Genomic DNA, 56009 nt, shown 5'->3' with positions numbered 1-56009 from the left:
TGATCCAGGGCCTTGGCTTTGCCATCGATAATGGCGAAGCACGCGGCTATCCGTTCAGCTTCTGCGCGCCGGTTGGTTGCGTCGCCCGCATGGGCTTTACCGAGGCCGAACTGGGCGCGTTGAAGCGCGGCGGCACCGGCACCGTTTCGGTCAGCCCCTTCGGCAGCGATGCGGCCGAGCCGGTGAAACTGCGGCTGTCGCTGTCGGGCTTCACCAAAGCATTCGATGAACTGAAAGCCTATGCGGAAGCCCCTGCACCCGAAGCACCGGAAGCCGCTGCTCCGGCAGAAGATGCAGGCGAAACCGCCGAGGAACCGGCGGCAAACTAAGTCGCCCGATCTTTATCGCCACAATCTGAACCGCGCCTTTCGGGGCGCGGTTTTTCTTTCTGTGGTTCCGTGACCGATCAGAAGATTAGGATGTCATCCGCAATCGATTCGGCGGTCAGCCCATTGCCAACGACGGTGATCTTGTCGCCGTTTCCGAAATCGATGATCACGCCATTCGCCGCCTCGCGAATGAAATTGTCGTAGAACCGGGCGACATTGTTGCCGATCAGGGCATCATCGATCACCAGCCGGTCGAAGCCCGATTGATAATCGACGATCCGGTCGGCGCCATGCCCCCGGTGAAAGACAAAGCTGTCGGCCCCGGTCCCGCCGCGCAGCACATCCGCGCCGGACCCGCCGATCAAGGTGTCGTTGCCTGCTGCGCCGACAAGCGTGTCATTGCCGGCACCGCCGACCAGCCAGTCATTCCCGGCACCGCCGTTCAGACTGTCCGCATCAAACTCACCCAGCAACGTATCATTGCCCGCGCCGCCGTTCAGGACATCCCGGCCCACACCGCCATGCATCAGGTCGTTGCCGTCGCCGCCCTCCAGACGGTCATTCCCGGCCTGACCATAAAGAAAGTCATCGCCACCAGCGCCGCGCAGCACGTCATTCCCGGTGCCGCCAAACAGCCGGTCGCGACCGATGCCGCCATCCAGCGTGTCATGCCCGCCGCCCCCGGTCATCCAGTCATCACCGGCATAGCCGTAAGCCACGTCATTCGCGGCCCCCAAACGAAAATCATCCGCCCGGACCGTGCCCGTCACCGTCGCCCCGCCCGGCTTCGAGCGCACAACCAGGCCGTTGAAATCATCATCAAGCCAATCGGCGCGCGGATCATTCTCGATCCGCGGAATCGGTTCGCGAATCGTCGAAAAGCGGCCATTGTCGATCTGCGGATTGCCGGTGGTCGCGCCGAAATTCTGCGTCACCATGACGACGGTATGGCCGTCGAAATTCCCCAGTTCCAGCCCGATGCCGATATGTTCCAGCTTCGGATCGACAATATTCTTATAGTGGTCGGGGCTGTTTAGCAGATTGCGATGAATCGTGCGGATCTCATCGCGCAGATCCGCTTCGCCGCTCACCCCGAGATAGGCGATATTCTCACGGGTGCTCCAGCTTTGACCGACCATCGGGTAACCGGCATCCTCGATCCGCTCGGACGCCCTGCTGCCGCCCCTTCCGGTATGGGAGAACACATCCGCCGCCAGCATCCAACTGGTATGCGCGTCCGCCGAATCATTCAGCGATTTCGCGATCTGAAGCGGCTGAAGTCCAAGATCCTTGCGAGTCGTATTTACCAAACTGACAAAATAACGTTCGTAAGTTGTGGCAAAGCTCATCTGAATATCCAGTCATGGGAAGAACCTGCACAGAATATCCGAACAGCCCCCAGTTTGCATGGGGTATTTGCCCTGACGCGGCAGCGATCTGCTTTCAGTTTTACGGAAATCGCGCCGCCGGGGCTTAGACCCCGCGCAGCGCGATCACCGCGTTCAGCCCGCCAAAAGCAAATGCGTTGGAAAGAACCGCGTCCACTTTGGCCTCGCGCGCCTCATTTGGCACCACGTCCAGCGCACATTCAGGGTCCTGTTCCTGATAGCCGATGGTGGGCGCAATAATGCCCTCGCGCAGCGCCATGATGCAGGCCAGCAATTCGACCGCACCAGTGCCGCCAATCAGATGGCCGTGCATCGATTTGGTCGATGAGATCATCAGCCGGTCGGCGTGATGGCCGAAAGCATGGGCGACGGCGGCGCATTCGGTCTTGTCATTCGCCGCAGTGCCGGTGCCGTGGGCGTTGATATAACCGATCTGATCCGGGTTCAGCCCGGCATCGCGCATCGCCCCGGTGATTGCGCGCTCGGCCCCTTGGGCAGAGGGCATTACAATGTCCTGCGCGTCCGAGGACATGGCGAACCCCACCACCTCGGCCAGAATATCGGCACCACGGGCGCGGGCATGGTCGTAATCCTCGAAAACGAAAACCCCGGCACCCTCGCCCTGCACCATGCCGTTGCGATTGGCGCTGAAGGGGCGGCAGGCATCCTTCGACATGACCCGCAGACCCTCCCACGCCTTGACGCCGCCAAAGCACAACATCGCCTCGGACCCGCCGGTCAGCATGACCTGCGCCGCGCCAGAGCGGACCATCTGAAAGGCAAGGCCCATCGCGTGATTAGAGCTGGCGCAGGCGGTGGCCACGGTGAAGGCCGGGCCGCGCAGACCGTATTCCATGCTGAGATGGCTGGCGGCGGCATTGTTCATCAGCTTCGGGACGACGAAGGGGTGAACGCGGTTCTTGCCCTCTTCATAGACGGCCCGGTAATTCTCGTCCCAGGTATTCAGCCCGCCCCCGGCGGTGCCCAGCACGACGCCCGCTGACAGACCAAGCGCACCCTCGAAATCCAGACCGGATTGCGCCACCGCCTGCTTGGCGGCCAGCAAGGTGAACTGGGTGAATTTATCGTAAAGCAGGATTTGCTGCCGGTTAAAGTAATCCTCGGCCCGCCAGTCATGAACCTGCGCGCCGATCTGGATCGACAACCGCTCGACATCGCGGAAATCAAGCTGGCTGATGCCGGAACGCCCCTCGCGAAACGCCTGAAGCGTGGTTTCGACATCATGGCCCAAGGCATTGATCGTGCCCGCCCCGGTGATCACGACACGGCGCAGACCGCTGCGTGCCTCACCCCCACTGGCCGCAGCGGTCTTGCGCGTCGCGGCCTTCTTTCTGGTCTTCTTGTCGGTCATGCGGCCTTCTGGGCGACAAGGCGTTCAACCGCCGCGATGATCGTGCCCATATTCGAGATGTCGAATTCGGATTTCGAGGGTTCGTTGGCGTTGAAGGGAATCGAGATGTCGAATTCCTCTTCCAGCGCGAAGATCGATTCCACCAGTCCCAGACTGTCGATGCCCAGTTCCTCGGGCGTCGATTCGTCGGTGACCTGGTCCGGTTCCAGCATCGCCTGTTCGGCGATGATTTCCTTGATGCGGTTCTTGATCGTGTCGGTCATGAAGCCTCCTGTTCAGCCCTTTTCCAACAGTCGTGTAACAGTTTCCTGAAGCTTTGCCAGTTGTTGTGCAAAACGTGGAAGCCTGCGCATGGCTTTCTGGATCTCCAACTGGGTCTCCATTTTGACCGCCGGATTGCCCAGCACGACCCGACCCGCAGGCACGCGGGTAAAGATCTTGCTGGCACCGCCGGCGATCACGTCATCGCCGACTTCGATATTGTCGCTGACCCCGACCTTCCCGGCCAGAACCACGCGGTTTCCGATCTTGGACGATCCCGCAATGCCCACCTGCGAGCAAAGCAGACAATCCTCGCCCACCACGACATTATGCGCCACCATGACAAGATTATCGACCTTTGTCCCCGATCCGATGCGGGTGGCGCGGATCGTGCCGCGGTCGATGGTGGCATTCGCGCCGATCTCGACATCGTCGCCGATCTCGACCCCGCCCAGCGAATGAATGCGGGTCCAGTGCTGTTCCTTGATCGCATCGCGCGCGCCAAGAGTGCGGCGAATCTCTTCGATCCCCGATTCCTCGGGCGTGACGAAGGAAAAGCCGTCGCCGCCGATCACTGCGCCGGATTGGACGATGATGCGAAGGCCGATGGTGACGCCATGCGCAATCCGCGCGCCGGGATGGATCAATGCGTCATCGCCGATGACGGTGCCGCGCCCGATCGAGACATGCGCACCGATACGCGCATTCCGCCCGATACGGACCTTGGCGCCGATCACCACGAACGGCCCGATCGCCGCAGCCTCGCCGATTTCGGCCGAGGGATCGATGACTGCGCTTGGATGAATGCCGGGCGCGATCTCGGGGCCGGGATCGAACGCCCGGGTCAGGCCCGCCATCAACAGGCGCGGACGCGGCGCAAAGATCGCGGCGCGCAGTCCGTAAGCCTGGGGCTCCATCCCGTCGGCCAGAATGGCGATGCTGCCGGGTTGCAGGCTTTCCGCATATTTCGGCGCCATTGCCAGCGCGATCACGCCCCCGTTCGGCCCGACCGGAGAGGTCGCCGCAGGTTCGGCCGCGCCGGTCACCTTCAGGTCAAGCTCTCCCCAGCCTCGCGCATCAAGCGCGCGGGCAAGATCGCCGACGGTCACTGAAACTTCTGCAGACATGAGCGCCCCCTTTCAGGAAGCGACTTAATGATTCAGCGCCGCCAAATCCAGCCCGGCATCCTGCATCGCCTGCCACAACACCGCGTCACGGCCATAGACATCCTCGAACATGCGGATCTGACCGCTCTCATCTGGGAAGGCGGTGAAATAGACCAGATGCACCGGCACGTTCGGCGTCAGCGCCAGCCATTGCTCGCGTCCGCTGTCCAAAGCGCGCTGGAACATGGCCTGCGGATTGTCGGTCTGCTGCGACAGAAGCTGATAGGCCAGATCGAACGGATCGCCGATACGGATACAGCCATTCGAATTGGCGCGGGCGCGGTTCTGGAACAGATGCTTCGTCGGTGTATCGTGCAGATAGATGTTCCACGGATTGGGGAAAATGAACTTCACCAGCCCAAGCGCATTGTCGTCGCTGGGCTGCTGACGCAACCGATACGGGAAATTCGAGGCATTGTAGCGCGAGAAATCGATCCGGCTGCGCGGGATGACATTCCCGGCGCCGTCAACGACCTCAAGATGCCCGACCGCGTTCCGGTTGGCCTGCAGCTTCGGCAGATAATCCCGCACGGTCATCGAGCGCGGGACATTCCAGCGCGGATTGACCACCACATATTCCATCTGGTCGGAAAATTCGGGCGTCTCGTAATCGGGTCCGGTCTTGCCGACGACGGTGCGGGTCTGGAACACCTCATGCCCGTTATCGATGATCCGGGCGGTATATTCCGGGATATTCACCCAGACATGGCGCGCAGTCAGGTCTTCGCTGGCCAGCCAGCGCATCCGCTCCAGCGACATCAGGATCGCTCGGTTGCGGCGGTCATCGGCGATATCACCGTTCAGATGACGGATCGTGTTCGGCCCCGCCACCCCGTCATTCGGCAAACCCACAGCCGCCTGATAATCCGCCACAGCACGCGACAGCGCCTCGTCATACAGTGCGGGATCGCCTGCGGGGGCGGTAAAGCCGATGCTTTCCAGACGCGCGCGCAGCGGCACGACACCCTCGCCACGGACACCGATGCGCCACACAGCTTCGGGCGCGCGGGGCAGATTGGCGGGCACGACCAGCCGGTCGCCGCCATTCAGCGCGCGCTGCAACGCCAGATAGGCCGGGTGGTGCGGCTGCAGATCGATCAGGAAACGCGCGGGATCGGGCGATGCGGCGAAATCCTGCATCAGCATGTCGAGACGCGGGCGCGTCACCTGTCGCTTGATCTCGTTGCTGACCGATGACGGGCGCAGCACGCCGCCGGTCATGTCATTCATGTAGCGCCACAGGATCAGCGCCTGCCGGATCTCGGCATCGGCATTCTGCGCCTTGGTCGCCAACTGATCCGGGGTATAGCGGGATGTCGGCAGACCATGCGAAGGCGCCGTCGATACGGCAGCCAGCACCGCTTCGCGATACCTGTCCCCGTCCTCGCCCGAGAACAGCGGGCTCAGCCCGTTGCCGCCATAGAATGATGCCAGATCCGCATTTCCCGCAGCCGCCTGGGCCAAGGCCATCTCTGACGCCGAAAACTCAAGACGTGGCGCGGATGCAACCGCTATTCCGGTCTGTTGCTGCGCGGTCGAAATCTCGGCGGCATAAAATGACGCCGCCAAGGCGACCATCGCAGCCAATCCCACCCTGCTCATGGACTGCCCTCATTGAAATCGCTTTCATTATGCCAGCAGCTTCGCCCTGCCGGAACTGCCCGTGATCATCGGCGGAAATTCGCCCGACAGCCTGTGACGCGAAGAACACAGCCCGCGCCCTTCATGCAACAACCAGAAGGTGATCGGCGGAAATTCGCGCATCTTCATGATATCCTTGGAACCCGGCCAAGATTTTCTTTCTGGCCGCACAGGATTTTGACATATTGTTAATCAGTCGGGAGTAACCCGGCAAAGCCGTGTTCGAAGAAAACGGCGCAAGAACGAAGCAGGACAGGCGATCTGACATGACAATTGACCTACTCTCCCGCAGGGGCGTTCTGGGAGCGTTTGCGGCGACAACGGTGGCAGCAGCCCCGGTGATGGCAAACGCATTCGGTTTTCTCCGTGGCGCGGGCGACATGCGGCGAATCCGCATGTATTCGGGCAGAACCGGGGAAAGCATCGACACAGTTTACTGGGTCGATGGCAAATACATCCGCGAAGCCCTGAATGAAATCAACGTCTTCATGCGCGACTGGCGCTCGGGCGAAGCGATCGGGATCGATCCTCGCGCGGTTGACGTTGCTGCAGCCTCGCACCGGCTGCTGCAGACCAACGAACCTTACATGATGCTGTCGGGCTATCGCTCGCCGCGGACCAACGCCATGCTGCGTCGCAGTTCCGGCGGAGTGGCGCGCAACTCGCTGCACATGGTCGGCAAGGCCGCCGATCTGCGGCTGCGCTCGCGTTCGGTGAACCAGATGTATAACGCCGCAGCCTCGTGCCGGGCTGGCGGAGTTGGAAAATATTCGCGCTCGGACTTCGTGCATATGGATTGCGGCCCGATCCGCACCTGGGGATCCTGAAGCTTCCCCATACGTCAGATTGCCTGTCGCGCTGCCCGCCTGTATGCGGGTGGCGTAATTGTTCATGTGATTCGATGCTCAGGCCAAAACAAGTTTCGCTCCATACGACCCCGGACAAGCTCCACGCAGTCACGCTGCCAGATGCCATTCTACGGCGGAACTGAGCAGTGGGCGTGGTAATGAGTGCTTCCAGTTCCCGCCGATTCCGAACCGCCAAGCGTATTCAGGCCAAAGCCGTCGAACTGGCGATCCGCGACGGCCTGACCAATACCACGACCGAGGCCATCGCCCGCGAATCCGGCATCAGCACCCGCACATTCTTCAATTACTATCCCTACAAGGAAGCGGCGATCATGGGTCCGCCGCCCGATTATCCTGCCGAAGCGGCAGAGCAATTCGTGGCCGCCAAGGGTCGGTTGATCGACGATCTGAACGTGTTCATCGCCGCCCATCTGCGCCGTTTTCTGGACGAGCGGCAGATGGTGAAGCACATTTTCGAACTGGCGCTGACCGATGCCAAGCTGATCGCCTTGCGCAACAGCGCCATTCTGGCTCGCCGCTCGCAGATGCATGAATTGCTGGCGCGGCGCATGCCTTCGGTCGATGAGGTGCAGATCGAGATTCTGTCCTCGGCGATCATCGCGGCGACGAACAAGGCGACGAAGGACTGGGCTAACGGTCAGATTGATGACTTCACCGCCGCCGCGCTGAAAAACATTCAGGCGATCCTGCCCTCTGCCGATCTTCTGAACAAGCAAAGCCGCTGATCAGACCGCCAGCATCCGCCGGTAAAGGTTATCCAGAAACGCCCCGGCCTCGGCAAACGGGTCATGCCCCGGTCCCAGAACCGCGCGGACCTGCACGTCGAAATCGGCATAATGCTGGGTCATTGCCCAGATCGAGAAGATCAGGTGATGCGGATCGACCGGCGCCAGACGCCCCTGATCCATCCAGCCGCGCAGCGTCGTCACCGCCTTGCCGACCAGATCGCGCAACTCCCCTGACAGGATAGATTCAAGCTGCGGCGCGCCTTCCAGAATTTCATGCGCGAAGAGCCTGCTTTCTCGCGGAAAATCCCGCGACATGATCAGCTTATCCCGCACATATTGAAGCACTTCCTCAAGCGGCTCACCGTTCGGATCAAGCTGCTGCAACGGCGTCAGCCATGTCTCCAGCAGGCGGGTCAGCAGCGTCTGATAGATTTCGTCCTTCGAGCGAAAGTAATACAGCACGTTCGGCTTTGACAGGCTGGCCGCTTCGGCGATCTGATCGATGGTCGCGCCACGAAAGCCGTTCGAGGAAAAGGCCGACAGCGCTGCTTCAAGAATCAGGTCGCGATTCTTTTGCTGGATCCGGGTTGGCTTGGGCTCTGGTTCCATATTCATCCTTGTCCCCCGCCCGTTCATGCGTCAGATCTTCGCAACTGGCCAGACGGTAAGCAGCCCATGCGCGACATACCGATGACAATGCTTGACTGCCAATTGCTCCGTGCTAGCCTGATCCTGACCGTTTGGTCAATAATCCACGAGGTTTAGCCCCATGCCACTCGACCGCAAAGCCGTTCCGAACGATCTTCGCGCCTTCTGGATGCCGTTCACGTCGAACCGTCAGTTCAAATCCGCGCCGCGGATGTTGGTTTCGGCAAAGGACATGCATTACACCACGGCGGATGGCCGACAGATCCTTGACGGCACTGCGGGCCTTTGGTGCTGCAATGCCGGTCATTGTCGCCCGAAGATCACCGAAGCGGTGCAGGCGCAGGTCGCGGAGCTTGATTACGCTCCGGCCTTCCAGATGGGTCATCCGCTGGCATTCGAGCTGGCGAACCGGATCGTGGACATCGCGCCGGACGGAATCGATCACGTCTTTTACTGCAACTCTGGCAGCGAAGCCGTTGATACGGCGCTGAAAATTGCGCTGGCCTATCACCGTGCGCGCGGCGATGCGGCTCGGACTCGGCTGATCGGGCGGGAACGCGGTTATCATGGCGTGGGCTTCGGCGGCATCTCGGTCGGTGGCATCGTGAACAACCGCCGGTTCTTCGGCAGCCTGCTGACCGGCGTGGACCACCTGCCCCATACCCACCTGCCCGAGAACGCCTTTACCAAGGGCCAGCCCGAAAACGGTGCCAATCTGGCGGATGAGCTGGAGCGGATCGTGGCCCTGCATGGCGCCGACACCATCGCCGCCGTCATCGTCGAGCCGATGGCCGGATCGACCGGGGTGCTGCTGCCGCCGAAAGGCTATCTGCAACGCCTGCGCGACATCACCAAAAAGCACGGCATCCTGCTGATCTTCGATGAGGTCATCACCGGCTTCGGCCGCCTTGGCAGCCCCTTCGCCGCCCAGCATTTCGGCGTCGTGCCGGACATGATCACCTGCGCCAAGGGCCTGACCAATGGCGTCATTCCGATGGGCGCGGTCCTGACCAGCGCCGCCATCCACGACGCCTTCATGCAAGGCCCGGAACATGTGATCGAGCTGTTCCACGGCTATACCTATTCCGGCAACCCGGTCGCCTGCGCTGCGGGGATCGCCACGCTTGAGACCTATCAGGACGAGGGACTGCTGACCCGCGCCGCCCAGTTGGAGAGTCACTGGCAAGAGGCGCTGCACAGCCTGAAGGGCCTGCCCAATGTCATCGACATCCGCAATATGGGCCTGATCGGCGCGGTCGAGTTACAAGGCATCGACGGAGAGCCGGGCAAGCGCGGCTTTGACGCCTTCGTGCGGGCCTATGAGGCCGGGATTCTGATCCGGGTGACCGGCGACATCATCGCCATGTCGCCGCCGCTGATCATCTCGGAAGCGCAGATCGACGAGTTGATCGGAAAACTGGCCGAGGTGCTTAAATCGACGGCATGACGTCCGGTCACGCCGCGCGACATACGGGCGGCGGCTTTCCTGACAGCATGAAAAGGGAAAGCTAAGCCCGCCGCCCATCCAGCCGACCCTGCGACAAGACGGGGCGGCAAGACAGGAAGGATCGAAGATGACCGATGCAAGCGGAACGGCTGCGGCTGCCAATATGAAGGTCGATGGCGACCGTCTGTGGGACAGCCTGATGCAGATGGCCAAGATCGGCCCCGGCATCGCAGGCGGCAATAACCGCCAGACCCTCACCGATGCCGATGCCGAAGGCCGGACGCTGTTTCGCCAGTGGTGCGAAGATGCGGGCATGGTCATGGGGCTGGACCGCATGGGCAATATGTTCATGCGCCATGAGGGTCAGGAGCCGGACCTCGATCCGGTCTATATCGGCAGTCATCTGGATACGCAGCCGACCGGCGGCAAATATGACGGTGTTCTGGGCGTTTTGGCCGGGCTGGAGGTGATCCGCTCGATCCGCGATCTGGGCATTCAAACCCGCCGCCCCATCGTCGTCACCAACTGGACCAACGAGGAAGGCGCGCGGTTTGCGCCTGCCATGCTTGCCTCAGGCGTGTTTGCCGGGGTGCTGACCGAGGATTATGCCAACGGCCGGGTCGATGCCGAGGGCAAGAGTTTTGGCGATGAACTGGACCGGATCGGCTGGCGCGGCGACGAAGTGCCGGGCGATCGCCGCATCCACGCGATGTTCGAATATCACATCGAACAGGGCCCGATCCTTGAGGCCGAGGACAAGCAGATCGGTGTTGTCACCCATGGCCAAGGGCTGTGGTGGCTGGAGGTGACGCTGACCGGCAAGGACGCGCATACCGGCTCGACCCCGATGAACATGCGGGTGAATGCGGGCCTTGGCATGGCGCGGATCATCGAACTGGTGCATCGCGTGGCGATGGAGCATCAGCCGAATGCGGTGGGCGCGGTTGGTCAGGCGAATGTCTGGCCGAACAGCCGCAACGTGATCCCCGGCAAGGCGGTCTTCACCATCGATATCAGGTCGCCTGAACTGGCGAAGCTGACCTCGATGCGGTCAGAGATCGAAGCGGGCGCGGCGGAGATCGCAGCGGAGCTTGGCCTTGGCATCGGGATCGAACCTGTCGGGCATTTCGATCCGGTGGCCTTTGATCCGCGGCTGGTGGGTATCGTTCGCGGCAATGCCGAGCGGTTGGGCTATTCCCACATGGATATTGTCTCGGGCGCTGGTCACGACGCCTGCTGGATCAACAAGGTCGCACCGACGGTGATGATCATGTGCCCCTGCGTGGACGGGCTAAGCCACAATGAGGCGGAAGAGATCAGCCCGGAATGGGCGGCGGCGGGCGCGGATGTGCTGCTGCATTCGGTGCTGGAGGCGGCAGAGATTGTCCGCTGACGCGGACGGAAGCCGGGGCGCCTGCCCCGGACCCCGGGGATATTTGCGTGAAGAAGAAGGGATGCGGACATGAGCACGGTCATCAGGAACGGAACCATCGTCACCGCCGATCTGACCTATAAGGCGGATGTGCTGATCGAGGGCGGCAGGATCGCCGCGATTGGTGAGGGGCTGGTGGGTGACGAGGTTCTGGATGCGACCGGCTGCTATGTGATGCCCGGTGGGATCGATCCGCATACGCACTTGGAGATGCCTTTCATGGGCACCTATTCTGCCGATGATTTCGAAAGCGGCACCCGGGCGGCTTTGGCCGGGGGCACGACGATGGTGGTGGATTTCGCCCTGCCCTCGCCCGGTCAGGGTCTGCTGGATGCGTTGCAGATGTGGGACAACAAGTCGGGCCGGGCGCATTGCGACTACAGCTTCCACATGGCTGTGACATGGTGGGGCGAGCAGGTCTTTGACGAGATGGAGGCCGTGGTGAAGCGCGGCATCACCAGTTTCAAGCATTTCATGGCCTATAAGGGCGCCTTGATGGTGAACGATGACGAGTTGTTCGCCAGCTTCCGTCGGGTCGGCGATCTTGGCGGGGTGGCGATGGTTCATGCCGAGAACGGCGATGTGGTCGCCGAATTGTCGGCGCGGCTTCTGGCCGAGGGCAATACCGGCCCCGAGGCGCATGCCTATTCGCGCCCGCCTCAGGTCGAGGGCGAGGCGACCAACCGGGCGATCATGGTCGCGGATATGGCGGGTGTGCCGCTATATGTGGTCCATGTTTCCTGCGAGGATAGCCACGAGGCGATCCGGCGCGCGCGTCAACAGGGCAAGCGGGTTTGGGGCGAGCCGCTGATCCAGCATCTGACGCTGGATGAGAGCGAATATTTCAACACCGACTGGGACCATGCCGCGCGCCGGGTGATGTCGCCGCCGTTCCGCAACAAGCTGCATCAGGACAGCCTGTGGGCCGGGCTGCAATCGGGCAGTCTGTCGGTCGTGGCGACCGATCATTGCGCCTTCACCACCGAGCAGAAACGCTATGGCGTCGGCGATTTCACCAAGATCCCGAATGGCACCGGCGGGCTTGAGGACCGGATGCCGATGCTGTGGACGCATGGCGTGGGGACCGGGCGGCTGACTCCGAATGAATTCGTGGCGGCGACCTCGACCAATATCGCGAAGATATTGAACATGTATCCGAAGAAGGGGGCGGTGCTGGTCGGTGCGGATGCCGATCTGGTGGTCTGGGATCCCGAGGCCGAGAAGGTGATCGGCGCGGGCAGTCAGCAATCCGCCATTGATTACAACGTTTTCGAGGGTCAGAAGGTGAAGGGCCTGCCGCGCTATACGCTGAGCCGTGGGGTGGTGGCGTTTGCGGATGGCAAGATTGAGAGCCCCGAGGGGCATGGCGAATTCGTGGCGCGAGAGCCGCGCGGAACGGTGAACCGGGCACTGTCGGCGTGGAAGGAACTGACCTCGCCACGGCCGGTGGAGCGGACGGGTATTCCGGCAAGCGGGGTGTGAATTGGAAGACGACAAATTATACAGACTTGTTGGCGAGCTTGCGCTCAAGCTAGCAGCGTTTGAAGCGACATGTGACCATCTATTGTTTCAAGTCGTCAACAAAGCCGACAAATCTCTAGCGTTATCCATTGGAAAACGCCCTATCGACGCGACCTCCAGAGCAGGGGCGGTAATAAAAACCTTGCGCGACGTAATAGAATTTCAACTTCCAATCGAAAAAAGCAGTTTCTCTGATTACGACGGATTGGAAACGTTCATGCTGGCTCTTAGCGACATGCGCAATGCCATCCTCCATTCATCATTGTTCTTTATTGAAGAGAATAGCGTAGATCGAATTTTTAATTTTTCTCGAATCGGAAATAAAGGATTAAAGGCGCTTAACGGTAAGGAATATGACAACATCATAAAGAAATATCATGAGACAGGTCTATCAGCCAAAATTTTAGAAATCGACAATGCTCAAATTTTAATAGAACTGGCGATAGCTGCATTTCAATGGCAATGTAGTGGATGGAATGAGATGGAGCTTGAACGGGGCAAGCCTATCGTCTTTCGCCATCTAGATTTTAGACATAGAATTAAGAAGATGGCCTCCCACGATAATCCTTTTGTGAATTAAAGTATGAAGAATCATCTCCCCGTCATCCACGCCGATAATATCAGCCTGACCTTTCAGACCGCGGACGGTCCGGTCCATGCGCTGAAAGATGTCAGCCTGACCATCAATCAGGGCGATTTCGTCAGCTTCATCGGGCCTTCGGGGTGCGGCAAGACCACCTTTCTTCGCACCATCGCCGCTTTGGAGACGCCGACCGGCGGTGTGCTGGACGTGAACGGGATGACGCCCGATCAGGCGCGGAAGGCGCGCGCCTATGGCTATGTGTTTCAGGCGCCGGGGCTTTATCCGTGGCGGACGATTGCCGGGAATATCTCGCTGCCGTTGGAGATCATGGGTTTTGCCAAAGCCGACCGGAAGCAGCGGATCGCGCGGGTGCTGGATCTGGTGGAACTCGGCGGGTTCGGGGGCAAGTTTCCGTGGCAGCTTTCGGGCGGGATGCAGCAGCGGGCAAGCATCGCGCGGGCCTTGGCCTTTGACGCCGATATCCTGCTGATGGATGAGCCTTTCGGCGCATTGGATGAGATCGTCCGCGACCGTCTGAACGAGGCTCTGCTGGAACTTTGGCGCAAGACCCGCAAGACCATCGGGTTCGTCACCCACTCGATCCCCGAGGCGGTGTATCTGTCCACCAAGATCGTGGTGATGAGCCCGCGTCCGGGGCGGATCACCAAGATCATCGACAGCCCCCTGCCCGCCGAACGCCCGCTGGAAATCCGCGACACGCCGGAATTCATCGCGCTGGCCCATGAGGTGCGCGAAGGGCTGCGTGAGGGGCATGGTTATGACTGAGATCGCGATGCCAGCCCCGGCAGACGGGTTCCTGCGCCGCGGCGTCGGGGCGGCGCTGCCGGTTCTGACGGTGCTGCTGGCAATCATCGTCATCTGGTATCTGGCGGCTGTCTGGATGAACGCGCAATGGGTGCAGGATCAGGCGGCGCGCGCCGGGACCGAGGTGGGTTTCGGCGATCTGGTGCGGCAGACGCTGACGCAGGATCGCCCGGTTTTGCCCGCGCCGCATCAGGTGGCGATCGGCTGGTGGGACGGGGTGTTCGGGCAGAAGATCACCTCGAAACGCTCGCTGGTTTATCATGGCTGGATCACGCTGTCGGCGACCTTGGCGGGGTTCGGGATCGGCACGGTCGCGGGCATTCTGCTGGCGGTGGGCATCGTGCATAACCGGGCGATGGATCAATCAGTGATGCCTTGGGCCATCGCCAGCCAAAGCGTGCCGATCCTTGCGATTGCGCCGATGGTGATCGTGGTTTTTGCCAGTGCCGGAGTGACCGGGCTGCTGCCCAAGGCGATCATTGCGGCGTGGCTTTCGTTCTTTCCGGTGCTGGTCGGCATGGTGAAGGGACTGCGGACCCCCGATGCGATGCAGCTTGATCTGATGCGAAGCTGGAATGCCTCGCCCCGGCAGCGGTTCTGGCGGCTGAGGCTGCCAAGCTCTCTGCCCTATCTGTTTGCCAGTCTGAAGGTGGCGATTGCGGCGGCTTTGGTCGGGACCATCGTGGGCGAGCTGCCTGCGGGGGCGACGGCGGGTCTTGGGGCGCGGCTGCTGTCGGGCAGCTATTACGGGCAGACGGTGCAGATCTGGGCGGCCTTGTTCGCGGCGGCGATGCTGGCGGCGGTTCTGGTGATCGTGGTGGGCGTGATCGAGAAAGCCACGCTGACACGGATGGGGTTGGCGCGATGATATTGAGTGCTGCGCCGGTGATGAGGTTCGGTGCGTGTGAACACGCACCCTACAGTGGTATTGCAAAGCCGGGGGCAGCGCCCGCACGAGATGGGGGCGGCTTAGCATGTTGAACGCCCTGCCCATCCTTGCGGTCTGGCTTGGGGCCTGGGGCCTCAATACCTGGCTGTCGCGGCTGAATACGCGGACCACGCGCATCCTCGTGCCGCTAATTTTCGGGGTGACGCTGCTGCTGTTGTGGGAGATGATCGTGCGGCTCTATGCGGTGCCTTCGGTCATCCTGCCCGCGCCCAGTCAGATCGGCGCCAGCTTCGTCGCCAATCGCGGCATCCTTTGGGGCGATTTCGTCCAGACGATCCTGAAAGGCGCGCTGAGTGGCTGGATCATCGGCAGCCTTGCCGCCATCGCCACCGCGATTGCCATCGACCGCAGCCCGTTTCTGCAACGCGGCCTGCTGCCAATCGGGAATTTCGTCGCCGCCCTGCCCATTGTCGGCATCGCGCCGATCATGGTCATGTGGTTCGGCTTTGACTGGCAGTCGAAATCCGCCGTCGTCGTGGTGATGGTGTTCTTCCCGATCCTTGTGAACATGGTCGCGGGCCTTGCCGCCACCGACCAGATGCAGCGCGACCAGATGGCCACATGGGCCGCGCCCTATTGGCAGTCGCTGTGGAAATTGCGCATGCCCGCCGCGATGCCGTTCCTGTTCAACGGGCTGAAGATCACCACCACGCTGGCCCTGATCGGCGCGATCGTTGCCGAGTTTTTCGGCAGCCCGACACGCGGCATGGGCTTTCGCATCTCGACCGCCGTGGGGCGGCTGGACCTGCCGCTGGTCTGGGCTGAAATTCTGGCTTCCGCCATTGCGGGAACCTTGTTCTATGGAATTGTCGCGCTGATCGAAAAGAAGGTGACGTTCTGGCACCCGTCACAGCGCGCGGACCGGGGCTGATGCCCCCAACAGGAGAGTGGAAGATGAAGACACTGATGATCGGGGCCGCTGCCCTTGCACTGTCGGTCGGCGCGACCCACGCGCAGGAACTGACCCTGCAACTGAAATGGGTCACGCAGGCGCAGTTCGCGGGCTATTACGTCGCGCTGGACAAGGGCTTTTACGAGGAAGAAGGGCTGGACGTGACCATCCTTGCCGGCGGTCCCGACATCGCGCCGACGCAGGTGCTGGCTGGCGGCGGTGCCGATGTCATCGTCGAATGGATGCCCGCCGCCCTTGCCGCCCGCGAAAAGGGCCTGCCGCTGGTCAATATCGCCCAGCCGTTCAAGCAATCGGGGATGATGCTGACCTGCCTCAAGGAAAGCGGCATCGCCGATCCTACGACCGATTTCGCGGGCAAGACGCTGGGCGTCTGGTTCTCGGGCAACGAATATCCGTTCCTGTCGTGGATGAGCACGCTTGGCCTTTCGACCGAGGGTGGGCCGGATGGCGTGACCGTGTTGAAACAGGGCTTCAACGTCGATCCGCTGCTGCAAAAGCAGGCGGCCTGCATCAGCACCATGACCTATAACGAATATGGTCAGGTGCTGGATGCCGGGATCTCGCCCGACGATCTGGTGACCTTCAAATACGAGGATCAGGGCGTCGCCACGCTGGAAGACGGGCTTTACGTGCTGGAATCGACGCTTGAGGACAGCGCCAAGGTCACCGATCTGGTGAGATTCGTCCGCGCCAGCATGAAGGGTTGGGAATATACCCGCGAAAATCCCGAGGAAGCGGCCGAGATCGTGCTGGAGAATGACGAAACCGGCGCCCAGACGCTTGAGCATCAGGTCCGCATGGCGACCGAGATCGCCAAACTGACCGAGGGCAGCAACGGCACATTGGACGAAGCCGATTATCAGCGGACGGTGGATATCCTGATGGCGGGCGGCTCGGACCCGGTGATTTCCAAAGCGCCGGAGGGGGCGTTCACCACGATGATCACGGATCGCGCCTTCGACTGAGATCGGATCAAAGCGATGCGAAAGGTGGGCGGAGACGCCCCCTTTTTACGTTTCCCGGTCCAGATGGCCCAGTGATCTTTCAGGGTCCATCTGATCGCGGATGCGCTGTTTCAGGGTTCGAATATCGGGAAAGCCGCCATCCTTCTTGCGTTCCCAGATCTCGGTGCCGTCCAAGGTCACGCGAAAGACGCCGCCGCTGTCATCGGGGATGATCGTCACGCGAATATCGGTAGAGAAGGTGGACAGGCATTCCTGCGCATACCAGCCAGCCCGCAAAAGCCAGTTGCAGCCGGTGCAATAGGTGATCTCAAGATGCGCCATATCAAACCGCCATATCGTCGCGATGGACCAAGGCGGCGCGGCCGGTATAGCCCAGCAGCGCCTCGATCTCGGTGGATTTGTGACCGGCGATCAGGCGGGCCTCATCGGCGGTGTAGCGTGACAGGCCGGTTGCCAGTGTCTCGCCATTCGGGCCAGCGATGCCCACGGGATCACCCCGGCCAAAGGTGCCGCTGACGGCGCTGACCCCGGCGGGCAGCAGCGATTTGCCGCTGCGCAACGCCTTGACCGCGCCCGCATCGATCACCAGCACACCTTTCGGCTTCATCGCCGCGATCCAGCGTTTGCGCGCGGCCTGAGGATCGCCTTCGGGCAGGAACCAGCTACAGCGCGCGCCGTTGGCAACGGCGGTCAGAGGGTGCATGACGAAGCCCTCGGCGATTGCCATGGCGCAGCCCCCGGCAACGGCGGTGCGCGCGGCCATCAGTTTTGTTTTCATCCCGCCTTTCGACAAGCCCGAGACGGGATCGCCGCCCATCGCCTCGATCTCCGGGGTGATCTGCGGGATCACCGGCAGGTGCCGGGCGGTCGCGTCGGTCTTGGGATTGGCGGTGTAAAGCCCGTCCACGTCCGACAGCAGCAGCAGTTGATCCGCGCCGCAGGTGACGGCGATCTGCGCCGCCAGACGGTCGTTGTCGCCATAGCGGATTTCGTCTGTGGCGACGGTGTCGTTTTCATTGACGATCGGCACGACGCCGAGGCCCAGCAGCGTCTGCATCGTCGCGCGGCTGTTCAGATAGCGGCGACGGTCGGCGCTGTCTTCCAGCGTCAGCAGCACCTGCGCGGTGGTGACACCATGGGGGGCCAGCGCTTCCTCATAGGCCCGCGCAAGGCGGATCTGGCCGACGGCGGCAGCGGCCTGCGCCTGTTCCAGCGGCAGCGCGCCCGCAGGCAGGTCCAGCACGCGACGACCAAGCGCGATGGAGCCGGAAGAGACCAGCACCACATCACTGCCCCCCTTGCGCCATTTGGCGACGTCATCGCACAGCGCCTGCAACCAGTCGCGGCGCAGACCGGCGGGACCGACCAGCAAAGCCGAGCCGATCTTGATCACGAGGCGGCGGGATTTGGTGAGCGACGGTGCGGTGAAAGTGTCGGAAAGGCTCTGCATTGGTCGAACCTCAGTGGAATTGTGTTTTAGGCATGACTGAAAGGTAGAGCGCCCGCCCGGAATCGAGGTGCCGAAGGCACCGCCGGGCAGTGCCCCTCTGCGGACGGACGCTGCCCTCATCTTTGCAATGCGATCCTAGGGCCGCCATGACGTGTCAGATTCCTCGCCCTTCACCTTCCGGGTCGGCGCGACCTCGACCCATAGTGACCGCAGCACCTCGGTCACACCCTGACGCGAGACGCCGGACATGGTCATGACCGGTCCGCCGATCTCTGCCTCAAGCTCTGCCCGGCGCTCGGCGATGGTCTCATCGTCCAGCGCGTCGATCTTGTTCAGCGCCGTGACCCGGGGCTTCTGCATCAGCACCGGCGAATAGGCCTCAAGCTCGGTCAGGATGGTGCGCGCATCGCCCGCCACATCCTCGGAGGTGCCATCGACCAGATGCAGCAGCACATTGCTGCGTTCGACATGACCCAGAAACTGATCGCCAAGGCCCCTGCCCTCGCTGGCGCCCTCGATCAGGCCGGGAATATCGGCGATGACGAATTCATGCCCGTCCACGCCAACCACGCCCAGATTGGGGTGCAGCGTGGTGAAGGGATAATCGGCGATCTTCGGGCGCGCGTTCGAGACGGCGGCCAGAAACGTCGATTTCCCCGCATTCGGCAGCCCGACCAGCCCGGCATCGGCGATCAGTTTCAGCCGCAGCCAGATCGTGCGTTCGACCCCCGGCAGACCCGGATTGGCGTTGCGCGGCGCGCGGTTGGTCGAGGATTTGAAATGCAGGTTGCCGAAGCCGCCATTGCCGCCCTTGGCCAGCAAAATGCGCTGGCCCGGCTCGGTCAGGTCGGCGATGACGGTTTCCTCGTCCTCTTCCAGAATTTCGGTGCCGACCGGCACTTTCAGCACAACCTCGTCACCCGATTTTCCGGTCATCTGGCTGCCCATGCCATGCTGGCCGGATTTGGCGAAGAAATGCTGCTGATAGCGGAAATCGATCAGCGTGTTCAGCCCCTCGACCGCCTCGGCCCAGACATCGCCGCCGCGTCCGCCGTCGCCGCCATCGGGACCGCCATATTCAATGAACTTCTCGCGCCGGAACGAGACACAGCCCGCGCCGCCGCCGCCCGAGCGGATATAGACTTTGGCGAGATCGAGAAATTTCATCGTAAAGGCTCCTTTGATCCCGCGATACGCGCCCATCCCCCTGCACGCAAGACCCCTGCCCGTCACCACGGCTGCAAATGCAGACCTTTTCACCGGCCACACCAGTCACTAGATGATCTACAGGAGGCCGTCATGATCAAGTTCGACAACAGCTATGCCCGCCTGCCGGAAAACTTCTATGCCCGCACCAAGCCAACCCCGGTCGAAGCGCCCGATCTGCTGGCGCTGAACGACGGGCTGGCCGCGCGGCTGGGCCTTGATGCTGGCTGGCTGCGAAGCCCTGACGGGTTGCAGATGCTGGCTGGAAATGCCGTCCCCGACGGCGCCGACCCGATTGCGCAGGCCTATGCCGGTCATCAGTTCGGCGGCTTCGTTCCGCAGCTTGGCGACGGGCGCGCGGTGCTGCTGGGCGAGGTGGTGGCGCCGGACGGTGCGCGCTTCGATATCCAGTTGAAGGGCAGCGGCAAGACGCCGTTCTCTCGTCGCGGCGATGGGCGGGCGTGGATGGGGCCGGTCTTGCGGGAATATCTGGTCAGCGAATTCATGAATGCGATGGCGGTTCCGACCACCCGGGCGCTGGCCGCCGTTGCGACGGGCGAGACGGTCTGGCGCGATCACGGCCTGCCGGGCGCGGTGCTGACCCGCGTGGCCTCCAGCCATATCCGCGTCGGCACGTTCCAGTTCTTCGCCGTCCGCGACAAGGTCGATGCGCTGGCCGAGCTGACCGATCACGTCATCAGCCGCCATTATCCCGCCGCCAATGGGCCGCTATCGCTGCTGGATCATGTCGTCGCCCGTCAGGCCGAGACGATTGCGCATTGGATGGCGCTTGGCTTTGTCCATGGGGTGATGAATACCGACAATATGGCGGTTTCGGGCGAGACCATCGACTATGGGCCTTGCGCCTTCATGGATGCCTATCACCCGAACACGGTCTTTTCCTCGATCGACGCTCATGGCCGCTATGCCTGGGCGCAGCAGCCGCAAATCGCGGTCTGGAACCTTGCGCAATTGGCGACCTGTCTGATCCCGCTGATGGGCGAACAGGATGCCGCCATCGAGGCCGCGACGAAATCGGTTCATGTCTTCGCGCCTTTGTATCAGGGGGCATGGCTGCGGCGGTTCGGTGAAAAGCTGGGGCTCAGCGATACCACCGATGTGCAGGCGCTGACCGAGGAATTGCTGACGCTGATGGCGCGGCAGAATGCCGACTTTACCCGCGTCTTCGCCGGTCTGGCCGATGGCTCGGCGCGGGATGAGTTCATCGACCGCGACGCCTTCGACGCATGGGCGGTGACGTGGCAAAAGCACAATCCCGACCCCGAGCTTCTGGCCCATGCCAATCCGGTCCGCATCCCGCGCAATCATCGTGTGGAAGAGATCATCGCCTCGGCCGTTGCGGGCGATCTTGCGCCCTTCCGCCGTCTGTTCGAAGCTGTCACGCATCCGCGCGAAAAACGGGCAGAATGGGATGATCTGGCGGTGCCGCCGCGCCCGGAAGAAGTCGTTCGCCAGACTTTCTGCGGCACGTGACACTTCGGCAGGTTGCCACCAGCGGCGCAATTCATAATCTGCGATGAACGACGAACCACCACCGGGGAGGAACGATATTCTAGCTTTCGACCCTAGCGGCATGATGCTGAGGGCGGTGCCTTTGCCGCAGCTTGCGTCCGGTCATGCGGAAGCGGGCGTTCGGAAATCGGACTGGCTACCTTCGCAAACCAGTGCAGAGGGCTGTGACCATCCGCGGAGGGGCACGGCAACGCCGGTATTGATGTGCTTTATCGTGCCACCCCGCCGAACGGAACTGTTGCGCGGAACGGTGACAAAGTGCCCATCCGGGGGGCGGATGGGCACTGCCCGGCGGTGCCTGCGGCACCTTGATTCCGGGCGGGCGCTTTATCTTCAGACGATTTTAAACGCTGCAAATCTGCCTCGGCAGCTTCAGAAGACAAACGCGAAGGGCGGTGACCAGCCGCGGATGGGCACGACAACGATGGTATTGAAGCGCTTTATGGTGCCGCCCGGCCGTCCAGAACTGTTGCGCGGAACGGTGACAAAGTGCCCAGCCGGTGGGGCGGCTGGACACTGCCCGGCGGTGCCTTTCAGGCACCTTGGTTCCGGGCGGGCGCTTTATCTTCACCACCGGAAAACGATGGTCGGCACCATCCGCATGTTCAAAACCTGATGTTGAAACTCGCCAGCTACAATCTGCACAAATGCCGTGGCCTGACCGGCCCGCATGCACCGGAACGCAACCTTGCCGTCATCGCCGCGCTGGACCCTGACATCATCGCCTTGCAAGAGGTCGATTTCCGCCTCGGCGCGCGCCCCGAAGCCCTGCCCCGTCGCCTGATCACCGAAACCACCGGCCTTGTCCCGGCCGAGTTCAACCGGACCAGCGAGACCTCACTCGGCTGGCACGGGCAGACCATCCTCATGCGCCCGGAACTGGCCGAACAGGCCGTGATCCGCCGGATGCCCCTGCCGGGTATCGAGCCGCGCGGGGCGTTGGTGTTGCGCCTGCCGAAGCTGACTGTCATCGGCGTCCATCTGGGACTGGCCCGGTCCTCGCGCCGGGCGCAACTGGCGCGGATCACCGCGCAGGCCTCGCGCATTGCCGAAGACAACATCGCGCTGATGGGCGATTTCAACGAATGGCGCGACGACCGGGGGCTGGAATCGCTTGCCGGGTTCCGGGTGATCGCGCCCGGCCCCTCTTATCCCGCGCCTCTGCCACAGTTCCGACTGGACCGAATGGCCTTCTCGACCACGCTGAAACTGGTCCGTTCGGGCGTCTTCGCGGGCGAAAGGGCGCGCGATGCTTCGGATCATCTGCCGATCTGGGCCGAAATCGAGCTTCCCTGAAAATTGCGCCTTTCCGCCGGACGCTACGGCAAGTAAGTAGGCGCTAACATTTTCGGAACCGGAGGGACACATGACCGCCATCATCGATATCTACGCACGCGAGATTCTGGACAGCCGTGGCAACCCGACCGTCGAGGTCGATGTGACGCTGGAAGACGGCAGCCTTGGCCGCGCGGCGGTGCCCTCGGGCGCCTCGACCGGCGCGCATGAGGCGGTGGAAAAGCGCGATGGCGACAAATCGCGCTATCAGGGCAAGGGCGTGCTGGAAGCGGTAGCGGCGGTCAACGGCGAATTGGCCGAGAACCTGATCGGCGAAGACGCGACCGAGCAGCGCAGCATCGACGCGCTGATGATCGAGATTGACGGCACCCCGAACAAGGGCCGTCTGGGCGCGAATGCCATCCTTGGCGTCTCGCTGGCGGTGGCGAAGGCTGCGGCGGAAACCTCGGCCCAGCCGCTTTACCGCTATGTCGGCGGTGCGGGCGCGCATATCCTGCCGGTGCCGATGATGAACATCATCAATGGCGGCGAACATGCCGACAACCCGATCGACATTCAGGAATTCATGATCATGCCGGTCAGCGCGGGCAATATCCGCGAAGCCGTCCGCATGGGTTCGGAAGTCTTCCACACGCTGAAGAAAGAGCTTTCGGCAGCGGGTCTGGCCACCGGCGTCGGCGATGAGGGCGGCTTTGCGCCGAACCTGTCCTCGACCCGCGATGCGCTGGATTTCATTCTGAAGGCCATCGAAAAGGCAGGCTACAAGCCCGGCGACGATATCATGCTGGCGCTGGACTGCGCCTCTACCGAGTATTTCAAGAACGGCAAATACGAGCTGTCAGGCGAAGGCAAATCGCTGAGCCCGGCTGAAAACGTCGAATATCTGGCGGCCTTGTGTGCCGACTATCCGATCCTGTCGATCGAGGATGGCTGTTCCGAGGATGACTGGGAAGGCTGGAAGCTGCTGACCGACAAGCTGGGCGCAAAGGTGCAACTGGTCGGCGACGACCTGTTCGTGACCAACCCGGCCCGTCTGGAAGAGGGTATCCTGAAAGGCTGCGCCAACAGCCTGCTCGTGAAAGTGAACCAGATCGGCACCCTGTCCGAGACGCTGGATGCGGTGCGGATGGCGGACCGGGCGCGCTATACCTCGGTCATGTCGCACCGTTCGGGCGAGACCGAGGATGCGACCATCGCCGATCTGGCCGTCGCCACCAATTGCGGCCAGATCAAGACCGGCTCGCTGGCCCGTTCGGACCGGCTGGCGAAATACAACCAGCTTATCCGGATCGAGGAAATGCTGGGCGCTTCGGCAGTCTATGCAGGTCGTTCGATCCTGCGCTGACAGCAAGACCTTGCAGATATGGCCCGCCCGGTAGCATTCCGGGCGGGCTTTCTTTTGTGACCGTGACACATAGCGCACAGGGCCGTCCGACCCTGGGGACTACCCGGCGATGCCCAGAGGCAGATCGTTATCCGGCGGTGCTTCTTCAACCTGTTCCGATGGCGCTGACCCATGGACAAGGTTGACCTTCCGCGATCCCGCGCCTACCGATTCTCCGTTAACTTTCAGGACATCGCCATGAGTCTCGCCGCCGGTCACCCCGTCATTGCCATCCCCGGCCCTTCGCCCCTTCCCGACCGCGTCGCGCGCGCCGCACATCGCGCCTCGCCGGATATCTATGGCGAAGACCTTGCCCTGCTGAACCAACAGGTGATGGCGCAACTGAAGCGGCTGGCAGGCACCACCGCCCATGTCGCCCCCTATATCGGCAACGGTCATGCGGCGTGGGAAGCCTCTGCCGCGAACCTGTTCGAGCCGGGGGACCGGGCGCTGATCCTGACCTCGGGGCATTTCGGGCAAAGCTGGGCGCAGACGCTGGCCGCGATGGGCGTGGTGGTCGAAGTGCTGGATTTCGGTCTGCAACCCGCCGATCCCGACCGTCTGGCCGAGCGTCTGCGCGCCGATCCCGAGGCCAGCATCAAGGCGGTCATGCTGTGCCAGATCGACACCGCCAGCGCCGCCATGGCCGATATTCCGGCGATGCGCGCGGCGATGGGCGATCATCCGGCGCTGCTGGTCGTCGATGCCATCGCCTCTCTGGGCTGTGCGCCGATGATGATGGATGACTGGGGCGTCGATGTGCTGATCGCCGCCAGCCAGAAGGGGCTGATGTGCATGCCCGGAACCTGTTTCGTCTGGTTCTCGGAAAAGGCGCGGGCGCGGGGACGGACCACGCTGACCTCGCCCTATTGGGACTGGCATCCCCGCGCCGAGGGCGACGCGCTGTGGCGCTATTGGGGCGGCACGCCGCCTGTTCAGCATGTCTTTGCACTGGACGAGGCGCTGCGGATGATCCTTGACGAAGAAGGTCTGTTCGCGGTCTGGGCGCGTCACGCGGCGCTGGCCCGTGCGGTCTGGGCGGCGGTCGATGCCTGGGGCGAAGGCGATAGCGGCATCCGGTTGCCGATCCGCGATCCGGCCGCGCGCGCGGCCTCGGTCACGGCGATCGCAATTCCGGGGGCAGAGGCGCTCAGGTCATGGACGGCGGCGCATTGCGGGGTGACGCTGGGCATCGGGCTTGGCGCGACCGATCCGGCCAATGCGCTGCGGGTGGCGCATATGGGCCATTGCAACGCGGCGATGGTGCTGGGCACGCTGGGCGTGATGGAGGCCGGGCTGACCGCGCTTGGTATTCCGCATGGCAAGGGCGCGCTGGAAGCTGCGGCGCGGGTCATCGCCGAACCGGCGTGAACCCCGCTGACCGATAGGCGCGGCCCAGCCTATTCATGCGCAATTTCCTTGAATTGTCCGCACCAGTTCCCATCATCGGGTCATGATGAAACATCTTGCCACCCTGTCCGTCGCCCTGATGCTGATCGCAACCCCTCCTGTCCTTGCGCAGGACGAGGCCGAGGAACCCGGCCTGCTTGACGGCATCATGGGCTCTTTCATGGAGAACATGCTGCGCGACATGGCCCCGGAGATGGAGCAGATGGGCGACGGCATGTCGGGGGCGCTGTCGCGGCTTGGCCCGGTGCTGAAGGATCTGTCGGTTCTGGTCGATGACCTGCGGCATTATCAGGCGCCCGAGCGGCTGGAGAACGGCGACATCCTGATCCGCCGCAAGATCGGCGCACCGCCAGCACCGCCGCTTGGCGACAACCTGCGCGATATGACGACGCCCCGCCCGGATGACGGACCCGCACCGACAATACCGGACTTCACGCCCGATCCCGATCAGCCGGAGGTGGAGCTTTAAGGTTGGCGCAGCAATCGCCCGACTGACGGAAAGCGAGGCTCAGGATATGCCAATGCCGTGGACCTACCGCCACGCGTCGAAAGAATGGAAAGCAATTCTTGACGACCTGCGAGACCGGATGGATCTGGTTTCCGAAAACTCGGCCTATACGGCGATGGATGGCGTGCTGCAGGTCTTTCGGCGCCGCCTGACCGCGCAGCAGGGGCTGGATTTCGCCGGCGTCCTTCCATCGATCCCACGCGCGATCTTTGTTGCCAACTGGAAGGTGCAGACGCCGCCTCTGCCCTTTCCGGATCGCGCGACATTGGTGCAAGAGGTGAAGCAGGTCAGGCAGAACCACAACCTGACCCCCGACAATGCCATCGAGGCAACGGCGTGGACCCTGCGGCGTTACATGAACAAAGCAGATCTGGAGCGCGTTCTGGCTGCGCTGCCGGGTGGCGCGGCAGAGTTCTGGTATGTCGAGGTAAGCGATCCGCACGAGCTTGAGCAAAGGATCTTCTGACCGGACAATCTTATCCCTAGCAGGGAAAATTGCCGCGTTGGCTCGATGCTTCCAATCCTTGACGGGCCGCCAATTGCAAATAGTACATCGGCAGCATTGAAGGGCGCCTTCACCACTACCATCAGCAGGAATCCGGCTGACACCCCATGATGATTTCAGCGACCGATCAAACCCTTCCCCATCATTTCTGGACCCTGCCGCAGGCCCCCGCTAGACTGCCACAAACGGGGGATATTCAATGATTTCAGACCTTATCGTCCAGCAGGCCACCGATGTCTTTCGCATCGGGCTGCTGATCGCGCTGATTGCAACCATGCTCAGGACCGAAGCCACCACCGGCACGCTGCTGCCGCTGGCGGCGGGTGTGGTTTTCGTGGCGGTGATGATCCCGTTGACCACCTCGGCCGGGGCGCTTGCGCCGCTCTGGCAGCAGGTGGCGACCGGGATCGTGGTCAATGCGGTCTATGTGGCGATCGGGCTGGGGATCTGGCGGCTCTGGCAGCGGCGCGGATAAGATACGCGGAATGGAAAACGGGCCGGGGATCATTCCCGGCCCGTTTCGTTGACATCATCCGGCAAGGATCAGTCGTCCTTGAAGATGTCCTTCTTGTGCGAATCGCCGGGAACAAAAATCGCCCCGATCACCACGGTCATCACCGCGATGATGATCGCATACCACAGGCCGGCATAGATATTGCCGGTCTGGGCCGAAATCGCGAAGGCCGTCGCCGGAAGCAGGCCCCCGAACCAGCCGTTCCCGATGTGATAGGGAAGCGACAGGCCGGAATAGCGGATCCGGGTCGGGTAAAGCTCGACCAACTGCGCCGCGATCGGGCCATAAACCATCGTCACCAGAACGATCAGATAGGTCAGGATCAGCACCACCGCGATATTCTGCGCCTTGAAGATGTCGAAGAAGTGGTTCGCCTTCGCCACCGTCGTATTGTCGGCAGCCACCAGCGGATAACCCGCATCCGTCAACGCCGCATTGATCTCGGCGGTGAAGCGGTCCTTCTCGGCAGCCAAGGCTTCGCCGGTCAGGGTATTGCCGTCATAGGACTGCACGACCGTTTCGCCGATCTGAACCGTGGCGACCTGACCCGCAGGTCCGTCCTCGGTATGCGAGTTCACCGAAGCCCGCGACAGCGCACCTTTCACGATATCGCAGGAATTGTTGAACTGCGCGGTGCCGACCGGGTTGAACTGGAACGAACAGTCGTTCGGGTCCGCGGTCACTGTCACGTCGACCGACTGCGCCGCCGACAGGGCGGGGTTCGCCACCTTCGTCAGCATCGGGAACACCCACATATAGGTGATCGCCGCCAGCGCACAGCCGCCAAGGATGATCGGCTTACGCCCGATCCGGTCCGACAGCGAGCCGAAGAAGATGAAACCGGCGGTGCCAAGGATCAGCGACCATGCCACGAAGACGTTGGTCGAGAAGGCATCGACGCGCACCACGTTCTGCAGGAAGAACAGCGCGTAGAACTGACCCGAATACCAGACCACTGCCTGACCGGCGGTCAGACCGAACAGCGCGATCAGGGCGATCTTGCCGTTCTTCCAGTTGCCAAAGGCTTCCTTCAGCGGTGCCTTGGACTGGGCACCCTCTTCCTTCATCTTCTTGAAGGCCGGGGACTCGTTCATTTGCAGGCGGATATAAAGCGAGATCGCCAAGAGGAAGATCGAGCCAAGGAACGGAATCCGCCAGCCCCATGCCCGGAACGGGTCCAGCATGACCTGCGCCCCCGCCGCATCCAGCAGCGGCTGCCCATCCAGCCCGAATTGCGGAACCGGGGCATAATTCGCGTTCACGACCGAGGTGACGATCAGGATCACGATCAGCGACAGGAGCAGGCCGACCGTGGCCGTCGTCTGGATGAACGAGGTGAAATAGCCTCGCCTGCCCTGTGGCGCGTGTTCGGCCACATAGACGGCGGCGCCGCCATATTCACCGCCAAGCGCCAGCCCCTGCAGCATCCGAAGCGCGATCAGGATAATCGGCGCGGCGATCCCCCAGGCCTGATAGCCGGGCAACAGACCGACCAGAAAGGTCGAGACGCCCATGATCAGGATGGTCATCAGGAAGGTGTATTTTCGTCCGATCAGGTCGCCAAGCGCACCGAAGACCAGCGCGCCGAAAGGGCGAACAAGAAACCCTGCGGCGAATGCCAGCAGGGCGAATACGTTTCGGGTGGCTTCCGGGAAAGCTGTGAAGAATTGCGCACCGATAATGGATGCAAGCGAACCGTAAAGATAAAAATCATACCATTCAAAGATCGTTCCGGCAGATGAAGCAATGATGACTTTCTTTTCTTCTGCCGTCATCGGGCGCGATCGTGCGCCCGTATCAGGGGACGTTGCTACCATATGTCCTCTCCTCCTTGTGTGCCAAACCGGATTCCCTCCGGCGTTTCAACCGTTCCAATACCCTCGACAACGGCTTCGCCTCCATTCGCAGCCAGTCGTCGTGGTCATGCAGGTAACAAGTCACTCATGAAATGCGGGTATGGTCGGATCTTGGACCGAAACCGATGCTCCCCCACCGGATTTGGTCGGCTCTTGCCGGTCGCGGATCTCTCCGTCCGGCTCGCCCTAGGGCGCGGTTGACCGGGCATATGCAACGCCCGGCGACAAGAAGGGCCATCCCTCCGGGACGGCCCCTTTTTATTCAGCCCCGGTTCATCCGGTTGGCGATCAGATCATCGACCACCTCCGGCTCGGCCAGAGTCGAGATATCGCCAAGGCTGCCGTAATCATTCTCGGCGATCTTGCGCAGGATGCGGCGCATGATCTTGCCGGAACGGGTCTTGGGCATGCCCGGTGCCCATTGGATCAGGTCGGGCTTGGCAATCGGTCCGATTTCGTTGCGGACCCATTTCTCCAGCTCTGACCGCAGCTCCTCGGTCGGCTCGATCCCGTTCATCAGCGTGACATAGGCATAGATGCCCTGCCCCTTCAGCGAATGCGGGTAGCCGACGACGGCAGCCTCGGCCACCTTGTCATGGGCGACCAGCGCGGATTCCACCTCGGCCGTGCCCATCCGGTGACCTGAGACGTTGATGACATCATCCACGCGCCCGGTGATCCAGTAATAGCCGTCCTCATCCCGGCGACAGCCATCGCCGGTGAAGTAATAACCCGGATATTGCTGGAAATAGGTCTCCATGAAGCGCTGGTGATCGCCCCAGACGGTGCGCATCTGCCCCGGCCAGCTATCTGCGATGCAGAGCACGCCTTCCGCCGGATTACCCGCCACCACCTTGGCGGTCTCAGGCTCCAGCACCTCGGGCTTGACCCCAAAGAAGGGCAGCGTCGCCGACCCGGCCTTGGTCTCGATCGCACCCGGCAGCGGCGTGATCAGGTGACCGCCGGTTTCGGTCTGCCACCATGTATCGACAATCGGGCAGCGGCCCTTGCCGACATGCTCATTATACCAATTCCACGCTTCCGGGTTGATCGGCTCGCCGACCGAGCCCAGCAGACGCAGGCTGGACAGATCGTGGCCATCCACGAATTCCGGCCCCTTGCCCATCAGTGCCCGGATCGCCGTCGGAGCGGTGTAGAACTGGGTGACCTTGTGCTTGTCGCAGACATCCCAGAACCGCCCGGCATCCGGCCATGTCGGCACGCCTTCGAACATCAGCGTGGTCGCGCCATTCGCCAGCGGGCCATAGATGATATAGCTGTGGCCGGTGACCCATCCCACATCGGCGGTGCACCAGAACACATCGCCATCGTGGTAATCGAAGACGTATTGATGCGTGATCGCCGCAAAGACCAGATAACCGCCGGTCGTATGCACCACGCCTTTCGGCTTCCCGGTCGAACCCGAAGTGTAAAGGATGAACAACGTATCCTCGGCATTCATCGGTTCCGGCGGGCAGTCGGTGCTGGCCTTGGCCATCAGCGCCTTCATGTCGATGTCGCGGTCATCATTCCACGCCACATCATCGCCGGTATGGCGGACCACAAGGCATTTCACCTCTGGCCCGGTCTGCGCCAGTGCAATATCGGCATTCGACTTCAGCCCGGTGCGCCGTCCGCCACGCGGTGCGGTATCGGCGGTGATCACCAGCTTTGCGCCGCAATCGATCACCCGGCTTGCCAGCGCATCCGGCGAAAACCCTGCGAACACGATCGAGTGGATCGCCCCCAGCCGGGCACAGGCCAGCATCGCATAGGCCGCCTCTGGGATCATCGGCAGATAGATGACGACCCGGTCGCCCTTCTTGACGCCCAGATCCTTCAGCACATTCGCCAGCCGGTTCACATTCTCCGACAATTGCGCATAGGTGATGTGCTGCGCCTCGGCCTTGGGATCGTCGGGTTCAAAGATGATCGCGGTCTGATCGGCGCGGGTCGCAAGATGCCGGTCCACACAATTGGCGGCGACGTTCAACTCGCCATCCTCGAACCATTTGATGCTGACATCGCCGAAGGTGAAATCGGTATTCTTCACCTTGGTATAGGGCGTGATCCAGTCCAGCCGCTTCCCTTCGCGGCCCCAGAACCCATCAGGGTCCGAAATCGATTCGTCATAAAGCCGGCGATAGGATTCAGGGGTGATATGCGCGTTCGCGAAGCCATCTGGAATTGGATGTTTTTCAATGGGTTCGCTGCTCATAGAGTGGCCTCCTCACCTTGATCCCGCATGCCTCTTCCCCGGACATGCGACAGCGCCGGATTTAACCCTCCGGCTTTCTCCGAAGCAAACATATACACAAACCCCTCCTCATGTTAAGCGTATATCAATAAAGGAATTTCAGACGCCGATCTTGAAAATCGGGGTCTGTTTGATCCTTTCCCGGCACGCCATCCTCCACGTTTCCGTTACGTTAACACATCATAAAAAACCCGCCGCGAGAAGCACGCGGCGGGGTAAAAATTAATGAATTGTCTCAGCTTTGAGACGGTTCAGCGCGGTCGATCCATCCGCGCATAGATGCAGACATTCCCCTTCAGCGGTTGTGTCCAGTTCAACCGGACCTGCCGACGGTCGGCCCCGACCTCGGCCTGAACCCATGGCATCGCATCGACACGGGTGCCGCCAGACGTGGTGATCGGCCCCTCGGCCACGACCGACTGAACCGAGCGTGCCCAGCCCTGAAACGGCAGCCCGGCAATCGGCTCCAGCGTCCAGATATTCGAGACACTGGCCTGACTGTGCTGCACCATCAGCGGGTTAGAGACGTAATTCGCGACCCCGTTGAACAGGTTCCCCTCGAACTGGATATTCCGCATATTGCCGTAGTTCAGATCGGCAATCGAGGTATCGACCCGCTCGATCCTTGTGATCTCGGTGTAAAGCGATTTGAACACATTCCCCATGACGCTGAGCCCGTGGATATAGTGCCCGCTGCCGTAGGGTTTCACTGTCAGCCATGTGAACCACGGCAGCGCATCGCTGCACAGGAAGGTGTTGCCGGTAATCGTCAGCCCGCCAAAGCTGAAGGCGCCGCCGGTGAAATTCGGCTTTGCGCTATGTTCATTGGTCCATTCGATCGAGGCATTGTCGATGTAATTGCCGGTGATCGTGGTCTGCACATTGGTCAGGGTCAGCACCAGCCCGGCCTGCCGGATGCCGTCACCCGATCCGTCACCCTGAAACCAGTGATTGCCGCAGATAATATGCCCACCGCCATGGGCGACCATGAAATGCGCAAAGCGGACAAAGCGATTGTCGCGGATCTTCGCATCATTGGCGTTCACGTTGATGGCGATGGATTTGCGTTCCTGCACCGGCAGATCGGTTTCGTCCGACTGAAAATCGCAACGATCCACGAATATCCCCTGACAGCCCCGCCCGATAGAGGTGACGCCGCGATCCTTCGGTCCCCGGAAAAAGCAGTCGCGGACCGAATTGCCGATCCCCTGCAAAGGCAACATGATGCCGCTGGCGATCCCGTCGCAGCTCAGGTCAAGATTGATGAAGTTGAAGCGCGACACCTCGGCAATGCCAGACAGATCGAACATGTAACGGTAGCGCTGGAAGGTATAGTTCCGCGTCCCCTCGCCCCCGAACAGCGGCTGCGACAGGGTCAGCGTCTTGGCGGCGACGTTCTTCGCGTTCACATAAACCTCGCGCCCGACGCCGTTGCCGATGACGCGGCTGCCGATCTCGATGGCGGCGACGTTGACGACATTCGACAAACGCAGCGGCTGGTTCGGATCATAGGTTGCGTTGCTGGTCCACTGACCCGATGTCCATGCCGGGCCCGCCACCGCCAGAAGCGCGCCATTGCTGATGGTGCGGCGATTGGTGAAGCTGGTGACGCCGGGAGCGAATTCGTCAAAGACCAGCGGCTCGGTCAAATCGACGCGGCGACCGCGCAGATCCAGCGTCACATGGTCGGTAAAACCGAACAGCGCCTGCAACGCCTTTTTCAGGCCCAAAGTCTCATCGCCAAAAGCATCCGCATAGGTCGGAAAATCGAAATTCTGCATCAGAAAAACCCGCGTCGCGACCGGCGTGCGGATGCGGCCTTTGAAGCGGATCGGGCTTTGGATGCTCAGATCGCCGCTGATGAAGAAATTCCCCTCGGGCACCAGCACATGCCCGCCATTCGACGCCGCATCCGCCGCCAGAAAGGCCGCGCGATCATTGGTGACATCATCCCCCTTGGCCCCGAAATCGCGGACATCGACCCAGTCGATCAGCGAGGGGATGAAAGCGCTGGTGATATCCTCGATCCTGACCGACTCGATCAGAACAGTGCCGCCATTCGGCCCGACCAGATCCAGCCCGAAATGACCATAGACCGGCTGCGTCCCCCAACTCATATCGACGCCGTTCCGCGCACCGACACCCACAATCGCGCTGATCTCGACCACATCGCCATAGCTGGTCAGTTGGACCGTCGGCCCGACCTCGACCAGCCCGTTCACGTGAACCCGCGCGCCATTTCCGGCCCAACCGGCGATGCGCACTCCGCAGAAAGCCCCCATCTCGGCCTTCACCCGCGCCGAGACGCGAAAATAGACGCCGGGGATCATCGGCGTTTCGCCGGTGAAACGGATGCTGGTCGTCGTCTGCTGCTTCAGGATTTGCAGGCAGGTTCCGAAATCCTGATCTCCGGCCACAAGCGCCGCATTCGCCGCGTCGGCCCAGGTCGGACTGCCCGATGTTCCATTGGTGCGCGACCAAGCCCCAAGCCCGGCGCGAAAGGCAGGCGGCATCAGCAAAAGGCCATTGGTGATCGCGATATTCATTCCTGTCTCCATCCGAAATGCGGGCCGGGGCGATGCCTGCGTGATGGATGAATGAATAGTTTATAATCCGTTAACGCAGTCTTGCCGGGCCGCGCGTTGCATCGCACCGAAACGCAACGCCACGCCCGGACACCTCTCTTCCGGCCTTCTCGATTTACAGTTAGCGCAATCAGCGCTACACGCATCGCACCTGCGGGCTTGCATCGCAGGTCCGTTGGGGTCACCTTGCAGCGACCCCGGATGCAGGACATTCGACCGACAGGTGCCGTCATGACCCCCGAACTTCAGTCCCAGAAAACCCGTGCCCTCTGCCAGCTTGCCCCGGTGGTGCCGGTCATCGTCATCAAGGACGTCTCCCGCGCCGAGGGCCTTGCCCGCGCGCTGGTCGCAGGCGGCCTGCCGGTGCTTGAGGTGACGCTGCGCAGCGATGCCGCGCTTGATTCCATCCGCGCCATGGCCGGGGTCGAGGGTGGTCATGTCGGTGCAGGCACCGTCCTGACGCCCGACGACGCCAAGCGCGCCAAGGATGCAGGCGCGAAATTCGCCGTCTCGCCCGGCCTGACCGACCGGCTGATTCAGGCTTGCATCGATCTTGAACTGCCGCTGCTGCCCGGCGCCGTCACCGCGTCCGAGGTGATGCGCGCCGCAGATGCAGGCTATGACATGCTGAAATTCTTCCCCGCCGAGGCGGTGGGCGGTGCGCCCGCGCTGAAATCGCTGGCTGGTCCGCTGCCGAATATCAGTTTCTGCCCGACCGGAGGCATCTCTCCCCAGAATGCCCGCGACTATCTGAGCCTGCCGAACGTGATCTGCGTCGGCGGAAGCTGGGTCGCGACGGATGCCGATGTCGCCGCCGAAAACTGGGCCGCGATCGAGGATCGCGCCCGCACCGCGACCGCCCTCAGACAAGGCTGAGCATGACCGACCTGCGCCGCACCAGACGAAATCTTCTCGTTCTCGTGGCGGCGCAGGCGATCCTTGGCGCGCAAATGCCGGTGAATTTCATCATCGGCGGTTTGGCCGGGCAGATGCTGGCCCCCAACCCCTGCATCGCCACCCTGCCCCTGTCGATGATGATCCTCGGCTCGGCCCTGTCTGCCCGCCCGCTCGCGGGCTTCATGCAGCGCCATGGCAGGCAGGCCGGGTTCACGCTTGCCGTGATCGTCTCGACCCTAGGTGCTGCGCTGTCAGCGGCGGCGATCTGGACGGGCTCTTTCGCGCTGCTGCTGGCGGGCGGGCTTCTGACCGGCTTTTACATGGCCGCGCAGGGCTTTTTCCGCTTCGCCGCCACCGATACCGCGCCTGCGGACTATGCCCCCCGGGCGATAAGCTGGGTCATGGCCGGCGGTCTGGTCGCGGCGATCACCGGCCCCGCCATCGTCAAGCTGACCGACGGCATGACGGCGCTTCCCTTCCTTGGCACCTATCTGGCGGTCATGGTGCTGAACCTGACCGGCCCGTTCCTGTTCGCCCTGCTGGACATCCCAAAACCCGAGGCCGCGTCCACGGGCAGCGATGCCGATACACCGACATCCCAGCTTCTGCGCCGCCCCCGCATCCTTGTCGCGATGATCTGCGGGATGGTCTCTTACGCGCTGATGAATCTGGTGATGACCTCGACCCCGCTGGCCGTCATCGGCTGCGGCTTCTCGCAATCCAATGCCGCCGATATCGTCAGTGCCCATGTGCTGGCGATGTATATCCCCAGCTTCTTCACCGGCATCCTGATCACCCGCTTCGGAGCCGAACGGATCGTGGCCCTTGGCCTCACCATCCTTGCAGCGGCAGGCGCGGTCGCCCTGTCAGGGATTCAGCTTGGCCAATTCTATCTGGCGCTGATCCTGCTGGGCACAGGCTGGAATTTCGGCTTCATCGGCGCCACTGCCATGCTGACCCGCGCCCACAGCCCGGCCGAGCGTGGCCGCGTCCAAGGCCTTAACGACGCAGTGGTCTTCAGCGGGGTGTTCGTGGCGTCCCTATCCTCGGGCGCGCTGATGAACTGCTCGGGCGGCACGGCGCAAGCGGGGTGGAGCGCGGTCAACATCGCCATGCTGCCCTTCCTGCTGCTGGCCGGTCTGTCGCTGCTCTGGCTAATCCGCCGCCCGCAAACCGCCTGAGCCTCAGAACAGGTTCTTCTGCTCCGGCGGCTCGGATTTCTTCGCGGCTTTCCTTGGCGCATCCTCTGGGCGTGCAGCCGCACGACCATCGGCAAACTCGATCTCGAACCGGGGCGTCGCCCTCGCCGCCGAAGCCGAGGTAATCAATCCTTCCGGCCCATGCACCACGGCAAAACCGCGCTTCAACGTCTCGGTATAGCCCAAAGTCAGCCGCATCCGGTCCAGACGCATCATCGCCTCTCGTCGCATCATGACGCCACGTTTCGCTGCAAGATCAAGCCGCTGCCCCAGATCCTTCAACCGACTTCCCTGCACATCAATCGCCCGCCGCGTCGTCGCCACCATCCGCGCCAGCGAGGCATCCAGCCGCTCTTGCAGCACCTGAAGCCGGTCCCGCCGTCGCTCGATCCGGCGATCTCGCGCCACGTCCAGCCGCGCCTCAAGCCGCTCCAGGGCGTGCCGTTTGCGATCCGTGAACTGGCGCAGCAAGGCCACCGGCACCGCCACCGCGCCAAGCTGATGCCGCCGCGCCCGAACCAAGCCGCGCAATGCAGGCTCCAGCCGCCCGCCCCACAGATCCAGCCGCTGCCGCGCCCCTTCGGTCAGCGCCGAAGGCCGCCCCATGGCCCGGCCCAGATCGCGCAGGCGCTGCCGTGGCCGGTCGATCCGCAGGCTCGCGGCCCGCATCATCCGCGCATTCGCCTCGACCAGCCGCGCGGCCAGATCGGCCCGCACCGGCACCGCGATTTCCGCCGCAGCCGTCGGCGTCGGCGCGCGCCGGTCCGAGGCATAATCGATCAGTGTCGTATCCGTCTCGTGGCCCACGGCAGAGATCAGCGGGATCTGACTGGCCGCAGCCGCCCGCACCACCGATTCCTCGTTGAAGCCCCACAGATCCTCCAGCGAACCACCGCCCCGCGCGACGATCAGCAAATCGGGACGCGGGATCGGCCCGCCCGGCTGCAAGGCGTTGAAGCCCTCGATCGCGGCGGTCACCTGCGGCGCACAACCCTCGCCCTGCACAGCCACCGGCCAGATAATCACCCGCGTCGGGAAGCGGTCCCGCAACCGATGCAGAATATCGCGAATCACCGCACCCGAGGGGGAGGTAATCACCCCGATCACCCGCGGCAGATAGGGCAAGGGCCGCTTTCGCCCCTCATCGAACAACCCTTCGGCGGCCAGCGCCTTCCGCCTCCGCTCCAGCATCGCCATCAGCGCGCCCGCCCCGGCAGGTTCGATCTGATCGACGATCAACTGATATTTCGACTGCCCCGGAAAGGTCGTCATCCGCCCCGTGGCAATGACCTCCAGCCCCTCCTCGGGCCGCTGCGTCAGCCGCGCGGCCTGACCCTTCCACGTCACAGAGGCCAGAACCGCGCGGTCATCCTTCAGATCAAAGTAAAGATGCCCCGAAGATGGCCGCGACACCCGCCCAATCTCACCGCGCACCCGAACCCGGCCAAACTGGTCCTCAAGGCTGCGTTTGACCGCGCCGGACAGTTCGGACACCGTGAATTCATGGGCATTGCTGCCGGGCTCGTCTTCCAGAAGGTCCATGCGTCTTGTTCCCTTTCGCGGGCCAGACTAGAACGCGCCAACGTGAAGCGAAAGGGCGAGACATGAACATCCTGATCCTTGGGGGCGGCGGGCGCGAACATGCACTGGCATGGGCGATCCGGCAGAACCCGAAATGCGACCGTCTGTTCGTGGCCCCCGGCAATGCGGGGATCGAGGCGCTTGCCGAATGCGCCAGCCTGAACCCGAATTCCCGCGCCGAGGTTCTTGAATTCGCGCAGGAAAACGCCGTTGATTTCGTCGTCGTCGGCCCCGAGGCACCGCTGGCCGCTGGCGTCTCGGACGCGCTTCGCGATGCAGGCTTTCTGGTCTTCGGCCCCTCGCAGGCAGCAGCCCAGCTAGAGGCCTCCAAAACCTTCACCAAGGAAATCTGCGACGCCTGCGGCGCGCCAACCGCCGCATGGGCCCGCTTCACCGACGCCGCCAGCGCCCGCGACTATGTCAGCAGCCAAGGCGCGCCCATCGTGGTCAAGGCTGACGGGCTGGCCGCAGGCAAAGGCGTCACCGTCGCCGAAACCGTGGAACAGGCGCATGAAGCAATCGACCTGATCTTCACCGGCGACCTGATCTTCACCGGCGAATTCGGCGATACGTCGGTCGTGATCGAGGAATTCATGGACGGGGAAGAGGCCAGCTTCTTCATCCTCAGCGACGGTGTGAACAGCCTGCCCATCGGCACCGCGCAGGATCACAAGCGCGTCGGCGACGGCGATACCGGCCCGAATACCGGCGGCATGGGCGCCTATAGCCCGGCGCCGGTCCTGAATGACGCGCTGCAACAGCAGGTCATGGACCAGATCGTCAAGCCGACCATCGCCGAAATGGCCCGCCGGGAAATGCCGTTTCAGGGCGTGCTTTACGCCGGGGTGATGATCAAGGACGGTCAGGCGCGGCTGGTCGAATATAATGTCCGCTTCGGCGATCCAGAATGTCAGGTGCTGATGCTGCGCCTTGGCGCGCAGATACTGGACCTGCTCCTCGCCTGCGCCGAAGGTCGGCTGGATCAGGCAGCGGTCACCTGGGCCGATGATCACGCGCTGACCGTGGTAATGGCTGCCGATGGCTATCCCGGCGATTATGCAAAAGGCACGGAAATCAAAGGCCTGGACGGCATAACCGAATCAAGCTTCGAGATGGTCTTCCACGCCGGAACCGCCGAAAAAGACGGCAAGATCGTCGCGAATGGCGGCCGCGTCCTCGCCTGCACCGGGCGCGGCGCAACCTTGGCCGAGGCGCATCAGCGCGCCTATGCGCTGGTCGATCAGATCGACTGGCCCGAAGGCTTCTGCCGCCGCGACATCGGCTGGCGCGCGCTCTGAACAAGAACGGCCCCGGAATCCCCGAGGCCGCTTCTTCTTCATCCAAATATCCCCGCCGGAGGCACCTGCCCTAGCTGGTCGAATAAAGCCCCTCATAGATCGGCAACAAAGTATCCGTCTCGAACAGGCTCGACACTGATGTGCCGTTCCAGATGTTGAGGATCGCCTGCGCAAACATCGGCGCGGTCGGCACGATGCGGATATTCGGCGCGTTCTTCACGGCTTCAGGCTGCTGGATCGAATCGGTGATCACCAGCGATTTCATCACCGATTTCGACACCCGCTCAACCGCCGGACCCGACAAGACGCCGTGGGTGATATAGGCATGAACCTCGGTCGCGCCGCTATCGGTCAGGGTCTGCGCCGCCTTGACCAGCGTCCCCGCCGTGTCGCAGATGTCGTCCACGATGATACAGGCCTTCCCCTCGACATCGCCGATCACGGTCATCTCGGCAACTTCGCCCGCCTTTTCGCGGCGCTTATCAACGATCGACAGCGGCGCCCCGATCCGGGTGGCCAGCTCGCGCGCCCGCGCCACACCGCCGACATCGGGCGAGACGACCATCAGGTCATCCATGCGACCCTTGAAATGGTGCTGCACATCCAGCGCAAAGATCGGCGCGGCGTAAAGGTTGTCCACCGGGATGTCGAAGAAACCCTGAATCTGCGCCGCATGCAGATCCATCGTCAGAACCCGGTCCACCCCCGCCTCGGTCAGCAGGTTGGCGACCAGCTTGGCCGAGATCGGCGTCCGCGCCTTCGCACGGCGATCCTGACGGGCATAGCCGAAATAGGGAATGACCGCGGTGATCCGCGCCGCCGATGACCGGCGAAGCGCATCGGTCATCACCAGAAGCTCCATCAGGTTGTCATTCGCCGGGTTCGAGGTGGACTGGATGATATACATATCCTCGCCACGAACATTTTCGAACACTTCGATGAAGATTTCCTGATCGTTGAAGCGCTCGATCCGCGCGTCGCATAGCCCGACATTGGTGCCGCGATGCATCGACATACGCCTTGCGATAGAGGCCGCAAGCGACTTGTTGGCATTTCCGGAAATGAGTTTGGGTTCGGTCATGACGGGCATTCTTCTGGCCTTTGGAGGGGATTCGTCAGATTGCACCCGCCTTAACACCCGGTTAGCCTGCGGGCAAACCTAGAAGGACCGTCTTTATGGCCAGTATCGACTATTACTTCAGCACGATCAGTCCCTGGGCTTATTTTGCAGGCGATCGGCTGGAGCAGATCTCCGCCCAACATGGCGCGACGATCACCTACAAGCCCCTTGACCTGATGCAGCTTTTCGACCGGACCGGCGGTGTTCGCCGCGAAAACCGCCATCCGAACCGGCTGGCCTTCCGCGATCAGGAACTGACCCGCTGGGCCGAATATCTGGGCGTTCCGTTCCTTTTGAACCCGCCCTTCGGACGGGTGAATACCGCGCCGTCATCCTATGCGATCATCGCGGCGCAGGCTGAAGGCGGCGGCGATCTGCCCGGCCTGATCCGGGGCACTCTGGCTGCGCATTTCGCCGAAGGCCGCGATATCAGCGAGGATGAAACCATCCGCGATCTGCTGGGCGCGCATGGTTTTGATCCGGCACTGGCCGATAAGGGGCTGTTCGTCGGTGCGGAAACCTATGGGCGCAATCTGGAACAGGCGATTGAGGCGGGCGTCTTTGGCGTGCCCTTCTATATCGTCCGCGAAACCGATCAGCGCTTCTGGGGTCAGGACCGGCTGGACTTCCTCGACCGGCATCTGGCGACATTGTGAGCGGCATTCATACCCGTCACTGGCCCGGCGATCCCGACCGTCCGGCGCTGGCGCTGCATTGCATGATGGGCAGCGGGCGCTATTGGGGCCCGATTGCCGAGCGGCTGGCGGGTCGCGTCGATCTAACCGGCTTCGACATGCCCTCGCATGGCCGCAGCGATCCGTGGCAACGTGGCCCGGACGATCCCGATTTTCACACTGCCGTCACCCGCATCGCCGCCAGTTTCATCGAACGCCCGTTGGATTTGATCGGCCATTCGCTTGGTGCCACCATCGCCCTGCGCATCGCGGTCGCCGCCCCCGAGGCCGTTCGCAGCCTGACTCTGATCGAGCCGGTCCTGTTCGCCGCCGCCCGCCCCGATCCCGCGCAGGCCGCGTTCGACAGCGATCTGGAACGGGCCTTTGCCGAGGATCGTCTGGACGATGCCGCAACCGCCTTCATGTCGTGGTGGGGCGGTCAGGACATCTCCACTTTGCCCGACGAGGCGCGGGCGGTGTTCTTTCAGCAAATCCCGCTGATCGCCGAGACAACCGATACGCTGATGCACGACAAGGCGGGCATTCTGCGCGACGGCGGGCTTGAGGCGATTGACGCGCCGGTTCTGCTGATCTCTGGGCAGCAATCGCCGCCCATCGTCCAAGACATTGCCGATGCGCTGGCCGCGCGACTGCCCGATGTCGGCCGTGCGACGGTGCCGGGCGCGGGTCATATGTCGCCGATCACCCACCCGACCGAAGTGGCAGGCCTGATCGCCGTCAATCTGGACCGCGCCTGAGATGCCGCGCCCAAAGCTCCACAGCGACGAAACCATCCTTGACGCGGCCTTGGCGGTGCTGCTGGCGAAGGGGCCGTCGGCCTTTACCCTGTCGGATGTCGCCGATGCCGTCGGCATTTCCCGCGCCGCGCTGATCCAGCGCTTCAAGGACAAGGCCAACCTGCATCGGCAGGTGATGGAACGGCTGACACAGCAGACGCGCGATTATTTCGACAAGGCCGACCCCGCCACGGGTCTGGAACCGCTTTGGTCGATGCTGAAAGACCTGATCGGCGGCATGGGCGACGGGCCGGGCACCGAGGGCTATCTGCTTCTGCTCTGGGCAGATGTGCATGAGCCAGAACTGCGCGCCCTCGCCATTGAGCGGAACGATCTTGTGCTGCAGGCGATCCGGCAGCGCCTGCCCGATCAGCCTCAGCCGCCTCAGCCGACGGCACTGCTGATCCAGTCCGTCATTCAGGGTGCCTGCATGCAATGGCTGGTGGAGCCGCGCGGATCGCTGACCGACTTCATGATCCAGCGCACCGCCCATGTTCTGAAAATCCTGTATCCAGAACAGGATTTCCCCTGATTCACTGTCTGGCCTGTTTATAACTGTCGCGTCGGTTATTAATCTGAACTTGCGGATTCCCCCGCAAGACAGAAACCGGATTCGCGATCATGTTCATCAGACCCCCTTCTGCCCCGCGACTTGCGCTGGATCTGACGGCGGAAGAGTTCGAGACCCTCAGCGACGGCAGCGGCCTTGCCTATCGGGATTTGTTCTCGCCCCATGCCGATCTGCCCCGCGCCTTGCGGAACTGGGCCGAGGCGCAGGCAATGCGGATACGCGGCCTGAATCGCATCACGGCTGAACGCGGCGGCATGTCGCAAAAGATCCTGTTTGGCCTGGGCGATGGCTATGCGGTTGAAAGTGTGCTGATCCGGCGACGCGACGGGCACACGGCCTGCATCTCATCACAGGTCGGCTGCGCCTTTGCCTGCCGGTTCTGCGCATCTGGGCAGGCGGGGCTGAAACGCAACCTGACCGCGGGCGAGATCGTCGAACAGGTGGTGCAGCTTGGTCCGAAGGTGAACCGGATCGTGTTCATGGGGATCGGCGAGCCGCTGAACAACTACGAACACGTGCTGCGGGCCATCCGCATTCTGCGCGACCGCCGGGGGATGGACTTCCCGACAACCGGCATCACCATTTCGACCATCGGCATCCCCAAGGCACTGGCCCGGCTGCGCGAGGAACATCTGGCCCTGAACCTGACGATCTCGCTTCACGCGACCACGCAGGATATGCGGGACCGGCTGATCCCCGGCGCAAGAAAGCACCCGATCGGCGAGGTCGTCTCGCGCGCGCTGTCATGGGCCGACCGACACAATCGTCTGGTCACCTTCGTCTATCTGGTTCTGCCGGGGCTGAATGACAGCCCGGCGGATGCGACGCGGCTGGCCCGGATGATGGCGGGACGGAAAGCGCGGGTGAACCTGATGCGCTGGAATCCGGTCGAAGGGGTGGCGCTGCAGCGCACGCCAGACCGTGCGCTGGCGTTGTTTCGGAACACGCTCACTCAGGCAGGGGTGCCGGTCGTGGTTCGGGATACGCAGGGACGCGACATCTCGGCCGCTTGCGGGCAGTTGTGGCTGCGCGATCTGAAAGGCGCGCCGCTTCAACCAAAGAGCTGAGCTTCAGACCTGAAAATCGTCAGGATGCATCACCTCGCCGATCGCCATCCAGTCGGCCCTGATCCGGGCGACGCGGGTATCGCCCCAAGTGCGGAAGACCAGATCGAAACCTTCGGCGTCGATATTCTCGGAAGAAATATCCGCGCGCTGGTTCCCTGCCCCGTCCACATCCCACATGCTGATCGAAACCTGAACCACCGGCGCACGCCTGAAAGTCGCCGGAAAGCGGATCGCCTGACGAACCAGACGCGGGCCTTCGCCAGACCACATCGGGCCGTCATCCTCGAAGGCAGAGAACATCATCTTGCTACCGCGACAGACGCCAATTGCTCCTGAACCGATGACTTGCATGAACTGCACCCCCTCCCCCAATGGTCAATTCTTACAATGCAATATCGGCAAATCAAAAGCCCCGGCATTTCTGCCGGGGCTTATTTTTAACGATAAGGCCTATCCCTCAATCGGGAATGCTGGCCTGATTTGGGTCCAGCCCAATATGCGTGCCAAGCGCCTGCATATCAGACAACAGCTTGACGGCAGCGGTCACGACCTCTTCGCCGACATGCTCACGCCGCTTTTCGGCGGCCTGTTTCTTCTTGTGAACCTCAACGACCATATCGTTGAAGATCTCCTGCGTGATCTCTTCACGCGGATGACCGCGCTCGGCCAGAAGGCTGACCGAGTCGCCGTTGATCTCGGCGAAGCCGCCGGTCACGGCGAATTCGGTCGAGGCTCCATCGGCTGCGATCACGGTCACCAGACCGGGACGCAGGGTGACGATGGTGGGCGCGTGGCCGGGCATGGCGGTCAGGTCGCCATCCGTGCCCGGCAGGCGCACCTCGCGCACCAGGACAGAGACAAGGCTCCGTTCCGGCGAAACGAGGTCGAACTGCATGGTATCGGCCATTTCGTCCCCTTACGCGGCTTCCGAGGCGAGACGCTGGGCCTTCGCCTTCACGTCCTCGATCCCGCCGACCATGTAGAAGGCAGCTTCCGGCAGATGGTCGTATTCACCATCCACAACCGCCTTGAACGACTTGATCGTGTCTTCCAGCGGAACCTGAACCCCGTCCGAGCCGGTGAACACTTTCGCAACGTCGAAGGGCTGCGACAGGAAGCGCTGGATTTTCCGGGCGCGGGCCACGGTCAGTTTGTCTTCTTCCGACAGTTCGTCCATGCCAAGGATGGCGATGATGTCCTGCAGCGATTTGTATTTCTGCAGGATACCCTGAACTTCGCGGGCAACGGTGTAATGCTCTTCGCCGACAACACCCGGATCAAGGATTCGGCTGGTCGAGTCCAGCGGGTCCACAGCCGGGTAGATGCCCAGTTCCGAAATCGCACGCGACAGAACGGTCGTGGCGTCAAGGTGCGCAAAGGTGGTTGCCGGTGCCGGGTCGGTAAGGTCGTCGGCCGGAACGTAAACGGCCTGGATCGAGGTGATCGAGCCGTTCTTGGTCGAGGTGATGCGTTCCTGCATCGCGCCCATGTCGGTGGCCAGCGTCGGCTGATAGCCCACTGCCGAAGGAATACGGCCCAGAAGTGCCGACACCTCGGAACCCGCCTGCGTGAAGCGGAAGATGTTGTCCACGAAGAACAGAACGTCGGTGCCGGTGGCATCGCGGAACTGTTCGGCCACGGTCAGGCCGGTTAGCGCAACGCGCATCCGTGCCCCCGGAGGCTCGTTCATCTGGCCGTAAACCAGCGCCACTTGGCTTTCCGCCAGATTGTCCGGTTTGATAACGCCCGATTCCACCATCTCGTGATAAAGGTCGTTGCCCTCACGGGTCCGCTCACCAACGCCCGCGAACACCGAGTAACCCGAGTGCACTTTCGCGATGTTGTTGATCAGTTCCATGATCAGAACGGTCTTGCCAACGCCGGCACCACCGAACAGGCCGATCTTGCCACCCTTCGAGTAAGGCGCCAGCAGGTCGATGACCTTGATGCCGGTGACGAGGATTTCCGACGAGGTTGCCTGCTGATCGAAGGTCGGAGCGGGCTGGTGGATCGCGCGGGTTTCGGTTGCGACGATCGGCTCACCTTCATCGACCGGCTCGCCGACGACGTTGATGATACGGCCCAGCGTCACATCGCCCACCGGCACCATGATCGGCGCGCCGGTATCGACGACCGGCTCACCGCGGACCAGACCCTCGGACGAGTCCATGGCGATGGTGCGGACGGTGTTTTCGCCCAGATGCTGCGCCACTTCCAGGATCAGCTTCTTGCCGTTGTTGTGGGTTTCCAGCGCGTTCAGGATCGCCGGCAGATGATCTTCGAACTGCACGTCAACGACGGCGCCGATCACCTGCGTGATTTTACCTTTGGCCTCTGCCATGTTTCACCTCTGCTTTACGGTCAGAGCGCCTCGGCGCCCGAAATGATTTCGATAAGTTCCTTGGTGATCGCAGCCTGACGCGAGCGGTTGAACTCGGTCGTCAGTCGGTCGATCATGTCGCCTGCGTTGCGCGTGGCGTTGTCCATGGCACTCATCCGCGCCCCCTGTTCGGAGGCCGCATTTTCCAGAAGCGCCGCAAAAATCTGCGTCGCGACCGAGCGCGGCAGCAGGTCGGCCAGAAGCGCCTCTTCCCCCGGCTCATAGTCGTAAAGCGCCGACACGCTGGCAGCTTCATCTTCGCCGGGTGCTTCCGCCGGAATGATCTGGCGCGCGGTCGGGATCTGGCTGATCACCGACTCGAAGCGGTTGAAGAAGATGGTGGCGACATCGAAATCGCCCTGCTCGAACCGGGCCAGCACGTCTTCGGCGATGCTGCGGGCATTGTCATAGCCCACGCGCTTCACCTCGGACAGATCGACGTGATCGACCAGATGCTTGCCATAGTCACGCTTCAACTGCTCGCGACCCTTCTTGCCGACGGTCAGGATGGTGACATCCTTGCCCTCACCGATCAGCCGGGCGGCATGTTGCCGCGCCAGCTTGACGATGGTGCTGTTGAAGCCACCGGCCAGACCCCGCTCGGCGGTCATGACGACCAGCAGGTGCTTTTGATCCGATCCGGTCCCCGACAGCAGACGCGGCGCGGATTCCGAACCGGCCGCAGCAGCGGTCAGCCCGGCCATCACCGCCGTCATCCGGTCAGCATAGGGACGCGCAGCCTCCGCCGCCTCTTGCGCACGGCGCAGTTTGGCGGCGGCGACCATCTGCATCGCCTTGGTGATCTTCCGCGTGTTCTTGACGCTTCCGATCCGGTTCTTGAGATCCTTGAGACTGGGCATCTATTCCCCCTCTCAGGCGCGGGTCTTGGAGTATTCGTCCAGCGCCGATTTGATCGCGTCTTCCAGCTCGCCCGAGACCTTGCGGTCGTTCCGGGTCATGTCGTCCAGAAGTTCCGACTTCTGGTTGCGCAGGAACTGGATCAGGCCCTGTTCCCATGCCACGACTTCGCGGACCGGAACCTGGTCAACATAGCCCTTGGTGCCAGCGTAGATGACGATGACGATCTCGGCATTGGTCAGCGGCGCGTATTGCGGCTGCTTCATCAGCTCGGTCAGGCGCGCACCACGGTTCAGCAGGCGCTGAGTTGCGGCGTCGAGGTCGGAACCGAACTGCGCGAAGGCAGCCATTTCGCGATACTGCGCAAGCTCCAGCTTGACCGGACCGGCGACCGATTTCATCGCCTTGGTCTGTGCTGCCGAACCCACGCGGCTGACCGACAGACCGGTGTTCACGGCAGGACGGATGCCCTGGAAGAACAGCTCGGTCTCAAGGAAGATCTGGCCGTCGGTGATCGAGATCACGTTGGTCGGAATATAGGCCGAAAGGTCGCCCGCCTGGGTTTCGATGATCGGCAGAGCGGTCAGCGAACCCGAGCCGTTGTTTTCGTTCAGCTTGGCCGAACGCTCCAGCAGGCGCGAGTGAAGATAGAACACGTCGCCGGGGAATGCTTCGCGGCCGGGCGGACGGCGCAGCAGCAGCGACATCTGACGGTAAGCAACGGCTTGTTTGGACAGGTCATCATAGATGATCAGTGCGTCCATGCCGTTATCGCGGTAATATTCGGCGATGGCGGTTGCCGAATAAGGTGCAAGGAACTGCATCGGTGCCGGGTCCGAAGCGGTTGCCGCAACGATGGTCGTGTAGGCCATCGCGCCGGTCTCTTCCAGCTTCTTCACAAGCTGCGCCACGGTCGAACGCTTCTGACCGACAGCGACATAGACGCAATGCAGCGTCTTCAGGCCATCGTCTTCGCGACCGTTATAGCTCAACTGGTTCAGGATCGTATCCAGCGCGATTGCGGTCTTGCCGGTCTGACGGTCGCCGATGATCAGCTCGCGCTGGCCACGGCCAACCGGGATCATCGCGTCGATTGCCTTGATGCCGGTCGCCATCGGCTCATGCACCGATTTACGCGGCATGATGCCCGGCGCTTTCACATCGGCGATGGCGCGGGTTTCGGTCTCGATCGGGCCTTTGCCGTCGATCGGGTTACCAAGCGCGTCAACGACGCGGCCCAGCAGTGCCTTGCCAACCGGAACGTCCACGATGGCGCGGGTCCGCTTGACGGTGTCGCCTTCCTTGATCGAGCGGTCGTCGCCGAAGATCACGACGCCGACGTTGTCGGTTTCGAGGTTCAGCACCATACCCCGGATACCGCCGGGGAATTCGACCATCTCACCGGCCTGCACCTTGTCCAGACCGTAGATGCGGGCGATGCCGTCACCGACGGACAGCACCTGACCAACCTCGGCCACCTCGGCCTCCTGGCCGAAATTCTTGATCTGATCCTTAAGGATCGCCGAAATCTCGGCTGCCTGGATTCCCATTATCCGACCTCTTTCATAGCATTCTGGAGCGAAGCGAGCTTCGAGCGGACCGACGAGTCGACCATCTGCGAGCCCAGCTTGACAATCATGCCGCCGATGAGACCCTCATCGACGCGGGTGTTCAGCTTGACCTTCTTGCCCGATTTCTCGGACAGGGTGGCGGTCAGGCGCTGCTGCTGATCGTCCGACAGCGCGACGGCGCTGGTGACATCGGCGGTGATCTCGCCGCGCTCGTCCGCGATCAGGTCGCGCAGGACGCGGACCAGTTGCGGCAGAACGAACAGGCGGCGGTTCTGGCCCATCAGTTGCAGGGTGTTCGACAGGACGGGCGACAGGCCCATCTTGGAGGCCAGCGCGGCGATGGCACCGATCTGCTGGCTGCGGGTATAGATCGGGGACGAGATCAGGTCGCGCAGTTCGGCGCTGTCATTCAGCGCGGCGCCCAGATCGTCGACCTGCTGGGCCAGAGCATCCAGCCCCCCCTCTTCCTTGACGATGTCAAAGACGGCCTGGGCATATCGCCCGGCAATGCTTCGGGACATGGAAACAGTGTTGGCCACGGTCATCCTTTACGGTTTGCGCATAACCCTGCTGGCGGGCCGGATCTCATTCCGGTCTGTCGCAGGGTGCGGGGTCGCGGTGGCGCGGCTTTTGGAGGGCCGTGCCAATCTGCGGCGTCTCTAGCAGTTGTCTGCGGGGCGGGCAACCGCCTAGAACACGGAAAAGAGAGTATCCCCGACTGAAGTTGTAGTTGATTGCAGGATTGCTGCCGACGATGCTGGACGCGACATTCCGCAGCCTGCGACACCCTGCCGCAGGTGCGTCCGCCCCGCCGCTGTCATGACGAAAAATATCATGGCTTTTGGGGGCCTTCGCGGCCGCCCGGATCACCCGAACGGATTCGCCCTGTCGATCCCGCAGACCGGCGATGTCGCGATCACATCTTCGAAGCGGCAGGCAGGGATTCGTCCCGGCTGAACTGATTGGCGAAAATTCGCGCGGAAGGCGTGCCCGTTGCCCGTCATTTCGGCAACGATCCGCGTGGGTGCGGCGCGTCTGTGGACCCAAAAGCGCGGGCGATGTGTTCTGCCCGAAAACAACACGATGAGGCAGAGCAGATGACGACAATCCGAATGGCGGTCCTTGCCGCCGTAACGGCGCTGGCCGCATGCGGCTATAACAACCCGATGAACAATGCGGCGGTCCGCACCGTCGGCGGCGCAGGTGCTGGTGCGCTGATCGCCGACGAGATGGGCAATTCCCGCACCAAGGGCGCGCTGGCAGGCGCACTGGCCGGTGGGCTGTCCTGCAATATGACGGGCGGATGTTACTGAAAAACGCGGTGATCGCTACGGCAAGGGTGGAATTCGGGAGCAGAGGACGTGGCTGGCGTCCTCTGACGGCCACCTGATTCCGGTCAGTGCCTTTTCCTTGGCCGAAGGTGCCTCGCAACCTTACCGTCAGCGCTCTCCGGGTTCCCGATCCACGACACCCGACTGCGCCACCGGCGCCCTGCCCGGCCTTGGGATTCCGACCCCGTCAAGGATATCCAGCGGGTTCGGCACCTGAACCTTGACACCCCGCCCCGCCGGGGTCCGGCTTTGCTTGGTCAGTTCGATCATCACCACGCCCGCAATCAGCATGCGGCTGATCTTCTTGCCGGTCCGCTCCCACATCTGGGCGCTGCCCAGCCAGAAGCGGCGGTCCGAGGGCGGGATATAGACCGCAGGCGCATACCATTCGCGCTGAAAGCCCGCCCGCCGCATCTGCGTATCAAGCTGCCCGACCGTATAGCTGCGCCCCAATCCGAACGGCGTCCGGTCCGATGCCGCCCAAAGCCCAGCCCGGTTCGGCGCCATCACGATCATCCGCCCGCCCGGCCCAAGCACCCGCCACGCCTCGGCCAACAGCGCCGCGGGGTGGTCGCTTGTCTCCAGCCCGTGCAGCAGCACCAGCCGGTCGATGCTGCCGGTCTCGATCGGCCACGCGGTCTCGTCGCAAAGGACGCTGTGGTTCGCCATCCCGGCAGGCCAAGCCATTACCCCCTGCGGGCCGGGCATCAGCGCCGTCACCCGCCGCGCGGTCGCCAGATAGGGCCGCAGCATCGGCGCGGCGAAACCGAAACCCGCCACGTTCATGCCGTTCGTTGCCGCCGCAGGCCAACGCTCAACCAGACGGTCGCGCAGGATACGCTGCACCACCCGGCCCAAAGACCGTTGGTAATAGAACCTCCGCAGATCCTCGATATCGTGGTGCATTGCGCCCCGGCCCGGCTTTTGACAGTCTCGACATCACCACAGGACAGGGGATTTGCCAATGGCGCTGGAACTGGTCACGATCAGATGCCTGAAGGATAACTACGCCTATCTGCTGCATGGCAAGGCCGGAACAGCCCTGATCGACGCGCCCGAGGCGATGCCGATCCTGACCGATCTCGAAGCGCGAGGCTGGGGCCTGGACACGATCCTTCTGACGCATCACCACGCCGACCATACCGGCGCGGTGGCCGAGATCGTGGCCGCGACCGGCGCGAAGGTTATCGGCAACGCCGCCGACGCAGCGCGTCTGCCGCGGCTGGATCAACCCGTCCGCCCCGGCGATCGCTTTGATCTTTTGGGCGAGCCGGTCGAGGTCATCAACGTGCCCGGCCACACCATCGGCCATGTGGCCTTTTATCTGCCCCGGTCCCGCTACGCCTTCACCGCCGACAGCCTGATGGCAATCGGCTGCGGTCGCCTGTTCGAAGGCGATCCGGCGACGATGTGGACCAGCCTCTCGCGGCTGATGAAACTGCCGCCCGAAACACTGATCTGTTCGGGCCATGATTACTGCGCCTCGAATGGTGCCTTCGCGCTGTCGGTCGATGCCGCGAATGTGGCGCTGAAAGAGCGGCTGGAGGGGATCGCCAATGCCGATCTGCCCTGCGCCCCGGCCCCGCTGGAGGTCGAGCTTGCCACCAACCCATTCCTGCGCGCCGCCGCGCTGCGCGAGACGCTGGGCATGACCGGCGCCAGCGATGCCGAAGTCTTCGCGCGGCTGCGGCAGATGAAAGATGAGTTCTGAATTGCAGCGCCATCCTTTCGCGAAAGAAACCGGCACATCATGCTGATCGCCCATTTGCCCTCGGGCTATCTGCTTGGCCGCGCCACCCAAGCGCGCGGCGCGGTCATGGCGGCCGCCCTTTTTGGGTCGGTCGCACCCGATCTGGACATGATCTGGTTCACCTTTGTTGACAGCAGCATCCACCATCACCGCTTCTGGCCGCATATTCCCGGCATCTGGGCGATGATCGCGGCGGTGATCCTGCCGTCGACCGCGATCCTCGGACGGCGCTGGCTGCCCGTCGCCGCCACCTTTTTCGCGGCGATCCTGATGCATCTGATCCTCGACACGCCAACCGGCGGGGTAATGTGGCTGTGGCCGTTCAGCGACCAGCTTTTCACGCTGATCACCGTCCCGCCGACGCAATCGCACTGGGCGCTCAGCTTCCTGCTGCACTGGACCTTCGCGGCAGAGCTTGCGATCTGCGCCGCCGCCTTGTGGCTGCTGATCGACAAACGTGGCGCAAGGCGCCCCGGTCGCGTCTGACGCAGCACAGAGATTGCAGAAACCGCAAAATCGCGGCACTGTCCGGTAACAATAAAGAGGCGCAGGCCGGGAATATGAGCGATATCAAGCAGATCATCTGCATCAAATGGGGCACGAAATTCGGGCCGGAATATGTCAACCGGCTTTACGGGATGATTTCCCGCAACATCACCCCGCCCTTCCGGCTGTTCTGCTTTACCGATGACGGCGAGGGCCTGCACCCCGAGATCGCCATCAGGCCGCTGCCTGAATTCGAATATGACGCCCCGGTCCGCACCAAGGGCAAATGGCCGAAGTCGCGGCTTTGGGGCGATCTGGGCGATGTGACCGGGGTTGTGCTGTTTCTGGATCTGGACGTGGTCATCACCGGCAATCTCGATGACTTCTTCAGCTATGGCGATCCCGACGACACCATCCTTGGCCTCAACCCGAATACGCCGTTTGAGAAGATGGGCCAGACCTCGGTCTATCGGATGCGGGTTGGCAAGCTGAAACCGCTTCAGGACATCTTCCGCGCCGATCCGCAAGCTGCAGCCGACAAGTTCAAATACGAACAGCGCTTCGTGACCCGGAACGCGCCGGGCGGGGTGAAATTCTGGCCGCGCGGCTGGCTTGCGCATTTCCGCATGCATTCGGTGCCGAACTTCCCGCTGAACTATCTGCGCGAGGCGCGCATTCCGCCCAAGGCCCGGATCGTGATCTTTCCGGGCGGGCTCAATCCGCCGGACGCCATTGCCGGGCGCTGGCACGAGGGCGACCTGCACCGCCCGCCGCTGGAACATATCAAGGCGGGCCTGCGCGGCGAGCGCAAGGAAAGCCTGATCAAGCATCTGCGCCATTACCTGCTGCCCGCAAGCTGGGTCAGCGAATTGTGGCGTGAATAGCAACAGGACCGGACCAAGCCGATGACGACCCTGCCCCGCGCCCCTGATCGTTTGTCCGACGAGATGTCCTCGGCCCTTGGCCATGCCGTTTCGGGCTTCGGCTTTCTGGAGGAAGCGCTGAAGCGGGCGATCTTTTCGCTGACCCGGCAGGGTTTGGGAGAACGCGCGACCGACAAGGCGCTGCAGAACTGGCTGAAGCGGATGGAGGACATCGCCGACGACACGCTGGGCACGCTGATCGACAGCTTCGGCGCGGCGATGCGACAGGCCGGGATCGAGGATCACAAGAGCCTGACCGCGACACTGGGCAAGCTGCGGCTTGACCGAAACCTTCTTTGCCACGCCTCGTGGAGACCGGGGAAGCAGCCGGGCTACTGGCACCCGACCTTCATCAACACCAAGGGAGAACGGTTCCCCACCGACATGCATGCAGATGATGTCCACACCATCCACACCGAGACTTTGGCGGCGGCGCGACGGGTGATCTCGATCATGCGGGCGACGGGGATCGACGGCGAATGGGCCGGTGCGGACGAAGAGGCGGAATAGGATGCGGTTGACGGCGGATTACCCGCAAATCTGGTTTCTGGGCTTTCTGATCGTGGCCATCGCCGTGGGACGGATTTGGCCGCATGGGCCAGAATGGCAGGCGATGGCCGGGATCGTGCTTGCCGCCGCCGGACTGGCGATGATCAGCATGGCGACCTTGCGGATGCGGATCGGGCGCACCACGCTGGACCCTTATGGCAAGCCAGAGCATCTGGTGACCTCGGGCGTTTTCGCGATCTCGCGCAATCCGATCTATCTTGGCAATGCGTTGCTGATTGCCGGGACCTGCCTTGCCTTCGCCGCCCCTCTTGCTGCGTTGATCCTGGTCCCCGCCTTCGTGACCGTCATCAACCGCCGCTTCATCCCGCGCGAAGAGGCCAATCTGCGATCCGCCTTCCCGCAGGAATTTCCAGCCTATGCGATGCGCGTGCGCCGCTGGATCTGAGTGATCGTCGGCGCTTGCGCGTTCCCGCGTTGCAACGCGGGCGCGTGCGCGGTAACAGCATCGCATTCTGGTAAAACGAGGCTTCCATGTCGTCCCATCTTCGCCTGGGCATCGCCGGGCTCGGCACCGTAGGGATCGGTGTCGTCAAGATCATCCAGCGACACGCTGATCTGTTGAGCAAGCGCACAGGCAAGCCGATTACCATTACCGCGATTAGCGCGCGGGACCGGATGAAAAACCGCGATGCCGATCTGTCGGCCTATCGTTGGGAAGACGATCCGATGGCCGTGGCAACCGCCAACGATGTCGATGTCTATGTCGAACTGGTCGGCGGCGATAACGGCATCGCCAAGGACAGCATCGAGGCCGCCTTGCGCGCAGGCAAAGATGTCGTCACCGCCAACAAGGCGCTACTGGCCCTGCACGGTCAGGAACTGGCCACATTGGCCGAGGAACTGGGCCGCGTCATCCGGTTCGAGGCCGCCGTCGCAGGCGGCATCCCGGTCATTAAGGCAATGACGGAATCGCTGGCCGGGAACGAGGTCAAGCGCGTCATGGGCGTGATGAACGGCACCTGCAACTACATCCTGACCCGGATGGAAAGCGCGGGCCTGCCCTATGACGCGGTGTTCGAAGAAGCCCGGCAGCTTGGCTACCTCGAGGCCGATCCGACACTGGACGTGGGCGGCATAGATGCAGGGCACAAACTGGCGATCCTGTCCTCGATCGCCTTCGGCACGCAGGTCAATTTCAACGCGGTCGAGATCGAAGGGATCGAGCGGGTCAGCATCGACGACATCCGCCGCGCCGCCGATATGGGCTACAAGATCAAACTGCTGGGTGTGGCCCAAATGACCCCGCGCGGGCTGGAGCAACGCATGTCGCCCTGCCTCGTCCCCGCCGACAGCCCGCTTGGGCAGTTGATGGGCGGCACCAATATGGTGGTGGTCGAAGGCGACAGCGTCGGCCAGATCGTCCTGCGCGGCGCCGGTGCGGGCGAAGGCCCGACAGCCAGCGCGGTCCTGTCCGACATCGTGGAAATCGCCCGCGATGTCCGCATGCCGGTCTTCGGCCAACCCGCGGTGCAGTTGAAGGCAGCACAACCGGCCCGCACGGCGGTTCCGGCTGCCTATTACATCCGTCTGGAATTGCAGGACAAACCCGGCGCCTTGGCAAAGGTCGCAACGGTTCTGGGCGATGCGGGCATCTCGATCGACCGGATGCGGCAATACGGCCATTCCGACGGCAGCAGCGTCCCGGTTCTGGTGGTGACCCACAAGACCACCCCGGACGCCATCGATTACGCCATCGAGACCCTGCCCGGCACCGGCGTCTTGCAAAGCGACCCGGTCGAGTTGCGGATCGAGGAAGTCTGAAACGAAGAAAGGGGGCGCTCGCGCCCCCTCTTGCATCCCTTCGGGCCGCAATTCACCCCCTGAGGATATTTGACGACCAAAGCAGCCTGCATTGGTCCTGAAATATCCACGGGGGAGTCGCCGAAAGGCGACGGGGGCAGTCAGCCCCCAGCCGGATCAGCCGCCCGCGATCACGCGGACATAGTTGCGGGTTTCGCGATAGGGCGGGATGCCGCCATAGCGCTGCACCGCGCCCGGTCCTGCGTTATAGGCGGCCAGCGCCAGACGCCAATTGCCGAACTGATTATACATCATCCGCAGATAGCGGGCACCGCCATGCAGGTTCTCGACCGGGTCATGTGGATTGACGCCCAGTTTGGCTGCAGTGCCGGGCATCAGTTGTGCCAGACCCTGTGCGCCCTTGTGCGAGCGGGCGTTCGGGTTCCAGCCCGATTCCTGCTGGACCAGCCGCAGGAACAGATCCTCGGGGATGCCATAGCGGCGCGCGGCGGCGCGGGCATGGGGGATATAGTCGCTGCGGCGACCGCGATAGGCCGGGATATTTTCCGACAGCGCGATATCGACCGCCTCACGGCTGGAGCCGCCGGGTTGCAGCCGTGCCGATTGCTGATACTGCCCCGCAAGCCGCGAATCCATCAGCCGTGTCTGACGTGCGAATTGTTCTGCCCGCGATTTCGACGAACTACCGGAAAGCCGCAAACCCTCGGCCGAAACCGGCACGCCGATGCTGACCATCAACGCAACACAAACCGCCGCCTTCACGGATGGGATGATCTTCATGCCCCGCCCTCGTTCTTATGACTTTTGGGGGACTATACAGCAATTTTGCCACATCGCCAGCGCGCAGTTTTGCTGCGTCCGGCACCCGAATCCGCAGGCGGCATTTCGCCGAGCGAGCGGAAGCGTGCAGTCATCTACCATCGCGCGAATTGCTTGCAGCCGCGCCCTGCCCTGCGATAGACCGTCGTGACAACGAGACAACACCAAGGATTCCCGTCAATGGCAGGCAGCGTCAACAAGGTCATTCTGATCGGCAATCTGGGCCGCGACCCCGAAATCCGCACCTTCCAGAATGGCGGCAAGGTCGCCAACCTGCGGATCGCCACATCCGAGCAATGGAAAGACCGCAACTCCGGCGAGCGGCGTGAACGCACCGAGTGGCACTCGGTCGCGATCATGTCCGAGCCGCTGGTGGGTGTGGTCGAGCGGTTCCTGAAAAAAGGCAGCAAGGTCTATGTCGAGGGCCAGCTTGAGACCCGTAAATGGCAGGACCAGTCCGGTCAGGACCGCTATTCGACCGAGGTGGTGCTGCGTCCCTTCAGCGGCGTCTTGCAGATGCTTGACGGTCGCGGCGAAGGTGGCGGCGGCGGTGGTGACTATGGCGGAAGCCGCGGCGGCGATCAGGGCGGCTATGGCGGCGGTCGCGACGATTACGGGCAGTCATCGTCGGGGTCATCCTCGGGTGGGCAGTCCTCGGGCGGCGGGCGCAGCGATTACGATGATGAGATTCCGTTCTAGGTCATGTTGACGAATGGCGGAGCCATAGCCTGATGCAGGCGACGTCTACGAAGCCGAGGAAACTGTCTGCAGTTTTGTCGTAGCGGTTTGCCAGCCGGCGGCTGTTTTTCAGCTTG

Annotated in this window: 57 protein-coding genes and 1 pseudogene (1 of these 58 running past the window's edge); 34 read left to right on the top strand and 24 right to left on the bottom strand. The window is 62.6% G+C overall.

Translation table 11 applies throughout. From position 1 onward, the window contains the following. Positions 1-329, top strand: partial view of an invasion associated locus B family protein gene (locus JJJ17_RS17835; protein ID WP_200688914.1) — the end only. The gene continues 553 nt to the left of window position 1, outside the view; only the last 329 of its 882 coding nucleotides appear in the window; its start codon lies beyond the left edge, outside the window; it ends in the stop codon at positions 327-329. Positions 330-406: 77 nt separating this feature from the next. Here JJJ17_RS17835 and JJJ17_RS17830 read toward each other — a convergent pair whose 3' ends face one another. From JJJ17_RS17830 to JJJ17_RS20575, 6 genes are all read right to left on the bottom strand, one after another. Continuing rightward, positions 407-1678 (bottom strand): CAP domain-containing protein, encoded by a 1272-nt coding sequence (locus JJJ17_RS17830; protein WP_200688913.1) that lies wholly within the window; start codon positions 1676-1678, stop codon positions 407-409. 124 nt (positions 1679-1802) lie between these two features. Further along, the gene (locus JJJ17_RS17825) at positions 1803-3011 is read right to left on the bottom strand and encodes a beta-ketoacyl-[acyl-carrier-protein] synthase family protein (RefSeq protein ID WP_200689060.1); all 1209 of its coding nucleotides are present in this window, start codon (positions 3009-3011) and stop codon (positions 1803-1805) included. A 74-nt stretch (positions 3012-3085) separates the two neighbouring features. Continuing rightward, positions 3086-3352 (bottom strand): acyl carrier protein, encoded by a 267-nt coding sequence (locus JJJ17_RS17820; protein ID WP_200688910.1) that lies wholly within the window; start codon positions 3350-3352, stop codon positions 3086-3088. Positions 3353-3364: 12 nt separating this feature from the next. Continuing rightward, complete coding sequence (gene lpxD, locus JJJ17_RS17815; RefSeq protein WP_200688909.1) at positions 3365-4477, bottom strand: UDP-3-O-(3-hydroxymyristoyl)glucosamine N-acyltransferase; 1113 nt, start codon at positions 4475-4477, stop codon at positions 3365-3367. Positions 4478-4501: 24 nt separating this feature from the next. Next, positions 4502-6118: a L,D-transpeptidase family protein gene (locus JJJ17_RS17810; RefSeq protein ID WP_200688908.1), complete on the bottom strand. Its 1617-nt coding sequence runs from the start codon at positions 6116-6118 to the stop codon at positions 4502-4504. Positions 6119-6145: 27 nt separating this feature from the next. Continuing rightward, the gene (locus JJJ17_RS20575) at positions 6146-6280 is read right to left on the bottom strand and encodes a hypothetical protein (RefSeq protein ID WP_267911158.1); all 135 of its coding nucleotides are present in this window, start codon (positions 6278-6280) and stop codon (positions 6146-6148) included. 143 nt (positions 6281-6423) lie between these two features. Between JJJ17_RS20575 and JJJ17_RS17805 the strand changes: the two genes are divergently transcribed. Then, entirely contained in the window at positions 6424-6984 is a 561-nt protein-coding gene (locus tag JJJ17_RS17805; RefSeq protein WP_200688907.1) for a YcbK family protein, read from the top strand. A gap of 179 nt (positions 6985-7163) precedes the next feature. After that, positions 7164-7751: a TetR/AcrR family transcriptional regulator gene (locus JJJ17_RS17800; protein ID WP_200688906.1), complete on the top strand. Its 588-nt coding sequence runs from the start codon at positions 7164-7166 to the stop codon at positions 7749-7751. Here the strand turns inward: JJJ17_RS17800 and JJJ17_RS17795 are convergent, their stop codons facing one another. After that, on the bottom strand, positions 7752-8363 hold the full coding sequence (locus JJJ17_RS17795) for a TetR family transcriptional regulator C-terminal domain-containing protein (protein WP_200688905.1): 612 nt from the start codon (positions 8361-8363) through the stop codon (positions 7752-7754). A 160-nt stretch (positions 8364-8523) separates the two neighbouring features. On the opposite strand from JJJ17_RS17795, the gene JJJ17_RS17790 reads away from it, so the two are divergent. The 8 genes from JJJ17_RS17790 (at position 8524) to JJJ17_RS17755 (ending at position 17037) form a co-directional block, all read left to right on the top strand. After that, positions 8524-9849 (top strand): aspartate aminotransferase family protein, encoded by a 1326-nt coding sequence (locus JJJ17_RS17790; RefSeq protein ID WP_200688904.1) that lies wholly within the window; start codon positions 8524-8526, stop codon positions 9847-9849. Positions 9850-9976: 127 nt separating this feature from the next. Continuing rightward, entirely contained in the window at positions 9977-11242 is a 1266-nt protein-coding gene (locus JJJ17_RS17785) for a Zn-dependent hydrolase (RefSeq protein ID WP_200688902.1), read from the top strand. A gap of 69 nt (positions 11243-11311) precedes the next feature. Continuing rightward, positions 11312-12763 (top strand): dihydropyrimidinase, encoded by a 1452-nt coding sequence (hydA, locus tag JJJ17_RS17780; protein ID WP_200688900.1) that lies wholly within the window; start codon positions 11312-11314, stop codon positions 12761-12763. Position 12764: 1 nt separating this feature from the next. After that, the gene (locus JJJ17_RS17775; protein WP_200688898.1) at positions 12765-13382 is read left to right on the top strand and encodes a hypothetical protein; all 618 of its coding nucleotides are present in this window, start codon (positions 12765-12767) and stop codon (positions 13380-13382) included. A 3-nt stretch (positions 13383-13385) separates the two neighbouring features. Further along, positions 13386-14171: an ABC transporter ATP-binding protein gene (locus JJJ17_RS17770; protein WP_200688896.1), complete on the top strand. Its 786-nt coding sequence runs from the start codon at positions 13386-13388 to the stop codon at positions 14169-14171. 7 nt (positions 14172-14178) lie between these two features. Further along, the gene (locus JJJ17_RS17765) at positions 14179-15078 is read left to right on the top strand and encodes an ABC transporter permease (protein ID WP_200689059.1); all 900 of its coding nucleotides are present in this window, start codon (positions 14179-14181) and stop codon (positions 15076-15078) included. Between the two features lie 106 nt (positions 15079-15184). After that, entirely contained in the window at positions 15185-16030 is an 846-nt protein-coding gene (locus tag JJJ17_RS17760) for an ABC transporter permease (protein ID WP_200688894.1), read from the top strand. A 23-nt stretch (positions 16031-16053) separates the two neighbouring features. Further along, entirely contained in the window at positions 16054-17037 is a 984-nt protein-coding gene (locus tag JJJ17_RS17755; protein WP_200688892.1) for an ABC transporter substrate-binding protein, read from the top strand. A 45-nt stretch (positions 17038-17082) separates the two neighbouring features. Here the strand turns inward: JJJ17_RS17755 and JJJ17_RS17750 are convergent, their stop codons facing one another. The 3 genes from JJJ17_RS17750 to obgE all read right to left on the bottom strand — a co-directional run bounded on the left by JJJ17_RS17750 (position 17083) and on the right by obgE (position 19654). Next, a complete protein-coding gene (locus JJJ17_RS17750) occupies positions 17083-17358 on the bottom strand; it encodes a SelT/SelW/SelH family protein (RefSeq protein WP_200688890.1) in 276 nt (91 codons plus the stop codon). Between the two features lies 1 nt (position 17359). Beyond that, entirely contained in the window at positions 17360-18487 is a 1128-nt protein-coding gene (gene proB / locus JJJ17_RS17745; RefSeq protein WP_200688888.1) for a glutamate 5-kinase, read from the bottom strand. Positions 18488-18622: 135 nt separating this feature from the next. Next, the gene (obgE, locus tag JJJ17_RS17740) at positions 18623-19654 is read right to left on the bottom strand and encodes a GTPase ObgE (RefSeq protein WP_200688886.1); all 1032 of its coding nucleotides are present in this window, start codon (positions 19652-19654) and stop codon (positions 18623-18625) included. A gap of 132 nt (positions 19655-19786) precedes the next feature. On the opposite strand from obgE, the gene JJJ17_RS17735 reads away from it, so the two are divergent. The 7 genes from JJJ17_RS17735 (at position 19787) to JJJ17_RS17705 (ending at position 26804) form a co-directional block, all read left to right on the top strand. Further along, on the top strand, positions 19787-21187 hold the full coding sequence (locus tag JJJ17_RS17735) for a protein adenylyltransferase SelO (RefSeq protein WP_200688884.1): 1401 nt from the start codon (positions 19787-19789) through the stop codon (positions 21185-21187). Between the two features lie 654 nt (positions 21188-21841). Then, the gene (locus JJJ17_RS17730) at positions 21842-22522 is read left to right on the top strand and encodes an endonuclease/exonuclease/phosphatase family protein (protein WP_200688882.1); all 681 of its coding nucleotides are present in this window, start codon (positions 21842-21844) and stop codon (positions 22520-22522) included. A 70-nt stretch (positions 22523-22592) separates the two neighbouring features. Next, on the top strand, positions 22593-23867 hold the full coding sequence (gene eno, locus JJJ17_RS17725; RefSeq protein WP_200688880.1) for a phosphopyruvate hydratase: 1275 nt from the start codon (positions 22593-22595) through the stop codon (positions 23865-23867). 237 nt (positions 23868-24104) lie between these two features. After that, entirely contained in the window at positions 24105-25277 is a 1173-nt protein-coding gene (locus tag JJJ17_RS17720) for a pyridoxal-phosphate-dependent aminotransferase family protein (RefSeq protein WP_200688878.1), read from the top strand. Positions 25278-25359: 82 nt separating this feature from the next. Continuing rightward, entirely contained in the window at positions 25360-25785 is a 426-nt protein-coding gene (locus JJJ17_RS17715; protein WP_200688876.1) for a hypothetical protein, read from the top strand. Positions 25786-25837: 52 nt separating this feature from the next. Then, positions 25838-26290 (top strand): DUF2267 domain-containing protein, encoded by a 453-nt coding sequence (locus tag JJJ17_RS17710; protein ID WP_325168834.1) that lies wholly within the window; start codon positions 25838-25840, stop codon positions 26288-26290. 238 nt (positions 26291-26528) lie between these two features. Continuing rightward, positions 26529-26804: a hypothetical protein gene (locus JJJ17_RS17705; RefSeq protein WP_200688872.1), complete on the top strand. Its 276-nt coding sequence runs from the start codon at positions 26529-26531 to the stop codon at positions 26802-26804. Between the two features lie 68 nt (positions 26805-26872). Here JJJ17_RS17705 and JJJ17_RS17700 read toward each other — a convergent pair whose 3' ends face one another. The 3 genes from JJJ17_RS17700 to JJJ17_RS17690 all read right to left on the bottom strand — a co-directional run bounded on the left by JJJ17_RS17700 (position 26873) and on the right by JJJ17_RS17690 (position 33502). Next, positions 26873-28618 (bottom strand): MFS transporter, encoded by a 1746-nt coding sequence (locus tag JJJ17_RS17700; protein WP_234464180.1) that lies wholly within the window; start codon positions 28616-28618, stop codon positions 26873-26875. Positions 28619-28961: 343 nt separating this feature from the next. Continuing rightward, positions 28962-30917 carry an acetate--CoA ligase gene (gene acs, locus JJJ17_RS17695; protein ID WP_200688868.1) on the bottom strand — a complete coding sequence of 652 codons (1956 nt, stop codon included), beginning with the start codon at positions 30915-30917 and terminating at the stop codon, positions 28962-28964. Positions 30918-31207: 290 nt separating this feature from the next. Then, on the bottom strand, positions 31208-33502 hold the full coding sequence (locus tag JJJ17_RS17690) for a glycosyl hydrolase family 28-related protein (RefSeq protein ID WP_200688865.1): 2295 nt from the start codon (positions 33500-33502) through the stop codon (positions 31208-31210). A 270-nt stretch (positions 33503-33772) separates the two neighbouring features. Here JJJ17_RS17690 and eda point away from each other — a divergent pair, with 270 nt between their 5' ends. Both eda and JJJ17_RS17680 read left to right on the top strand, forming a co-directional pair. Next, a complete protein-coding gene (eda, locus tag JJJ17_RS17685) occupies positions 33773-34417 on the top strand; it encodes a bifunctional 4-hydroxy-2-oxoglutarate aldolase/2-dehydro-3-deoxy-phosphogluconate aldolase (RefSeq protein ID WP_200688863.1) in 645 nt (214 codons plus the stop codon). Between the two features lie 2 nt (positions 34418-34419). Then, positions 34420-35619: an MFS transporter gene (locus JJJ17_RS17680; RefSeq protein ID WP_200688861.1), complete on the top strand. Its 1200-nt coding sequence runs from the start codon at positions 34420-34422 to the stop codon at positions 35617-35619. Between the two features lie 3 nt (positions 35620-35622). Here JJJ17_RS17680 and xseA read toward each other — a convergent pair whose 3' ends face one another. Then, a complete protein-coding gene (gene xseA, locus JJJ17_RS17675; protein WP_200688860.1) occupies positions 35623-37179 on the bottom strand; it encodes an exodeoxyribonuclease VII large subunit in 1557 nt (518 codons plus the stop codon). A 62-nt stretch (positions 37180-37241) separates the two neighbouring features. Between xseA and purD the strand changes: the two genes are divergently transcribed. Beyond that, positions 37242-38516 carry a phosphoribosylamine--glycine ligase gene (gene purD / locus JJJ17_RS17670; RefSeq protein WP_200688859.1) on the top strand — a complete coding sequence of 425 codons (1275 nt, stop codon included), beginning with the start codon at positions 37242-37244 and terminating at the stop codon, positions 38514-38516. Between the two features lie 70 nt (positions 38517-38586). Here purD and JJJ17_RS17665 read toward each other — a convergent pair whose 3' ends face one another. Continuing rightward, the gene (locus JJJ17_RS17665; RefSeq protein ID WP_325168833.1) at positions 38587-39606 is read right to left on the bottom strand and encodes a ribose-phosphate pyrophosphokinase; all 1020 of its coding nucleotides are present in this window, start codon (positions 39604-39606) and stop codon (positions 38587-38589) included. An 86-nt stretch (positions 39607-39692) separates the two neighbouring features. Between JJJ17_RS17665 and JJJ17_RS17660 the strand changes: the two genes are divergently transcribed. From JJJ17_RS17660 to rlmN, 4 genes are all read left to right on the top strand, one after another. After that, the gene (locus JJJ17_RS17660; protein WP_200688857.1) at positions 39693-40292 is read left to right on the top strand and encodes a 2-hydroxychromene-2-carboxylate isomerase; all 600 of its coding nucleotides are present in this window, start codon (positions 39693-39695) and stop codon (positions 40290-40292) included. Beyond that, positions 40289-41068 carry an alpha/beta fold hydrolase gene (locus JJJ17_RS17655; protein ID WP_200688856.1) on the top strand — a complete coding sequence of 260 codons (780 nt, stop codon included), beginning with the start codon at positions 40289-40291 and terminating at the stop codon, positions 41066-41068. The genes JJJ17_RS17660 and JJJ17_RS17655 overlap by 4 nt, the downstream gene beginning before the upstream one ends. A 1-nt stretch (position 41069) precedes the next feature. Continuing rightward, positions 41070-41639 (top strand): TetR/AcrR family transcriptional regulator, encoded by a 570-nt coding sequence (locus JJJ17_RS17650; protein ID WP_200688855.1) that lies wholly within the window; start codon positions 41070-41072, stop codon positions 41637-41639. A gap of 89 nt (positions 41640-41728) precedes the next feature. Continuing rightward, the gene (gene rlmN / locus JJJ17_RS17645) at positions 41729-42745 is read left to right on the top strand and encodes a 23S rRNA (adenine(2503)-C(2))-methyltransferase RlmN (protein ID WP_200688853.1); all 1017 of its coding nucleotides are present in this window, start codon (positions 41729-41731) and stop codon (positions 42743-42745) included. Between the two features lie 3 nt (positions 42746-42748). Here the strand turns inward: rlmN and JJJ17_RS17640 are convergent, their stop codons facing one another. The 6 genes from JJJ17_RS17640 to JJJ17_RS17615 form a co-directional block, all read right to left on the bottom strand. Then, complete coding sequence (locus tag JJJ17_RS17640) at positions 42749-43048, bottom strand: H-type lectin domain-containing protein (RefSeq protein WP_325168832.1); 300 nt, start codon at positions 43046-43048, stop codon at positions 42749-42751. 154 nt (positions 43049-43202) lie between these two features. After that, positions 43203-43652, bottom strand: a complete 450-nt coding sequence (locus JJJ17_RS17635; protein WP_200688849.1) for a F0F1 ATP synthase subunit epsilon — start codon at positions 43650-43652, stop codon at positions 43203-43205. Between the two features lie 9 nt (positions 43653-43661). Beyond that, positions 43662-45086, bottom strand: a complete 1425-nt coding sequence (atpD, locus tag JJJ17_RS17630) for a F0F1 ATP synthase subunit beta (protein ID WP_200688847.1) — start codon at positions 45084-45086, stop codon at positions 43662-43664. Positions 45087-45106: 20 nt separating this feature from the next. Next, the gene (locus JJJ17_RS17625) at positions 45107-45985 is read right to left on the bottom strand and encodes a F0F1 ATP synthase subunit gamma (protein WP_200688845.1); all 879 of its coding nucleotides are present in this window, start codon (positions 45983-45985) and stop codon (positions 45107-45109) included. Between the two features lie 12 nt (positions 45986-45997). Then, entirely contained in the window at positions 45998-47533 is a 1536-nt protein-coding gene (atpA, locus tag JJJ17_RS17620) for a F0F1 ATP synthase subunit alpha (RefSeq protein WP_200688843.1), read from the bottom strand. After that, complete coding sequence (locus JJJ17_RS17615; protein ID WP_200688841.1) at positions 47533-48093, bottom strand: F0F1 ATP synthase subunit delta; 561 nt, start codon at positions 48091-48093, stop codon at positions 47533-47535. The genes atpA and JJJ17_RS17615 overlap by 1 nt, the downstream gene beginning before the upstream one ends. Positions 48094-48388: 295 nt before the next feature. On the opposite strand from JJJ17_RS17615, the gene JJJ17_RS20570 reads away from it, so the two are divergent. Together JJJ17_RS20570 and JJJ17_RS17610 are read left to right on the top strand one after the other, a co-directional pair. Then, a complete protein-coding gene (locus JJJ17_RS20570; RefSeq protein ID WP_267911156.1) occupies positions 48389-48511 on the top strand; it encodes a hypothetical protein in 123 nt (40 codons plus the stop codon). A 140-nt stretch (positions 48512-48651) separates the two neighbouring features. Then, positions 48652-48867 carry a glycine zipper 2TM domain-containing protein gene (locus JJJ17_RS17610; protein ID WP_200688840.1) on the top strand — a complete coding sequence of 72 codons (216 nt, stop codon included), beginning with the start codon at positions 48652-48654 and terminating at the stop codon, positions 48865-48867. Positions 48868-48993: 126 nt separating this feature from the next. On the opposite strand, the gene JJJ17_RS17605 is transcribed toward JJJ17_RS17610, so the two are convergent. Then, positions 48994-49791 (bottom strand): class I SAM-dependent methyltransferase, encoded by a 798-nt coding sequence (locus JJJ17_RS17605; protein WP_200688837.1) that lies wholly within the window; start codon positions 49789-49791, stop codon positions 48994-48996. Positions 49792-49849: 58 nt separating this feature from the next. Here JJJ17_RS17605 and gloB point away from each other — a divergent pair, with 58 nt between their 5' ends. The 6 genes from gloB (at position 49850) to JJJ17_RS17575 (ending at position 54375) form a co-directional block, all read left to right on the top strand. Next, positions 49850-50596, top strand: a complete 747-nt coding sequence (gloB, locus tag JJJ17_RS17600; protein ID WP_200688835.1) for a hydroxyacylglutathione hydrolase — start codon at positions 49850-49852, stop codon at positions 50594-50596. Between the two features lie 39 nt (positions 50597-50635). Beyond that, positions 50636-51121: a metal-dependent hydrolase gene (locus tag JJJ17_RS17595; RefSeq protein ID WP_200688833.1), complete on the top strand. Its 486-nt coding sequence runs from the start codon at positions 50636-50638 to the stop codon at positions 51119-51121. A gap of 74 nt (positions 51122-51195) precedes the next feature. Further along, positions 51196-52005 (top strand): glycosyl transferase, encoded by an 810-nt coding sequence (locus JJJ17_RS17590; RefSeq protein ID WP_200688831.1) that lies wholly within the window; start codon positions 51196-51198, stop codon positions 52003-52005. 21 nt (positions 52006-52026) lie between these two features. Continuing rightward, positions 52027-52554, top strand: a complete 528-nt coding sequence (locus JJJ17_RS17585) for a hypothetical protein (RefSeq protein WP_200688829.1) — start codon at positions 52027-52029, stop codon at positions 52552-52554. A gap of 1 nt (position 52555) precedes the next feature. After that, positions 52556-52999: a methyltransferase family protein gene (locus JJJ17_RS17580; RefSeq protein ID WP_200688827.1), complete on the top strand. Its 444-nt coding sequence runs from the start codon at positions 52556-52558 to the stop codon at positions 52997-52999. Positions 53000-53085: 86 nt separating this feature from the next. Next, positions 53086-54375 carry a homoserine dehydrogenase gene (locus JJJ17_RS17575; RefSeq protein WP_200688825.1) on the top strand — a complete coding sequence of 430 codons (1290 nt, stop codon included), beginning with the start codon at positions 53086-53088 and terminating at the stop codon, positions 54373-54375. A gap of 156 nt (positions 54376-54531) precedes the next feature. On the opposite strand, the gene JJJ17_RS17570 is transcribed toward JJJ17_RS17575, so the two are convergent. Further along, entirely contained in the window at positions 54532-55110 is a 579-nt protein-coding gene (locus JJJ17_RS17570; RefSeq protein WP_234464188.1) for a lytic transglycosylase domain-containing protein, read from the bottom strand. Between the two features lie 264 nt (positions 55111-55374). Here JJJ17_RS17570 and ssb point away from each other — a divergent pair, with 264 nt between their 5' ends. Next, positions 55375-55893 (top strand): single-stranded DNA-binding protein, encoded by a 519-nt coding sequence (ssb, locus tag JJJ17_RS17565; protein ID WP_200688821.1) that lies wholly within the window; start codon positions 55375-55377, stop codon positions 55891-55893. Position 55894: 1 nt separating this feature from the next. On the opposite strand, the pseudogene JJJ17_RS17560 reads toward ssb, so the two are convergent. After that, positions 55895-56009: pseudogene (locus tag JJJ17_RS17560) on the bottom strand (IS5/IS1182 family transposase); the annotation flags it as partial.

The sequence above is a fragment of the Paracoccus caeni genome (genome assembly GCF_016629665.1).
In the GTDB taxonomy this organism is placed as follows: Bacteria; Pseudomonadota; Alphaproteobacteria; order Rhodobacterales; family Rhodobacteraceae; genus Paracoccus; species Paracoccus caeni.
Note: the sequence above shows the minus strand (reverse complement) of the source record. Positions and strands in the feature narration are given on the sequence as shown.

Bases quoted from the DNA above. Each gene is read 5' to 3' on its own strand.
- JJJ17_RS17830 (WP_200688913.1), bottom strand. From the start codon at position 1,678: ATGAGCTTTGCCACAACTTACGAACGTTATTTTGTCAGTTTGGTAAAT.
- JJJ17_RS17820 (WP_200688910.1), bottom strand. From the start codon at position 3,352: ATGACCGACACGATCAAGAACCGCATCAAGGAAATCATCGCCGAACAG.
- lpxD (WP_200688909.1), bottom strand. From the start codon at position 4,477: ATGTCTGCAGAAGTTTCAGTGACCGTCGGCGATCTTGCCCGCGCGCTT.
- JJJ17_RS17810 (WP_200688908.1), bottom strand. From the start codon at position 6,118: ATGAGCAGGGTGGGATTGGCTGCGATGGTCGCCTTGGCGGCGTCATTT.
- JJJ17_RS20575 (WP_267911158.1), bottom strand. From the start codon at position 6,280: ATGCGCGAATTTCCGCCGATCACCTTCTGGTTGTTGCATGAAGGGCGC.
- JJJ17_RS17805 (WP_200688907.1), top strand. From the start codon at position 6,424: ATGACAATTGACCTACTCTCCCGCAGGGGCGTTCTGGGAGCGTTTGCG.
- JJJ17_RS17800 (WP_200688906.1), top strand. From the start codon at position 7,164: ATGAGTGCTTCCAGTTCCCGCCGATTCCGAACCGCCAAGCGTATTCAG.
- JJJ17_RS17795 (WP_200688905.1), bottom strand. From the start codon at position 8,363: ATGGAACCAGAGCCCAAGCCAACCCGGATCCAGCAAAAGAATCGCGAC.
- JJJ17_RS17790 (WP_200688904.1), top strand. From the start codon at position 8,524: ATGCCACTCGACCGCAAAGCCGTTCCGAACGATCTTCGCGCCTTCTGG.
- JJJ17_RS17785 (WP_200688902.1), top strand. From the start codon at position 9,977: ATGACCGATGCAAGCGGAACGGCTGCGGCTGCCAATATGAAGGTCGAT.
- hydA (WP_200688900.1), top strand. From the start codon at position 11,312: ATGAGCACGGTCATCAGGAACGGAACCATCGTCACCGCCGATCTGACC.
- JJJ17_RS17770 (WP_200688896.1), top strand. From the start codon at position 13,386: ATGAAGAATCATCTCCCCGTCATCCACGCCGATAATATCAGCCTGACC.
- JJJ17_RS17765 (WP_200689059.1), top strand. From the start codon at position 14,179: ATGCCAGCCCCGGCAGACGGGTTCCTGCGCCGCGGCGTCGGGGCGGCG.
- JJJ17_RS17760 (WP_200688894.1), top strand. From the start codon at position 15,185: ATGTTGAACGCCCTGCCCATCCTTGCGGTCTGGCTTGGGGCCTGGGGC.
- JJJ17_RS17755 (WP_200688892.1), top strand. From the start codon at position 16,054: ATGAAGACACTGATGATCGGGGCCGCTGCCCTTGCACTGTCGGTCGGC.
- JJJ17_RS17750 (WP_200688890.1), bottom strand. From the start codon at position 17,358: ATGGCGCATCTTGAGATCACCTATTGCACCGGCTGCAACTGGCTTTTG.
- proB (WP_200688888.1), bottom strand. From the start codon at position 18,487: ATGCAGAGCCTTTCCGACACTTTCACCGCACCGTCGCTCACCAAATCC.
- obgE (WP_200688886.1), bottom strand. From the start codon at position 19,654: ATGAAATTTCTCGATCTCGCCAAAGTCTATATCCGCTCGGGCGGCGGC.
- JJJ17_RS17735 (WP_200688884.1), top strand. From the start codon at position 19,787: ATGATCAAGTTCGACAACAGCTATGCCCGCCTGCCGGAAAACTTCTAT.
- JJJ17_RS17730 (WP_200688882.1), top strand. From the start codon at position 21,842: ATGTTGAAACTCGCCAGCTACAATCTGCACAAATGCCGTGGCCTGACC.
- eno (WP_200688880.1), top strand. From the start codon at position 22,593: ATGACCGCCATCATCGATATCTACGCACGCGAGATTCTGGACAGCCGT.
- JJJ17_RS17720 (WP_200688878.1), top strand. From the start codon at position 24,105: ATGAGTCTCGCCGCCGGTCACCCCGTCATTGCCATCCCCGGCCCTTCG.
- JJJ17_RS17715 (WP_200688876.1), top strand. From the start codon at position 25,360: ATGATGAAACATCTTGCCACCCTGTCCGTCGCCCTGATGCTGATCGCA.
- JJJ17_RS17710 (WP_325168834.1), top strand. From the start codon at position 25,838: ATGCCGTGGACCTACCGCCACGCGTCGAAAGAATGGAAAGCAATTCTT.
- JJJ17_RS17705 (WP_200688872.1), top strand. From the start codon at position 26,529: ATGATTTCAGACCTTATCGTCCAGCAGGCCACCGATGTCTTTCGCATC.
- JJJ17_RS17700 (WP_234464180.1), bottom strand. From the start codon at position 28,618: ATGACGGCAGAAGAAAAGAAAGTCATCATTGCTTCATCTGCCGGAACG.
- acs (WP_200688868.1), bottom strand. From the start codon at position 30,917: ATGAGCAGCGAACCCATTGAAAAACATCCAATTCCAGATGGCTTCGCG.
- JJJ17_RS17690 (WP_200688865.1), bottom strand. From the start codon at position 33,502: ATGAATATCGCGATCACCAATGGCCTTTTGCTGATGCCGCCTGCCTTT.
- eda (WP_200688863.1), top strand. From the start codon at position 33,773: ATGACCCCCGAACTTCAGTCCCAGAAAACCCGTGCCCTCTGCCAGCTT.
- JJJ17_RS17680 (WP_200688861.1), top strand. From the start codon at position 34,420: ATGACCGACCTGCGCCGCACCAGACGAAATCTTCTCGTTCTCGTGGCG.
- xseA (WP_200688860.1), bottom strand. From the start codon at position 37,179: ATGGACCTTCTGGAAGACGAGCCCGGCAGCAATGCCCATGAATTCACG.
- purD (WP_200688859.1), top strand. From the start codon at position 37,242: ATGAACATCCTGATCCTTGGGGGCGGCGGGCGCGAACATGCACTGGCA.
- JJJ17_RS17665 (WP_325168833.1), bottom strand. From the start codon at position 39,606: ATGCCCGTCATGACCGAACCCAAACTCATTTCCGGAAATGCCAACAAG.
- JJJ17_RS17660 (WP_200688857.1), top strand. From the start codon at position 39,693: ATGGCCAGTATCGACTATTACTTCAGCACGATCAGTCCCTGGGCTTAT.
- JJJ17_RS17650 (WP_200688855.1), top strand. From the start codon at position 41,070: ATGCCGCGCCCAAAGCTCCACAGCGACGAAACCATCCTTGACGCGGCC.
- rlmN (WP_200688853.1), top strand. From the start codon at position 41,729: ATGTTCATCAGACCCCCTTCTGCCCCGCGACTTGCGCTGGATCTGACG.
- JJJ17_RS17640 (WP_325168832.1), bottom strand. From the start codon at position 43,048: ATGATGTTCTCTGCCTTCGAGGATGACGGCCCGATGTGGTCTGGCGAA.
- JJJ17_RS17635 (WP_200688849.1), bottom strand. From the start codon at position 43,652: ATGGCCGATACCATGCAGTTCGACCTCGTTTCGCCGGAACGGAGCCTT.
- atpD (WP_200688847.1), bottom strand. From the start codon at position 45,086: ATGGCAGAGGCCAAAGGTAAAATCACGCAGGTGATCGGCGCCGTCGTT.
- JJJ17_RS17625 (WP_200688845.1), bottom strand. From the start codon at position 45,985: ATGCCCAGTCTCAAGGATCTCAAGAACCGGATCGGAAGCGTCAAGAAC.
- atpA (WP_200688843.1), bottom strand. From the start codon at position 47,533: ATGGGAATCCAGGCAGCCGAGATTTCGGCGATCCTTAAGGATCAGATC.
- JJJ17_RS20570 (WP_267911156.1), top strand. From the start codon at position 48,389: ATGGCTTTTGGGGGCCTTCGCGGCCGCCCGGATCACCCGAACGGATTC.
- JJJ17_RS17610 (WP_200688840.1), top strand. From the start codon at position 48,652: ATGACGACAATCCGAATGGCGGTCCTTGCCGCCGTAACGGCGCTGGCC.
- JJJ17_RS17605 (WP_200688837.1), bottom strand. From the start codon at position 49,791: ATGCACCACGATATCGAGGATCTGCGGAGGTTCTATTACCAACGGTCT.
- gloB (WP_200688835.1), top strand. From the start codon at position 49,850: ATGGCGCTGGAACTGGTCACGATCAGATGCCTGAAGGATAACTACGCC.
- JJJ17_RS17595 (WP_200688833.1), top strand. From the start codon at position 50,636: ATGCTGATCGCCCATTTGCCCTCGGGCTATCTGCTTGGCCGCGCCACC.
- JJJ17_RS17590 (WP_200688831.1), top strand. From the start codon at position 51,196: ATGAGCGATATCAAGCAGATCATCTGCATCAAATGGGGCACGAAATTC.
- JJJ17_RS17585 (WP_200688829.1), top strand. From the start codon at position 52,027: ATGACGACCCTGCCCCGCGCCCCTGATCGTTTGTCCGACGAGATGTCC.
- JJJ17_RS17580 (WP_200688827.1), top strand. From the start codon at position 52,556: ATGCGGTTGACGGCGGATTACCCGCAAATCTGGTTTCTGGGCTTTCTG.
- JJJ17_RS17575 (WP_200688825.1), top strand. From the start codon at position 53,086: ATGTCGTCCCATCTTCGCCTGGGCATCGCCGGGCTCGGCACCGTAGGG.
- JJJ17_RS17570 (WP_234464188.1), bottom strand. From the start codon at position 55,110: ATGGTCAGCATCGGCGTGCCGGTTTCGGCCGAGGGTTTGCGGCTTTCC.
- ssb (WP_200688821.1), top strand. From the start codon at position 55,375: ATGGCAGGCAGCGTCAACAAGGTCATTCTGATCGGCAATCTGGGCCGC.